Genomic DNA, 57,671 nt, shown 5'->3' with positions numbered 1-57,671 from the left:
CGGTGCGGCGCACCACGTCGTACGTCGTCTCGCGGTCCCCCGACGAGGCGGTGATGTCGAGGAAGGTCAGCTCGTCCGCGCCCTCGGCGTCGTACAGCCTGGCCATCTCGACGGGGTCACCGGCGTCGCGCAGATTCTGGAAGTTGACGCCCTTGACGACCCGGCCGTTGTCCACGTCCAGGCAGGGGATGACTCGTACGGCGAGGCTCATGCCGGGCCTCCGGAGGGCGCGCGGAAGGCTTCCAGTTCGACCTCGACCACCAGGCTCGGATCGATGAGGCCGGCGACGACGACCATCGAGGCGGCGGGCCGTACGGCGTCGAACAGCTCCTTGTGGGCACGCCCGACGTCCTCCGCGTCCCCGGCGTGTGTGAGATACATCCGGGTGCGCACCACGTGCTCCACGCCGAGACCGAGGTCGGCCAGCGCCTGGATGCCCACGCCGAAGGCGGTGACGGCCTGTTCGTACGGTCCGCCCTCGGCGATCCGTCCGTCCACCACCGAGGTGCAGCCGGAGACGAGGACCAGTCCGCCCGGGAGTTCGACGGCTCGGGAGTAGCCGAAGGCGTCCTCCCAGGGACCGCCCGAGGAGATCCGCCGTACGCCGCCGGACGTGTCCGCGCGGGCCGCGTTCGCGCTGTCGGCCGGGCGCTCGCTCATCGGGCCACCTCCTCGATCGCCTCTTCCAGGGTGAACGCCTTCGCGTACAGGGCCTTTCCGACGATCGCGCCCTCGACACCGTCCGGCACCAGCGAGGCGATCGCGCGCAGATCCGCGAGCGAGGAGACACCCCCGGAGGCGACGACCGGCCGGTCGGTGGCCGCGCACACACTCTTCAGCAGCTCCAGGTTGGGCCCCTGGAGGGTGCCGTCCTTGGCGATGTCGGTGACGACGTACCGCGCGCAGCCCTCCGCGTCGAGGCGCGCCAGCGTTTCCCAGAGGTCACCGCCGTCGCTGGTCCAGCCGCGCCCGCGCAGCGTCGTACCGCGTACGTCGAGACCGATCGCGATCCTGTCGCCGTACTCGGCGATGGCCTTGGCCGCCCACTCGGGCGTTTCCAGCGCCGCCGTACCGAGGTTGACGCGCGTACAGCCGGTGGCGAGGGCGGCGGCGAGCGAGGCGTCGTCGCGGATGCCGCCGGACAGCTCGACCTCGATGTCCATGGCCCGGGTGATCCCGGCGACCAGGTCCCGGTTGTCACCGGTGCCGAACGCCGCGTCGAGGTCCACGAGATGCAGCCACTCGGCGCCCGCGCGCTGCCAGGCGAGTGCGGCTTCCAGCGGTGAGCCGTACGAGGTCTCGGAGCCCGACTCGCCGTGGACGAGCCGTACGGCCTGGCCGTCGCGTACGTCGACGGCGGGCAGGAGTTCGAGCCTCCGTACGGAGGACGAGGTGGGTGTGCCGGACATCAGAAGGTTCCGATCCAGTTGGACAGCAGCCGGGCTCCGGCGTCGCCGGACTTCTCGGGGTGGAACTGCGTCGCCCACAGTGCACCGTTCTCCACGGCGGCCACGAACGGCTCGCCGTGCCAGGACCAGGTGACCCTGGGGGCGCGGATCTTGGGGTTGGTGACTTCGAGGGTCCAGTCGTGGACGGCGTAGGAGTGCACGAAGTAGTAGCGCTCACCGGCGTCGAGCCCGGCGAAGAGCAGACTGTCCGCGGGCGCCTCGACGGTGTTCCATCCCATGTGGGGGACGGTCGGCGCGGTGAGCGGGCCCACGGTGCCCGGCCATTCGTCGAGACCTTCGGTCTCCACGCCGTGCTCGATGCCGCGCTCGAAGAGGATCTGCATGCCGACGCAGATGCCCAGTACGGGGCGTCCGCCCGCGAGCCGGCGGCCGACGATCCAGTCGCCGCGTGCCGCGCGGAGCCCTTCCATGCAGGCGGAGAAGGCGCCGACGCCGGGCACGATCAGCCCGTCTGCGTTCATCGCCTTGTCGAAGTCACGGGTGATCTCGACCTCGGCCCCGGCACGGGCCACGGCGCGCTCGGCCGAACGCACGTTGCCGAAGCCGTAGTCGAGGACGACGACGTTCTTGGTCATTCCCACAGTCCCTGGATGCGAAGGATGCCGGCGACGAGACAGAGCGCGGAGCATATGGCGAGCAGGACGATGACGCCCGTGGGCTGCTTCTGCTTGGCGAAGGAGTAGACGCCGCCGGCCAGGAACAGGCCGAGGACGATGAGGATGGTGTTGAGACCGGTCATGGGGTTACGGCGCGCCCTTCGTAAAGAGGTTGAGGCCAGTCATGGGATTTGTCAGACACGGCCTACAGCGCGCCCTTCGTGGAGGGGAGGATGCCGGCGGCGCGCGGGTCGCGCTCACTCGCGTAACGCAGCGCGCGGGCGAGGGCCTTGAACTGGCACTCCACGATGTGGTGCGCGTTGCGCCCGTACGGGACGTGCACGTGCAGCGCGATCTGCGCCTGGGCGACGAACGACTCCAGGATGTGCCGGGTCATCGTCGTGTCGTAGCCGCCGATCATCGGCGCCATGTTCTCGGGCTCGGTGTGCACCAGATAGGGGCGGCCCGAGAGGTCCACGGTGACCTGGGCGAGCGATTCGTCCAGCGGGACCGTGCAGTTGCCGAAGCGGTAGATGCCGACCTTGTCGCCGAGCGCCTGCTTGAAGGCGGCGCCGAGCGCGAGGGCGGTGTCCTCGATGGTGTGGTGCGAGTCGATGTGCAGATCGCCCTCGGTCTTGACGGTGAGGTCGAACAGGCCGTGCCTGCCGAGCTGGTCGAGCATGTGGTCGTAGAAGCCGACGCCCGTCGACACCTCCACCTTGCCCGTGCCGTCGAGGTCGAGCTCGACAACGACCGAGGTCTCCTTGGTCGTTCGTGCCACGCGGCCGATTCGGCTCATGCGCTCTGCTCCTTCGTCAATGTGCGTACCGCGTCGAGGAACGCGTCGTTCTCGGACGGGGTGCCCGCCGTGACCCGCAGCCGGCCCGGGACGCCGTTGTCGCGTACGAGCACGCCCTGGTCGAGGATCGTGCGCCAGGCCAGGTGCGCGTCCTCGAAGCGGCCGAACTGGACGAAGTTGGCGTCCGAGTCGGTGACGTCGAAGCCCATCGCGCGCAGTTCGGTGACCAGCCGGTCCCGCTCGGCCTTGAGCTGCTCGACATACCCGAGCAGCGTATCGGTGTGCTCCAGGGCGGCGAGCGCGGTGGCCTGGGTGACGGCGGACAGGTGATACGGCAGCCGTACGAGCTGCACCGCGTCGACGACGGCGGGGTCGGCGGCGAGATAGCCGAGCCGCAGTCCGGCTGCGCCGAACGCCTTGGACATCGTGCGCGACACGACGAGGTTCGGCCGGCCGGCGAGCAGCGGCAGCAGCGAGGGGTGGTGGCTGAACTCGACGTACGCCTCGTCCACGACGACCAGCGAGGGCCGGGCGGCCTGCGCCGCGTCGTACAGCCGCAGGACGGTCGCGGCGTCGACGGCGCTGCCGGTGGGGTTGTTGGGGGTGGTGATGAAGACGACGTCGGGGCGGTGCTCCGTGATGGCCCGCTCGGCGGCGGCGACGTCGATGGTGAAGTCCTCCTTACGAGGACCGGAGATCCAGCCGGTGCTGGTGGAGCGCGCGATCAGGTGGTGCATCGAGTACGAGGGCTCGAAGCCGATCGCGCTGCGGCCGGGGCCGCCGAAGGTCTGGAGCAGTTGCTGGATGATTTCGTTGGAGCCGTTGGCCGCCCATACGTTGGCGGCGGTCAGCGGGAGGTCCCCCGCCGAGCGGCGCAGATAGGCGGCCAGTTCGGTGCGCAGCTCGACCACGTCCCGGTCGGGGTAGCGGTTGAGGCCGCGCGCGGCCTCCCGGACCCGCTCGGTGATCCGCTCGACCAGCGCTGCGGGCAGCGGATACGGGTTCTCGTTGGTGTTGAGGTGGACGGGGACGTCCAACTGGGGTGCCCCGTAGGGGGACTTGCCGCGCAGCTCGGCGCGTACGGGCAGGTCGTCGATGTTCGTCACGCGCCGGGCACCTCCTGCGAGGGCTCCCGCGCCGGGGGCACTTTCCAGCCGAAACGCGCCTTGACGGCCGCGCCGTGCGCGGGCAGGTCCTCGGCCTCGGCGAGCGTGACGACATGGTGGGCGACATCGGCGAGCGCGTCGCGCGTGTAGTCCACGATGTGGATGCCGCGCAGGAAGGACTGGACGGAGAGCCCGGAGGAGTGGCAGGCGCATCCGCCGGTCGGCAGGACGTGGTTGGAGCCGGCGCAGTAGTCGCCGAGCGAGACAGGGGCGTACGGCCCCACGAAGATCGCGCCCGCGTTACGGACCCGCGCGGCGACGGCGGCGGCGTCGGCGGTCTGGATCTCCAGGTGCTCGGCGCCGTACGCGTCGACGACCCGCAGGCCCTCCTCGATACCGTCGACCAGCACGATCGCGGACTGCTTGCCCGCCAGGGCGGGGGTGATGCGCTCCTCGACGTGCTTGGTGGCGGCGGTCTGCGGCACCAGTTCCTTCTCGACGGCGTCGGCCAGTTCGACGGAGTCGGTCACCAGGACGGCGGCGGCGAGCGGGTCGTGCTCGGCCTGGCTGATCAGGTCGGCGGCGACATGCACCGGATCGGCGGTCGCGTCGGCGAGGACGGCGATCTCGGTGGGGCCCGCCTCGGTGTCGATGCCGATACGGCCGGCGAAGTAGCGCTTGGCGGCGGTGACCCAGATGTTGCCGGGGCCGGTGACCATGTCGGCGGGCGGGCAGCCGTCGGGCCCGGTCGTGCCGTACGCGAACATCGCGACGGCCTGGGCGCCGCCGACCGCGTACACCTCGTCCACGTCGAGCAGCGCGCAGGCGGCCAGGATCGTCGGGTGCGGCAGGCCGCCGAACTCCTTCTGGGGAGGTGAGGCGAGCGCGATCGAGCCGACGCCCGCTTCCTGCGCCGGGATCACGTTCATGATCACGGACGACGGGTACACGGCGCGTCCGCCGGGCGCGTACAGCCCGACGCGACCGACCGGCACCCACTTCTCGGTCACCGTGCCGCCGGGCACGACCTGGGTGGTGTGCTCCGCGCGCCGCTGCGCGCGGTGCACGATACGCGCTCGCCGGATCGACTCCTCCAGCGCGGCCCGCACGGCGGGATCCAGGGCCGCCAGCGCCCGGCTGAGGGCTTCGGCCGGGACGCGTACCCGCTCCAGCGTCACGCCGTCGAACGTGGCGGCGTACTCGATCAGCGCCGCCGTGCCGCGATGGCGTACGTCCTCGCAGATGGGCCGCACCTTCGCGAGGGCGGCCGTCACGTCGAACTCGGCACGGGGCAGCAGGCCGCGCAGCGCGCCGTCCTCGGGGAGGGCGTCGCCGCGCAGATCGGTTCGTGAGATCACGCGGTCAATTCTCGCAGACCCCGTCGGGCCGCCGGTCGCCCGTATCACTGGCTGATATGAGCCGTGAATGTCACTCACGGCTACTAATGTTGACGATTGGCGTTCATTCGGTCACTCAGAGGGAAGAACATTCGTACGACCCCACAACAGCAGCCCCGCGGGGCGACGGCTGCCCGGGAGTCACACAGCGACAGCACGGGGAACGAACGGCGACACAGAACGCCGACCCGGAACGACAGCACGGCGACACGGCACGGCGACAGAGCACGCCGTACAGACCTATCGAGGTACGGCGCGCAGCACAGCACGGCGAACGGGGAAGCGAGGCGCGGCAGTGTCCGAGCCGCAGGACGACGAAGCTCCGGACTGGCTCTCCGCCACAGAACTCGGTATGTGGCAGGCCTTCCGGAACGGCAGCACCTACGACCTGAGCGTGCCGAGTCCACTGCTCAACGACCCGGCCACGACCGGCCCTTGGGGCGAGCACCGCAGCGTGCGCGCCCGGGTGATCGCGCTGCTGCTGCTCAGCGGCCCCGCCGCGCGACCGGGGCGGGTCGCCGCCCTCAAGCTGCGCGGGGCGTACATCAGCGGGTCGCTGGATCTCGCGGGCGGCAATGTCGATCCGTATGTGGAGCTGACGTACTGCCGCTTCGAGCGTGAGCTGGTGCTGCCGGAGTGCCACTTCACCACCCTGCGGCTGGTGGGCTGTGTGATCCCGCGCCTGGAGGCCGCCCGGCTGCGCACGGAAGGCGATCTGCATATGCCGCGCTGCCAGGTGGCCCGCGGGATCCGGCTGACCGACGCGCAGATCGGCACGGACCTGCTGATCAGCCAGATATCCGTGCGGCCGGACAGCAACTGCCGGTCGATCGCCGCCGACGGGATGTCGGTGGGACAGGATCTCCAGGCCGAACAGATCGATACGCACGGCGAGTTCAGTCTGCGCGGCTCGAAGGTCGGCGGCTCGCTGATGCTGCGCGGCAGCCGGCTGCGCGCGGCGGGCGAGCGCCGCGCGCTCAACGCGCCGCAGTTGACGGTGGAGCGCTCGCTCTACCTGACGGGCGCCGTCGTGAGCATCGCGACGGGCAACGCCAACTCCACGCCGCCGTACGGCACGGTCTACACCGGCACCACGGGCCATCCGGCGCGGCTGCCGGCCGGCACCGAGATCCGCCGCTTCGAGTGCTACGGCGGGGTCCGGCTGGACGACGGGCGGTTCGGCGACTCGATCGACCTGCACCAGGCCCGCTTCCTGATGGCGGCGGGCGAGGAGGTGTCGCTGCGCCGGATCACCGCGACGGAGCTGCGCTTCCAGTGCGAGCGGCCCCTGGAGGGCCGGATCGTGCTGAACGGCGCGAAGATCACCACGCTGATGGATCTGTCCACGAGTTGGCCGGGCCCCGGCGGACTGGCCATGGGCGGCTTCGTCTACGAGGTCGTGGTGCCGTCCGGCCATTTCCCGCTCAACCGGCGCCTGGAGTGGCTGGAGTCGGCGACGCCGGAGTATTCGCCGGAGCCGTACGAACGCCTGGCGCAGGTGATGCGCAACAGCGGCGAGGACGCCGACGCCCGTGAGGTGCTGCTGGCCAAGCAGCGCAGACGGCGCGAGACGCTGCCGCTGGCCGCGAAGACCTGGGGCTACGTCCAGGACTGGACGGTGGCGTACGGCTACCGGCCGGGCCGGGCCGCGTTGTGGATGGCGATGCTGTGGGCGGCGGGCACCTTCGCCTTCGCGCGGCACGCTCCGGAGCCGTTGAAGGGCGTGGAACACCCGGCGTGGAATCCGGCTCTGTATGTGCTGGATCTGCTGGTGCCGGTGGTCAATCTCGGCCAGGACGGGCACTGGCGCACGGAGGGCGGCTGGCAGTGGCTCTCGGCCGCGATGGTGCTGCTCGGCTGGACTCTCGCCACAACGGTCGCGGCAGGTGCCTCACGCCTCCTGCGCCGCGGCTGACACCGCGCCCGACCCGCTTTCTTTGCCGTCCCTTGACCCATCCGGAGGCAACCTTCTCCTTACCACCAAAACTTCACATATGCCCTCTGGCGCCCCTGCGACCTGCGGTTTTCAATGGTCCGCACCATGTCATTGATTCGCGCCCTGATCAGCACCGCGCGCATGCTCCGGCACACCCCGCGGCTCGCCGACGGGCTCCCGCCGGACGATGCGGTACTGCTCGACGCCCCCGACGACCGGCTCGCCCCGGCGCTCGTCTCCGCCGCCCTCGGCGATTACGAGCACGCGGCGAAGCTGCTGGCGACCACGCGCGAATCGGCCGAGTGGGAGAACCGCGACCGCTATGTGATGCGGCTCGCGGCCTTCGCCCACCACCGCGACGCATGGCTCGGCCACTGGCTCGCCGCGGCCCCGGACGACCCGGACGCGCTGGTCGTCAAGGCCGAGCTGGGGGTGTGCCGGGCCTGGGAGTCCCCGGCCCGCGTCGAGCTGCTGCGCGAGATGGGCCCGCTGATCGCCGCGACGGCCGAGTCGGACCCGCGCGACCCGGTGCCATGGCGGATAGCCCTGGACCACGCGCGCGGTACGCACGCGGGCCACGCCGTCTTCGAGACGCTGTGGGGCGAGGCCGTACGCCGCTCCTCGCACCATTACGGCTGCCATGTCGCGGCCCTCCAGTACCTCTCGGCCCACTGGCACGGCTCGCACCGCGAGTGCTTCGACTTCGCCGAACAGGCCGCCGAGGACGCGCTGCCCGGATCGCTCGTCAAAGCCCTTCCGCTACGGGCCGCCTTCAGCCGGATGCTCGGCGGCGATCTCACCTCCAGGACGGCGAACCGGATCGACGCGGCGTGCGACGAGGCGATCAGGCTCTCCTCCGTGTACGCGGAGGGCGACCCCTGGCCGGCGGAGGTACGCAATCTGCTGGCGTACGTGCTGGTCGGACGGCTGCGATGGGCCGAGGCGCTGGAACAGTTCCGGCTGATCGGCCCGTACGCGACGTCCTTCCCGTGGACGTCGCTCAGCGACGATCCGCTGGGCCAGTTCCTGGAGACACGTGACGGCGTGCGCCTTCAGGTGGCCTCCGGGATGCCCTTGTGGAACCGGACAGACGGCGGGCGCCCGCGCGGCCATTACGCTTGAGCGTTGTGACCACCGCACATCTCCCTCTCTTCCCGCTGAACGCGGTGTTGTTCCCGGGCCTCGTCATGCCCCTGAACATCTTCGAGGAGCGGTATCGCGCCATGATGCGCGAGCTGCTCAAGACCGACGAGTCCGAACCACGGCCCTTCGTCGTGGTCGCCATCCGCGACGGCCACGAGGTCGCGCCGACCGCCTCCGGCATGCCCGATCCCACGGCCGTACCGGAACGCGGGCCCGCGGCGGGCTTCGGTCCCGAGCCCATGACGGCCTTCCACCAGGTGGGCTGCGTCGCCGACGCGACCACCATCCGCGAACGCCCGGACGGCAGCTTCGAGGTGGTGGCCACCGGCACCAGCCGGGTCCGGCTGCTCTCCGTCGACACCGGCGGGCCCTATCTGACCGCCGAGGTCGAGGACGTCGCGGAGGACTCAGGTGAGGGTGCGGGAGCACTCGCCGAAGGAGTCCTGCGGGCCTTCCGCAGCTACCAGAAACGGCTGGCGGGCGCGCGTGAGCGGTCGCTGTCGACCGGCGACAACCTGCCCGGCGAACCGTCCGTGGTCTCGTATCTGGTGGCCGCCGCGGCCGTCCTCGACACCCCGGTGAAACAGCGGCTGCTCGAGGCACCGGACACCGTGACGCGGCTGCGGGAGGAGCTGAAGCTCCTGCGGGCCGAGACGGCCGTGATCCGGCATCTGCCGTCGCTTCCGGCGGTGGACCTCACCCTGAAGCCCACCAGCCCCAACTGACCCCAGCTCGGCGACCGACGCGAGGAATACGCGAGGAACACGTCCCTTGGCGAAGAAGCAGGCGAAGAAGACCGCGGGCGGCACACCGGCGACGGTCGCGCTGACGGCGGCGAAGGCCGAGTTCACCCTGCACGCGTACGAGCACGACCTGGCGGCGCCCTCGTACGGCGAGGAGGCGGCGCAGGCGCTGGGGGTGTCGGCGGACCGGGTGTTCAAGACGCTGGTCGCCGACGTCGACGGCGAACTGACCGTCGCGGTCGTCCCGGTCGCCGGGTCGCTGGATCTCAAGGCGCTGGCCGCCGCGGTGGGCGGCAAACGGGCGACGATGGCGGACCCGGCGGCGGCGGAGCGCACCACGGGTTACGTACGGGGCGGCATCTCGCCGCTGGGCCAGCGCAAGCGGCTGCGTACGGTGCTCGACTCCTCGGCACAGGCACACGCCACGGTCTGCGTCTCGGCGGGCCGCCGGGGTCTGGAGGTGGAGCTGTCCCCGGCCGATCTGGCCTCACTGACGTCGGCGACGCTGGCGCCGATCGCGCGGGCCTGAGGCTCCGGAGGGCGGGCGCCCCCGTCAGCGATCCGTGCCGCGCTCGTCCTCCGGGCCTGCGGGGATGTACGGCGCCCCGAACGGCACCCACTCCGGCTCGGGATCGCGCGGCCCGAACAGCGCCGTCAGCGCCAGGTGTACGAGCATCGCCGCCACCGGCCACGCCAGCAGCGCGCCCCGCGCGTTCAGCTCCAGCGGCGCGTCGAACGTCGCGCCCTGTCCCACCGCGCGCGCCTGCGTCACCACGTCGTCCGGGCCCAGCCCCCAGCCGACCAGCCAGGCCAGCCCGGACGCGAGCAGTCCGCCCAGCGCCAGACCGATGACGAGCGGGATGCCGCCGCGCCGGCGGAAGAAGAAGACCAAGGCGGCGCTGACCACGCCGAATCCCAGGGCCAGCAGCACGAACGTGCCGTCCGAGCCGATCGCCTCCTCGCCCTCGGTGTCTTTCAGGAAGACGGCCGAGTCACCGGCGATGAGCGGCACCCGGGGCGACAGCCAGAGCCAGAGCAGTCCGAGCAGGACACCGGAGAGGGCCACGGCGACCGTCACGACGGCGGCCTGCTTGATCTCGGTCCTGGTGTCGGTCCCGTCCACCGCCTGGGCGACATGGGCCGCGGTCGATCCCGCGCCCTGCGGTTTCTGCCAGGGGTCGTCGTTCGGAGGCTGATGCGGCGGCGTCAGAGGTGCTGTCACCCCGCCATCGTGCCAGGCATGGCCCGGCCGTGCCTCATCGGACCGCCGCCCGCCGGTACGCCCACGTCGCCACGGCCAGCGAGACGACGCCGACCGCCGCGCAGACCGCCAGATCGAAGGCCACGGTGGGCCAGTGGGGATGCCTGTCGAAGCTGCGGGCCAGGGCCTCCACACCGTAGGTGGACGGCAGCAGATCGCGGGCGTAGGTGATCGGTCCCGGCAGCCGGTCGGCGGGCAGCACACCGAGCAGCAGCGCGGCGGACATGCCGAGCTGCCCGAGCAGTGTGGCCAGCTCCTGACGGGGCGCGAGCAGCCCCAGCGCGGCCCCGAGACCGGCGAGCGCCGCCCCGGCGAGCGGGATGACGGCGACCAGCACCCACAGATGGGTCAGCGGCAGGTCGAACAGCAGGCTGCCGGTCACGGCGGTCACGGCCGTGCCGGGCACGGTGAACGAGGCGTACGCGCCGGCCGCGCCCAGCACCACGGCGGCGGGCGGCACGGGCAGTGTCGCGTAGTGGTCGAGACCGCCGGTGGCCCGGAGCTGACCGAAGTACTGCGCGAGCAGATTGAGCGCGACGAAGGCCACGACGAGCACGCTCGACCCGGCCACCACGGCGCGCGCCTCGGCGCCGCCGTCCACGACGCCGCGCATCAGGACCATGATCCCGACGGACTGGAAGGTCGCGACGAACAGCAGCGGGATCCGGGCGACACGGGCCCGCGACAACTGCGCGCGGTACACGGCGGCCATCGACGGCAGCAGCCGCGCGCGGGGGGCCAGCGGCGCCGGCGTCCCGCCGGCTCCGTCCGTCACGGCACGGATGTCCCGGGGGGCTGTCCGGCTCTCCCCGGCGACGGCCTGCGCGGGCACGATGCTCACCTGACGCTGCTCCTGTTCGGTGCGGACGGACGGGGGCGGGCGCGGCATGTCGGGTACGGCGCCGACCGGGACCAGCGTGCCATACGCCCCGAACGCCCGGTACGGGCAGGCCAGTTCGGGGCGGGCGCGACGGTGGGAGCCGGGACAGTAGCGGGCGTGCGAACGACGGCATCGGCCGGAACGACAACGCCGAGACCGTGAGACGCTACGACCGCCCGCGCGGGGACAACGGCGCGGCCCCCGGTGGCGACCCGGCCGGCCCTCGGAGCCGTAAATCCAAGGTCTCCCGCCCGCACGCCCGCGCGCACACCCGCACCGCCGTCCGTCACGCCTTCACCAGCCCGTGCGTCTGGCCGCCGAGCGCCAGATACACGTCCTCCAGGCTCGGCGTGGCCAGCGTGAAGTCGTCGAGCGCCGCGAAGGCCGCGCCGCCCGTCACCGCCGCGACGGCCGCGCGCGCCTCGTCGGGGGCGAGTCGCAGCACCCAGCGGCGGCCCGACTCCTGCGCGGATCCGCGCAGCGCGGCGACCTCGGGCACGTCGAGCGGGGCGCGCTCGCGCCAGACGAGTTCCAGCCGGACCTCGCCCGCGACCTGCTCCTTGAGACCGGACGGGGTGTCGCAGGCGATGACCTTGCCCCGGTCCAGCACGGCGACCCGGTCGAGGACCGTCTCGGCCTCGATGACGTTGTGGGTGACGAGCAGCACGGTCGCGCCGCGTTCGGCCCGGCGCCGGTCCACCGCCGCCCAGACGGCGCGTCTGGCGACCGGGTCCATGCCGGTGGTGGGTTCGTCCAGGACGAGTACGGGCCGCTCCCCCACCAGCGTGGCCGCGAAGCAGGCCATCCGCCGCTGGCCGCCGGACAGCTTCTTCAACGGGCGGCCGGCGAGTTCGGTGAGACCGAGTTCGGCGAGCACGGCGTCACGCTCGGCGCGCGCCTCGCGCAGACCGAGACCGCGCAGCCGGCCCGTGGTCTCGGCCGCGAGTCCCACGGTCAACTCGTCGAGCGCGGTGGACTCCTGGCCGAGATAGCCGATGAGGCGTGAGGCGCGTTCGGGGTGCCGGACCAGATCGTGGCCGAGGACGTCGACGCTGCCGGAGTCGGGCCGCATGAGGCCGGTGAGCTGGCGTACGAGGGTGGACTTGCCCGCACCGTTGGGCCCGAGCAGGCCGAAGATCTCACCGCGCCGCACGTCCAGGCAGATGCCGTCGGTGGCGCGCACCTCGGGTGTCGCCGGGGTCCCGCGTCTGCCGCGCGCGGCGGGGTACGTCTTGACCAGCTCCCGCACCGCGCACACCGTACTCACGAGGAACGAGCCTACGGGGTGGCCCTGGCCGGAACATTTTGGGGGCCTATGACGGCCTATGACGGCCTGAGGGCGGCCCATCGGGGCCCACCGGGGCCGGCGGAGGCCCGACCGGAGCCGGGCCGGGGCGCGACGGGGCCCGGCCGCGGCGTGACCCGGCCGCGGCGCTACTCCCCCGCCGCCGGCCGGTCCGCCGCCGCCCGCACGTCGATCTCGCGCCAGAAACCCGCCCGGATCGCGTACCGGTCGTGCTCGTCGATCTGGTCGTCCTTGTGCGCCAGCAGCCCGAAGCGGGCCGCGTACCGCAGCACCTCGCCGTCGATACGGTGCGGGATCCGCGGATACATCGTGGACAGTTTCTGCACATGACTCGCCTCCGGCAGCCGCTCCATCCAGCGCCGGGCGAACACCTGGCCGACCTCGAAGGGGTCGCCGCCGACCGTCGTGATGTCCTCCTCGCGGTCCGCCCAGCGCTGCTCCGCGCTGGTGAGCTGCGCGAGCGTGGGAAGCGACGCGGTCTCCGGCGACTCCCCGAGCTGGCCTCCGCCGCCCGCGCGCTCGACCCAGCCCCGGTCGGACGACCAGCGCAGCGTCGCGTTCGCCGGCGGGGGCGGGTGCGGCGGCGCGTGCGGTCCGGGCGCGCGCAGGGCGGCCAGGTCCTTGGGGGTGGGGACGCCCTTGCCGCCGGCGGGCACGGGATGCGCGGCCTCGGGGCCGTGCTCGTGCTCCGGGGCGCGTCCCGGCCCGTGCTCCGTGACCGGCGGCGCCGTGCCGTTGCGCGCGGACGTGGCCTGTGCCTCGGCCGCCCGCTCGGCGGACGCGGCGAGTGCCGACTCGGGCAGCGGCGCGGAGAGGATGGCCGCGATCTCGGGGCGGGGCGCCGGCGGCGGCGCGCAGACCCCGCCGAAGTCCTTGGCGCGTACGGCCTTGGTGATCCAGGCCCGGTCGAGCACCCGGCGTTCGTCGGCCTCGGCGACCAGATCCTCGGACTGGTTGTAGTCGCCGTCCGCCGCCTGCACCGCCCACAGATGCACGGCGACGCCGTGTTCCTTGGCGGACATCAGACCCGGCAGCAGATCGCCGTCACCGGTCACCAGTACCACATCCGAACAGGCGCGATTTCTGGCCAACTCCGTGAGCTCGGCGTGCATCGCCGCGTCGACGCCCTTCTGCGCCCAGCGCCCGTCGCTGCGGGTCAGCGCGCCGAGGCGGACGGTGACACGCGACATGACGCGCAACCGTCGGTGCTCGGGCTGCGGTACGCGGTCGGGCGCGCCGTCGAACCAGTAGATACGGAGCAGCGGGCGCTCCGTATCGGCCTCGGCGCGCTCGCGCAGACCCTGGATGAGGGCGGCGTGGTCGACGGTGATGCGGGAGCGGGCCGGTTCTCCGGCGAGGAGGCTCGCGGCGGCGCCCAGCAGATAACCGGCGTCCACCAGGACGACGCAGCGGTCCACGTGTTCCACCCTCTTTCGGGAACGTCGGGATCGGAAGTTACTACGGGTTTCCTTCGAGTCTGCCCGACCGTCACAGGCTTAACGGCCGGAACTGGATCATCGGCGTGGCGTATGCCTCTCGGCTACCCCCAGGAGCACCGTAACTATGGTCCGTTACGCTCTGCAATGATCCAAAATGCGGTGAGTCACGGCATATGTGAATCTGATCGCGGCCCTGGCCCCAACATCCTTCAGGAGGCAGCACCATGGCCAAGAACAAGAACCGTGACCGCGGCAAGCATCAGGACCGTTCGCCCGCCGAGCGTGGCGGCGAGCAGTCCTCGTCCTCCTCGACGTCTTCCTCGGAGGCCAAGGCCGAGCAGATACGGGACCAGGTCACACCGTCCGACGTCGCCCACAAGGGCCGCCAGAAGCGTTTCGGCCACAACTGACGCGGCCGGTCGCGGATGACGAGAGGGGCACGCCCGGAAATCCGGGCGTGCCCCTCTGCTGTGACGTGCTACGCGAACGGTCCTATCCCGCCAGACAGGACGGGCCGAGCAGCACCTTCAAGTCACCGAACAGCGCCGGGTCGGGCTGGACCCGGTGCCGGTCGAGCCGCAGGACCGTGGTCTTGCGCGCGCCCTGGAGTTTGATCCGTACCTCGGAGTTGCCCCGGTGGTGGCTGAGGATCTCGCCGAGCCTGCTGACCATGGGCGGGGTCAGCTTCACGGTGGGGATGGTGATGGTGACCGGGGCGTTGGTCCCGGCGGACGACAGGTCGGGGACCTGGAGTTCCATCGCGACGAGGCGCGGAATGTCCTCGCGCTTGTCGAGCCGGCCCTTGACGAACACGACGGTGTCCTCGACCAGTTGGGTGGAGACCAGTTGATACGTCGCCGGGAAGAACATGCACTCGATCGAGCCCGCCAGGTCCTCCACGGTGGCGATCGCCCACGCGTTGCCCTGCTTCGTCATCTTGCGCTGGAGCCCGGAGATGATGCCGCCGATCGTCACCACGGCGCCGTCCGCATGCTCACCCCCGGTGAGCTGGGAGATGGCCGCGTCGGACTTGTCGGACAGCACGTGCTCGATACCGAAAAGCGGGTGGTCGGAGACGTACAGACCGAGCATTTCGCGTTCCTGCGCGAGCAGATACGACTTGTCCCACTCGATGTCGGAGAATTCCACGTCCAGCCCGAAGCCCGGCTCGGAGGAGGCGTCGTCGTCACCGTCGCCCATGCCGCCGAAGAGGTCGAACTGCCCCTCCGCCTCCTTGCGCTTGACCTGCACGACGTTGTCGATCATCGGCTCGTGGTGGGCGACCAGCCCCTTACGGGTGTGGCCCATCTCGTCGAAGGCGCCCGCCTTGATGAGTGATTCGACGGTGCGCTTGTTGCAGACGACCGCCTCGACCTTGTCGAGGAAGTCGGGGAACGTGGCGTACTTCCCCTTCGCCTTGCGCGAGCGGATGATCGAATCCACCACGTTCGTACCGACGTTGCGGACCGCCGTCAGTCCGAACAGGATCACGTCGTCGCCCTGCGCGGCGAAATTCGCCACCGACTCGTTCACGTTCGGCGGCAGCACCTTGATGCCCATCCGACGGCACTCGTTGAGATAGACCGCCGACTTGTCCTTGTCGTCCTTCACCGAGGTCAGCAGCGCCGCCATGTACTCGGCGGGGTAATTCGCCTTGAGATAGGCGGTCCAGTAGGTGACAAGGCCGTACGCGGAGGAGTGCGCCTTGTTGAACGCGTATCCCGCGAACGGGACCAGCACGTCCCACAGCGCCTTGATGGCCTCGTCCGAGAAGTTGTTCTTCTTGGCACCGGCCTGGAACAGGACGAAATTCTTGGCCAGTTCGTCGGCCTTCTTCTTGCCCATCACGCGGCGGAGGATGTCCGCCTCGCCGAGTGAGTAACCGGCGATGATCTGCGCGGCCTTCTGCACCTGCTCCTGATACACGATCAGGCCGTGGGTGAGACCGAGGACCTCCTTGAGAGGCTCCTCCAACTCCGGGTGGATCGGGGTGATCTCCTGCTGCCCGTTCTTGCGCAGCGCGTAGTTCGTATGCGAGTTCATACCCATCGGGCCCGGCCGGTACAGGGCCGACACGGCGGAAATGTCCTCGAAGTTGTCGGGCTTCATCAGCCGCAGCAGCGAACGCATCGGGCCGCCGTCGAACTGGAAGACGCCGAGCGTGTCGCCCCGGCACAGCAGTTCGTACGTCGTGGGGTCGTCCAACGGCAGGGACAGCAGGTCGAGGTCGACGCCCTTGTTGGCCTTCACCATCTTGACGGCGTCATCCATGATGGTCAGATTTCGCAGACCCAGGAAGTCCATCTTCAGCAGGCCGAGGGATTCGCACTGCGGATAGTCCCACTGCGTGATCGTGACGCCGTCGGTGTGCCTGACCCATACCGGCACATGGTCGGTGATCGTCTCGCTGGACATGATCACGCCGGCCGCGTGCACACCCATCTGCCGCACCAGGCCCTCGACACCCTTCGCGGTGTCGATGACCTTCTTCACGTCCGCCTCGTTCTCGTACATCCCCCGGATCTCGCCCGCCTCGCTGTAGCGCGGGTGCTTGGGGTCGGTGATGCCGTTGAGGTCGATGCCCTTGCCGAGGACGTCCGCGGGCATGGCCTTCGTGAGCCGGTCACCCATCGCGTACGGGTAACCGAGCACGCGCGCCGAGTCCTTGATGGCGTTCTTCGCCTTGATCTTTCCGTAGGTGCCGATCATGGCGACCTTGTCGGCGCCGTACTTCTCGGTCACATACCGGATGACCTCACCGCGCCGACGCTCGTCGAAGTCGATGTCGACATCCGGCATGGAGATGCGCTCGGGGTTGAGGAACCGCTCGAAGATCAGGCCGTGTTCGATCGGGTCGAGGTCGGTGATGCCCATCGCGTACGAGACGATCGAGCCGGCCGCGGAGCCTCGGCCGGGGCCGACGGCGATGCCGTTGTTCTTGGCCCACATGATGAAGTCCGCGACGACCAGGAAGTACCCCGGGAACCCCATGTCGATGATGATGCCCATCTCGTACTCGACCTGCTTCTGCCGGTCTTCCGGGATGCCGTTCGGGAATCGCCTGGCCATGCCCCGCATGGTCTCCTCGCGGAACCAGGTGACTTCGGTGAAGCCCTCGGGGATGTCGAACTTCGGCATCAGGTTCCGCTCCTGGAACCAGCCCTCCGTATCGATCTGCTGCGCCACCAGGAGCGTGTTCGCACACCCCTCCTGCCACGCGTCCGACGAATCGACCGCATACATCTCGTCCGTCGACTTCAGGTAATAACCCGTCCCGTCGAACCGGAACCGGTCCGGATCCGACAGATTCTTACCCGTCTGAATACACAACAGCGCATCATGCGCCGTCGCCTCATTCGCATACGTGTAATGCGAGTCGTTCGTCACCAGCGGCGGGATCCCCAGCTTCTTCCCCACCTCCAGCAACCCGTCCCGCACCCGCCGCTCGATCTCGATCCCGTGATCCATCAACTCCAGGAAATACCGGTCCTTACCGAAAATGTCCTGATAGTCCGAGGCCGCCTGCACCGCCTCGTCGAACTGCCCCAGCCGCAGCCGCGTCTGCAACTCACCCGACGGACACCCCGTCGACGCGATCAGACCCTCCGACCACTTCGCGATCGTCTCCCGGTCCATCCGCGGCCACTTCGTCAGCCACCCCTCCGCATACGCGTCCGACGACAACCGGAACAAATTGTGCAGCCCCGTCTTGTTCGCCGCCCAGATCGTCTTATGCGTATACCCACCCGAACCGGAAACGTCGTCACGCTTCTGATGCGGCTGCCCCCACTGCACCTTCCGCTTGTTACGCCGCGACTCCGGCGCCACATACGCCTCGATACCGATGATCGGCGTCACATCCGCCTTCTTCGCCTGATGGAAGAAGTCGTACGCCCCATGGAGATTCCCATGGTCCGTCATCGCGATATGAGACATCCCCATCTCGTTGCACGCCTTGAACATGTCTCCCAACCGCGCCGCGCCGTCCAACAGCGAGTACTGCGTGTGGACATGCAGGTGTGTGAACGGCGGCTTGGTCACGGTTGAGCCTCCAGCGAAACGAGCGGACGAGCGGACGGGCTGCCCTGGGGGGACAGCGTCGAAGTCTACGACCGCCCACTGACAATCCGAGGCCCGTCCGGTCAGCGCCGGACGGGCACGCACCGGTACCTTCGTGCGTTGCCAGTACTGACGGCGCCGTCATCCCGTGGTGGGTGACGTGTCGGTCCGTCCGCCCTTTTCGTCATGCCCCAGGAGGCACCACCGATGTCGGTCCCGCGCCCGGTCGAAGCCGCTGACCAGCAGCGAGGGGAGGAGATCCTCGCCGTGTTCGGCACCGCCTTCGGTGCGCTGCTCGCCGCCGACCCGGCGGCGTTCCAGGTCAAATTCCGCAAGATGGCCGCCTCCGCCTTCGCCTTCTACCGAGGCACCGCCTGCCTGTTCTACAACGACCTGGAGCGGGAGCAGCACGGCGGACCGTATCTGGACGAGCGCACCGGCCGGGTCTGGATCCACGGCGATCTGCATGCCGAGAACTTCGGCACGTACATGGACGCGAACGGCCGGCTGATCTTCAACGTCAACGACTTCGACGAGGCTTATGTAGGACCGTTCACCTGGGACCTCAAGCGTCTCGCCGCCTCCCTGGCGCTGATCGGCTACACGAAGGCCCTCAGCGACGAGCAGATCAGCGAGCTGGTGCGGATCTACGCCGCCGCCTACCGCGAGCGGATCCACGCGCTCGCCACGGGCGCGAAGAACGACGAGGTGCCGCCGTTCACGCTGGACACGGCGAACGGCCCGCTTCTGGACGCGCTGCGCGACGCCCGCTCGCTGACCCGTTTCGCGCTGCTCGACTCGATGACCGAGATCCGTGACTTCGAGCGCCGTTTCTCGCCGGGCGGCGGCTCCATCGAGCTGGACGCGGCCACCCGCTACAAGGTCCTGGCGGCCTTCGACGGCTATCTGGAGACCCTGCCGGAGTCCAGCCTGACCCGCCCCGACTCCTACCGGGTGAAGGACGTGGTGGGGCGGCGCGGCATCGGCATCGGTTCGGCGGGCCTGCCCTCGTACAACATCCTTCTGGAGGGCAACAGCGACGCCCTGGAGAACGACGTCGTGATCTATCTCAAGCAGGCGCAGACCCCCGCGGTCTCCCGGCACATCACCGACGAACGGGTGCGCGGCTACTTCCAGCACGAGGGCCATCGCACGGTCATCTCGCAGCGCGCGCTCCAGGCGCACGCCGACCCGTGGCTCGGCTGGACCGAGCTGGACGGCGCGGGCCAGTTGGTCGCCGAGGTCTCCCCGTACGCGGTCGATCTCGACTGGTCGGACCTCGACGACCCGGCCGAGATCGCCGCCGTCGTCGCCGACCTCGGCCGCGCGACGGCCACGATGCACGGCGCGGCGGACGACGAGAGCGGCCACTCGCTGGTGCCCTTCTCCACGGAGAGGGCCATCGACGCGGCGATCGCGGCCGATGAGGAGGGCTTCTCCGAGGTGCTGGTGGAGTTCGCCCACAGCTACGGGGCGCGGGCCCGCGCGGACCACCAGATCTTCGTGGACCTCTTCCGCAACGGCCGGCTCGCCGGCAACTGACCCGACAGCCCCGGCCCGCCCCGCCCCCGGCCCGATCCGACCGGAGCGGCCTGATCCGACCGGGGCCGCAGGGACCTTAAGGACCCCTTACAGGCACCCATGGCACACTCGGCGGCAATGGACATATCAGCGGCACGGCTCAGGGCGCTGCGGGCGGCATTGTTCACGGCACTGGCCGTGACGCTGTCCGCCGGCTCCCATGTGCTGCTGTCGCAGGCGCCACTGCCGCTGTCCGTCGTCGCCGTCCTGTGCGCCGTGGTGTTCCCGGTCTCGTACGCCCTCGCGGGCCGCGAGCGGGGCTTCTGGCGCATCGCGGCCCTGCTCGTCCCGCTGGAACTGGCAGCGGACACGATCTTCACCACCGGCCAGAACGTGTGTTACGGCCCCGCCGGCGGTCCCGTCGCGGGATCGCTGCGTTCGGTCGGCTTCGACGTCCTGTGCGGCGGCAGCTTCGGCTCCCCGCTGCCCGGCGTCTCGTCGGTCGCCTCGCCCGACAGCGCGGCGGCCACCCTGCTCGGCTCCCCCGATCCCGCGCTCCCGTGGCTGCTTCTCGCCGCGCATGTCGCGATCGGTCTGCTCGCCGCGCTCTGGCTGCGCCGGGGCGAGGCCGCGCTGGCGGGCGTCGTGCGGGCGATCGCCGGATTCGCCTTCCGGCCGCTGCTGGTCGCGGTCGCCGTGGCCGGTACGGTCCGCCGTACCGTACGGCGCGTCCCGCGCCCCACCGGCCTCCCGCGCGCCTCCCGTACGCGCCTGTTCGCCCACTCCGTCGGACGACGGGGACCACCGCGCTCGGCCCTTCTCCCGGCCTAGAGCCCCATCGGCAGCCGCTTCCGGCCGCCGTACGTCCCCGCGTAGCAGCGCACCCGTAACCCCCCGCGCCTGCGCGTCTCGTTCGACCCCACACGGAGTGACCCACCATGAGCGCACGCAACAGCAACGCCAACAAGGCCGCCGCCCGCGAGCGGCTGCGCGAGGAGCGCCAGCGGCAGGCGAGGAAGGACCGGGCCCGCCGCCAGGTCGTCGTCGCCGGATCCACCGTCGCCATCCTGGCGATCGCCGGAGGTGTCGGCTTCGCCGTCGTCCAGGCGAACAAGCCCTCGCACTGGGAGGCGGCCAAGGACACGAAGTCCGTCACCGCCCCGAAGAACACCTCCGGCCCGAACGGCACGACCGTCGTCATCGGCAAGCCCGAGGCGAAGAAGACCCTGGAGCTGTACGAGGACTCCCGCTGCCCGATCTGCGCGACCTTCGAGCAGAAGGTCGGCGCCACCATCCAGAAGGACGTCGACGCGGGCAAGTACAAGATCAAGTACATCGGCGCCACGTTCATCGACAACTCGGACAACGGCGAGGGCTCGAAGAACGCGCTGTCCGCCCTGGGCGCCGCGCTCGACGTCAGCCCCGAGGCGTTCACGGCGTACAAGACCGCGCTCTACTCGGCGCAGAACCACCCCTCCGAGAGCGACGACAAGTTCGCCGACGACAGCGCGTTGCTCAAAATCGCCGATCAGGTCGACGCGTTGAAGGGGAACGCGGCGTTCAAGAAGAACGTCGAGAACGGGACGTTCGACGCCTGGGCGATGAAGATGTCGGCCACGTTCGACAGCAGCAGCGTGCAGGGCACCCCGACGCTCCGGATGGACGGAAAGACCATCACGGCGGAGGGCAGCGACAACGCCCCGCAGACGGTCCCGGAGTACACCGCGGCGATCACGAAGGCGCTCGCGGCGTAACGGCACGGGCCGGTCCGGGTGACCCCGGACCGGCCCGCCTCGTCCCGTACGCCTATGCCTACGCCCGGTCGTCCAGCGACTCGATGAAGGCCAGCCCGGTGCGCCAGGTCAGCTCGGCGGCCCGCTCGTCGTAGTCGGGGAGGTCCGGGTCGGTGTAGAGATGCCCGGGGCCCTGGTAGCGGTAGATCTCCACGTCCGCCCCGATCTCCCGCATCCGCAGATACCAGGCGGTCAGCCAGTCGTGCGGCTCGGACACGTCCGGGTCGGCGACATGCAGTTGTACGGGCAGGTCGTCCACCGACGCGTTCGCCGCGATGTCCGACGTGCCGTGCATCAGCAGCAGCCCGCGGGCCTTCGAGTCCCCCAGCGCCAGCGTCTGCGCGACGGATCCTCCAAAGGAGAATCCCGCGTACACCAGACCGCGCTCCGAGTACGGCGCCACGGCGAGGACGGCGCGCCTGAGCAGTTCGTCGGCGCCGATCTTGTCCTTGAGCGCCCTGCCCTCCTCGGCGGTCTCGGCGGTTTGGCCCTCGAAAAGGTCGGGCACGTGCACGTGGTGTCCGGCAGCGCGCAGCCGTTCGGCCCCCGCGTGCACCGCCGGGCGCAGCCCGTAGACCGAATGAAAGAGAACGACGTCCATCCGGCCATCCTGCCAGGTGGGCCCCCTCGTCCGAATCCGGAGCCATGGAGAACGTACTGCGACCGCTGACCGTGCTGGGTGGCGCGGTCGTCCTGACACTGTTGCTCGGCTGGGTCGTCGACCTAGCGCTGCGCCGCGCGGACGCCCGGCACCCGGAAACCCCGCTGTGGGGCCTGCTGCGCCCCTGCCGGCTGCCGCTCCAGGTCGTCCTTCTGACCGCCCTGCTGCGCGCCACCTACCACGAGACCGGGTGGTGGGCCGTGGACGACCACCAGGCCGGCATCGGTCAACTGCTGACGCTGGTGCTGATCGCCACCGGTGCCTGGCTGATCGTGCGCATCGTGTCGGCCGCCGTGGAGTCGACGTACGCCCGCTACGCGACAGCGGCCCGCGACCGCGCGAAGCTGCGCCGGGTCCGTACGCAGGTGACGCTGATCATGCGCATCGTGACCGCCGTGGTCGTGGTGGTGGCGGTCGCGTCGATCCTGCTCACGTTCCCCGGGATGCGGACGATCGGCACGTCCATGCTGGCCTCCGCGGGCATCATCGGCATCGTCGCCGGCGTCGCGGCGCAGTCCACGCTCGGCAATCTCTTCGCCGGCTTCCAGATCGCCTTCGGCGACATGGTGCGGATCGGCGACACGGTCGTGGTCGACGGCGAGTGGGGTGTGGTCGAGGAGGTGACGCTCACCTTCCTGGCGGTACGGACGTGGGACGAGCGCCGGATCACAATGCCGGTGTCGTACTTCACGAGCAAGCCGTTCGAGAACTGGTCGCGCGGCGGTGTCCAGATGACCGGCACGGTCTTCCTCCAGCTCGACCACACGGCACCGGTGCGGCTGATGCGCGAGAAGCTGCACGAGATCCTTCAGGACTGTGCGGCCTGGGACGGCCGGGACTGGTCTCTGGCCGTCACCGACACCACCCCGAGCACGATCGAGGTGCGGGCCGTCGTCACGGCGAAGGACGCGGACGACATCTGGACGGCGCGCTGTGCCGTGCGCGAGCAGTTGATCGCGTGGCTGACCGACGAGCATCCGTACGCGCTGCCGCGAATAGCGACCGCGCAGGCGGCGGAGCTCCCGGCCCAGGGGAGGAACGGCGCCGTGGGTCGCTCCGAGGCGCACCACGAGCCGGACCCGGCGGTGACCGAGAACGCCGACGGCGACCCGCGCACCGGCCGCGGCTGACGAACCGCCGGACGGCCGGCTCGCAGCGGCGGTCGAGAAGGCCCGTCGAGCGGGCGAGCGGGAGACCCGGCCGCGCTTGGTGATCAAGCCCGGCGGGGACGCGGATCTGCATCCTGGCCGCCTGCTCCCACCGGCCCGACGCCCGCCAGGTGGACATCGTGTTCGGCGGGTCCACCGACCACGCCGATCACGCACTCGACGGCCGGGCGGACGTGGCGCTGTCGTATGTGCCGTTCGACGACCTGACCGGGCTGGGTCACGAGACGCCGCCACGCCGGAAAGGCGTCCGTGGCAACGGGGTTCCCGGCCACGCGGGGCTGAGCCCGTACCGCCAACTACCTCAGGTGGGAAACGGCTCAGTGCATGCTGCGTACGTCCAGATATCTCAGCACCCGGTCCACGACCTCCGGGTTCGCGTTCGGTTCGCTGCGCGCCGCCAGCACCTCGTGCCGGGCAGCCGACATCATCTCGCGCTGGATCCGCTGGAGGGTCTTGACCCGTTGGCTGCGCTTGGCGAACCAGTCGCGCCGCTCGTCGTCCACGACGTCCGGGCTGATCCTCGCGCCGATGTCGAACGCCCCGCGCGCCAGACGCTCACTCAACTCCTCGGGCAGGTCCTCGACTTCCTGGATCTCCTTGAGGCGGCGCTTGGCCGCCTTGGCGGCGCGCACGGCCAGTTCGTGTTCGAATCCGCGCTCGGCGTCGGTATCGGCGCTCACGCCGAGACGTTTCACCAGCCACGGCAGGGTGAGCCCCTGGAAGACGAGCGTCGTCATGATGACGGCGAAGGCGATGAAGATGATCTCCTCACGGCCGGGGAAGGGTGCCCCGTCGTCGGTCTTGAGGGGGATGGCCAGCGCCAGCGCGACCGAGGCGACCCCGCGCATCCCGGCCCACCACATGATGACGGTCTCGCGCCAGCTCATCGGGATCTCCTCGTCGTAGTCCCGGAGTTTGTGCAGCCGCTTGGTGACCCACACCGCGGGCAGCAGCCACAGCAGCCGTACGCCGACGACCACCCCGATGATCGCCGCCGACCAGCCGAGCGTCTGCCCGAGATGGTCGCCCGCGGTGCCGAACGCGTTGTGCAGTTCGAGCCCGACGAGGCCGAAGGCGATGCCCGTGACGAGGATGTCGACGACCTCCCAGAAGGTGTTCCCGGCGAGCCGTCCCATCACGTCGTCGGCGTCGGCCGTGTGCTCGGCGAGGAACAGCGCGGTGGTCAGGACGGCGAGGACACCGGAGCCGTACAGCTCCTCGGCGATGACGTAACTGACGAACGGCACCAGCAGACTCAGGCCCACCTGGAGGGGCGCGTCGCCGAGCAGCGCCATGAGCTTGTTGGAGAGCCAGCCGAGTGCGACGCCCACGACGAGCGCGACCACGGCGGAGAGCACCAGCGCCCCGGCCGCGTCCGGCCACGAGAAGCTGCCGCTGACCACCGCGGCGATGGCCACGTGGTAGAGCACGATCGCCGTGACGTCGTTGAACAGCCCTTCGCCCTCCAGGATGGAGATGAGCCGCCGCGGCAGCCCCAGGGATCCCGCGACGGCTGTCGCGGCGACCGGGTCGGGCGGTGCGACGAGCGCGCCGAGGACGAACGCGGCGGCGAGCGGCAGTCCGGGGACGACGGCGTTGGCCACGGTCGCCACCGCCGCCATCGTGACGAAGACCAGTGCCACGGCGAGCAGGAGGATCGGCCGCAGATTGGCGGTGAACTGCCGCCAGGAGGTGCGCTGTACGGCCGCGTACAGCAGGGGCGGCAGCAGCAGCGGAAGGATGAAGTCCGGCGGCACGTCGATGTTCGGTACGAAGGGCAGCAGCGCCATGACGACCCCGAGGATGGTCATCAGCACGGGCGACGGCAGATTGAGCCGTTCCCCGAGCGGCACCGTCACCACGGCGCCCAGCAACAGCACGAGCAGCAGCGCCAACTGGGCCACGGTGCGCCCTCCGAGAGTCGTGAGCCCTGACGATCAAGGCTTCTCAACCCTGCCACGGGCACCCCCGAATCCCACCGAGGCGCTGCACCTCGCGGCCCGCTTCCGGACCGCGAGGAGACGTTTCGCCGGCTACCGGCGGTCCGCTAGCGGACCCGGTCCCGGATCCAGACTCCGGCCTCCTTGAGTACGCCGGTGCCCGAGAACTTGCCCGCGTTGCAGGAGCCTTCCTTGAAGACGGCTCCGGAGCGGTGGTCGTCGGAGTAGTTCCAGTTGGTCCAGGAGATGTTCTTGCGCTTCATCAGGTCGAGGAAGCGCTGCGACTGGGCGAAGTCGTTGGCGCCCTCGCCCGCGTAGTTCTGGGTGCCGAACTCGGTGACGAAGACGGGCAGTCGGTCCGAGGCCCGGTCGAGCGCCGCCAGATACTCCTCACGGTGCGAGGCCGCGTAGAAGTGGAAGGTGTACATGATGTTGGAGGCGTTGACGGGGTTGTTCACGACCTCCTTCTCGTCGGCGCCGTCGGAGACACCGAACGAGGACCAGGCGCGGGTGCCGACGAGGACGACGGCGTCGGGGTCCTGGGCCCGGATGACGGGGATGATCTTCTCCGCGTACGACTTGACGGTCGACCAGCTCACGTCGGACGGCTCGTTGGCGATCTCGTAGAGGACACCGGGGCTGTCCTTGTACTTCTTCGCCATGGCGGTGAAGAAGGTCTTCGCCCGTTCGAGGTTGTAGTTGGGGTCACCGGGGCTGAGCATGTGCCAGTCGATCACCGCGTACATCCCGCGCTTGTTCGCGCCGTCCACGAACTTCTGGGCGAGCGAGGTGAAGCGTGCCGGGTCGGTCTCGTAACCGCCCTCCTGTACGTATGTGGAAACACGTAGCACGTCGGCCTGCCACTCGTTCGCGAGGACGTCGAGCGAGCCGTCGGTGACGCACTGGGAGTACCACTGGGTGCCGTGCGTGCTCATGCCGCGCAACTGCACGGCCTGGCCCTGGCTGTTACACAGGCGGGTGCCGCAGACCTTGAGCTGGCCGTTGTCGCTGATGGGGGACGCGGCGCCGGCGGGTGCCGCGGTGCCGGTGGTGGCGGTGGTGGCGCCCGCCCTCATCGGGGACAGCATGGCGGTGACGATGCCGAGCGCGGAGAGCGCGAGGAGGGTCCGACGACCGCGGCGTCCTCGGTCGGGGGAGGCGGGGTGCTTGGGCATGGGGGTGGTGCTCCCTTCGGGTGGGGTCCGGTACGGGAGTTCAACTGTCGGAGACATGACAGCGAGTGAGTGAAAGTTAAGGTTGTTTCCAATCACCGTCAAGAGTGTTGGGAAAGTTTCCTAACGATTCACTCGCGGACGCCGCCCAAGACCACCTCAAGCACCCTGATCACCCCGATCACGCCACATCCCGCCGCGCCCCGCTACAGCACGCGCCGCATCCCCCGGTGCCCGATCCCCACGGACTCGTACTCCGCGCCGTACGCCTCGTACCCCAGCCGCTCGTAGAACCCCAGCGCCCGCGTCTGCGCGTGCAGCTCCACCACCAGCAGCCCGCGCTCGCGCGCCACGTCCTCGACCGCCCTCACCAGCGCCACACCGATCCCGAGGCCGCGCGCCTGCTTGACCACCGCGAGCCGGCCGAGCGAGCCCACCGTCGGATCACCGCCGGTCCGGTCCGCCGCCTGGGGCCCGTACAGCAGCCTCGACGTACCGAGCGGCACCCCGTCCTCGCGCACCGCCAGCACATGCGCGGCGGCGTCCAGGGCGTCGTGCGAGTCGAACTCCAGGTCACGGGGCACCTGTTGCTCCGCGACGAAGACCTGCCCGTGCACCTCGAAACACGCCTCACGGTCGGCCGCGCCGACGGCGGGCCGGATCTCGTACACGGTCATACGTTGCTCTCGGCGCGCACCTTGTCCAGCGCCTGCTGCAAATCGTCCGGATACGTGCTCTCGAACTCCACCCACCGGCCGTCCGACGGATGCTCGAAGCCCAGCTTCATCGCGTGCAGCCACTGCCTGGTCAGCCCCAGCCGCTTCGCCAGTGTCGGGTCGGCGCCGTACGTCAGATCGCCCACGCACGGGTGGCGGTGGGCCGCCATGTGCACCCGGATCTGGTGCGTACGGCCCGTCTCCAGCTTGATGTCCAGCAGCGAGGCGGAGCGGAACGCCTCGATCAGGTCGTAGTGCGTGATCGACGGCTTGCCCTCGGCGGTCACGGCGAACTTGTAGTCGTGGTTCGGGTGCCGCCCGATGGGCGCGTCGATGGTGCCGCTCATCGGGTCCGGGTGGCCCTGCACCAGCGCGTGGTAGCGCTTGTCGACGATCCGCTCCTTGAACTGCGCCTTGAGCGAGGTGTACGCGCGCTCCGACTTGGCCACGGCCATCAGCCCGGAGGTGCCGACGTCCAGCCGGTGCACGACGCCCTGCCGCTCGGCCGCGCCGGAGGTGGAGACGCGGTAGCCGGCGGCGGCCAGACCGCCGATGACGGTCGTGCCCGTCCAGCCGGGGCTCGGGTGCGCGGCCACGCCGACCGGCTTGACGACCACGACGATGTCGTCGTCGTCGTACACGATCTCCATGCCCTCGACGGGCTCGGCCACGACCCGCACCGGGGCGGCGGGCTCGGGCATCTCCACTTCCAGCCAGGCGCCGCCGCGCACCCGTTCGGACTTGGCGACGACAGCCCCGTCGACCTGCACCTTCCCGGCGGCGGCCAGCTCGGCCGCCTTCGTACGGGAAAACCCGAACATGCGGGCGATGGCGGCGTCGACGCGCTCGCCCTCGAGGCCATCGGGAACGGGCAGGGTGCGGATATCGGGAACAGTACTCACCCGTCGAGTATGCCTTGCCCACACCGCCTGACCGCCCACGGACAGCGTGCGCAGCCCCGCGAGAGGGGCGTCAGTCGCGGTGGACGGTGCCGTCGGGGTCGAGACCGCGGAAGGACAGGATCACGATCAGGAAGCCACCGCAGACGATCGCGGTGTCGGCGAGATTGAACACCGCGAAGTTCGCCGGCGCGATGAAGTCCACGACGGCGCCCTTGAACACACCCGGCTCACGGAAGATCCGGTCGGTGAGATTGCCCAGCGCCCCACCGAGCAGCAGACCGAGCGCGACGGCCCACGGCCCGCTGTAGAGCTTGCGGGCCAGCCGCGCGATCACCACGATCACGGTCGCCGCGACGAACGTGAAGAAGACGGTGTACGCCTCGCCGATACCGAAGGCCGCGCCCGCGTTGCGCACCGCCTCGAACTTCAGCAGATCACCGATGACGTGGATGGCATCGTGGTGCTCCAGCTTCGCCACCACGAGCATCTTGCTGCCGAGGTCGAGCAGGTAGGCCACCAGGGCCACGGAGAACAGCGCGACGATCTTGCGCTTTCCCCGGACCGGCCCGGCGGGAGCCGCGCCCTCGTCGTCAACATCCGGCGTACCGATGACGCGCTCCGCCTCTGCCACGTGAGTCCCTCAAGTTAGATCCCGATTAGCGTCGAGGGTACGGCACACACGTACGGTCTCAGCCGCGCCTTTCCTGCTTCTGCTTGTCCTCGACGCACAGCGTGGCCCGCGGAAACGCCTGCATCCTGGCCTTGCCGATGGGCTTGCCGCAGACCTCGCAGAGGCCGTACGTACCGGCGTCGAGGCGCTGCAGCGCACGCTCCGTCTGCTCCACCATCTCGCGCGCGTTCGCGGCGAGGGACATCTCGTGCTCGCGGGTGATGTTCTTGGTGCCGGTGTCGGCGTCGTCGTCGCCCGCGCCGTCGCCGGAGTCGCGCATCAGCCCGACGAGGGCCTGCTCCGACGAGGCGATCTCGGCGTTCAGCCGGGCCGCCTCGCTCTCCAGTCCGGCCCGCGCCTCGGCGACCTCCTCCTCGGTCCACGGATCCTCGCCGGGTCGTACGGCGAGCTCCGCGGCGGAGGTGGCGCCACGCGCCGGGGGCACCGCGGTCGCCGTACCACCCGTGGCCGCCGCCGGCCCCTTACCCGCTGTCTTCTTCGCTGCCACCGTCTTGGCTCCCGTCTGTTCCGCGGCCTCGGCCGCCCCCTCGGCCGCGGACGCGGCCCTTTTCGCGGCCTTCTTGGCGGCAACCTTCTTAGGAGGCGCCGTCTTCCTGGCCGCGGTCTTCTTCGCAGGTGCCTGGTGCTCCGGCTCGGCCGCGGTGGTCTCCTGCGCGGCCGGTGCGTGCGTCGCCGGTGTCTGTCGCTCCGGTGCCTTCGTCGCCGACGTCTTCTCGGCAGTCGCCTTCTTGGCGGCTGTCTTCTTGGCCGTTGCCTTCTTCACAGCCGTTTTCTTGGCCGCTGTCTTCTTCGCGGCGGTCTTCTTCGCCACCATGCCGCGGCCCCTTCACATTTTGTGATCTTGCACGCGAGTCGTGCTGGGACGATAAATCGACACCAGCCACGCGGCAACGGGGCACGCCGCCGGTGGGACCCGCCTCCGCCGGTGACAAGGCGAGCCTCCATCGGTTGTGCCCAGCTCCCCGCCGGGTAATCCGCCTCACGGGCCGCTCGGGGAAGTCCGCGGGCCGCTGCGGACCATTCGGGTAAGCGCCGGCGCCACACGCCGCACAGCCCCGCACAGGCCCCGCTCCCGCCCCGTGACGCGCCCGGGTCCCCCGCGCGGGACCCGGAAAAGCGGTCGGCCGCGCCTGTCACAGCCCCGTACACTGGGCCCAGCGAGAGGCGTGGATGGGGACGAGTAGCTTCGAGAGCGGCCATGAGCGACCCGGGGACGGTGCGAGCCCGGGGGCACGGCGCGAAGTGAAGCATCACCCCGGAGCCGCCGGAAGAAAGCCCCGGCAGTACTACGCGGGGTGAGTAGACCCGGCAGCGCGACCCCAATGAGGGGGCCGAGGGCGGCGACGCCCGGGGCCAAGGAGGGTGGTACCGCGGGAGCCGGTGGCTCTCGTCCCTCCGACGGAGATGCCGCAGTTCCGTTGGAGGAGTTTCAGCCCATGACGCCACCGCAGTACAGCCAGGTGCCGGCCCAGGTCGACCTGCCCGCTCTTGAGCACGCCGTGCTCGACTTCTGGCGTGAGAACAAGATCTTCGACAAGACCCTGGCACAGTCCGAGGGCCGCCCCGAGTGGGTCTTCTACGAAGGCCCGCCGACCGCCAACGGCATGCCCGGCGCCCATCACATCGAGGCCCGCGTCTTCAAGGACGTCTTCCCGCGTTTCCGTACGATGCGCGGCTACCACGTCGCCCGTAAGGCCGGCTGGGACTGCCACGGTCTGCCCGTGGAGATCGCCGTCGAGAAGGAGCTGGGCTTCGCCGGCAAGCAGGACATCGAGAAGTACGGCATCGCGGAGTTCAACGAGAAGTGCCGCGAGTCGGTGACCCGGCACACGGACGCCTTCGCCGAGCTGACGACCCGCATGGGCTACTGGGTCGATCTGGACGACGCGTACCGGACGATGGACCCGGAGTACATCGAATCCGTCTGGTGGTCGTTGAAGGAGATCTTCAACAAGGGCCTGCTCGTCCAGGACCACCGCGTCGCCCCCTGGTGCCCGCGTGACCAGACGAGCCTGTCCGACCACGAGCTGGCACAGGGCTACGAGACGATCGTCGACCCGTCCGTCTTCGTCCGCTTCCCGCTGACCTCCGGCCCCCTGGCGGGCGACGCGGCCCTCCTGGTCTGGACGACCACGCCCTGGACCCTGGTGTCCAACACGGCGGTCGCCGCCCATCCCGACGTCACCTATGTGGTCGCGACGAACGGCACCGAGAAACTTGTCGTCGCGGAACCTCTGTTGGAGAAGGCGCTCGGCGAGGACGGCTGGGAGCTGACCGGCGAGCGGTTCACAGGTCGCGAGATGGAGCGCTGGACGTACGAGCGCCCGTTCTCGCTCATCGAGTTCCCCGAGGGCTCGCAGGCGCACTACGTCGTCAACGCGGAGTACGTGACGACGGAGGACGGTACGGGTCTGGTCCACCAGTCCCCCGCGTTCGGCGCGGACGACCTGGTGGTCTGCAAGGCGTACGGCCTCCCGGTGGTCAACCCGGTCCGCCCCGACGGCACGTTCGAGGCGGACGTACCGCTGGTCGGCGGCGTCTTCTTCAAGAAGGCGGACGAAGCGCTCACCGCGGACCTGGCCGAACGCGGGCTGCTGTTCCGTCATGTGCCGTACGAGCACAGCTATCCGCACTGCTGGCGCTGCCACACGGCACTGCTCTACTACGCGCAGCCGTCCTGGTACATCCGTACAACCGCCGTCAAGGACCGCCTTCTTGAGGAGAACGAGAAGACCAACTGGTTCCCGGACTCGGTCAAGCACGGCCGGTACGGCGACTGGCTGAACAACAACGTCGACTGGTCGCTGTCCCGTAACCGCTACTGGGGCACCCCGCTGCCCATCTGGCACTGCGAGGACGGGCACCTCACCTGCGTGGGCTCGCGCGCCGAACTGACCGAGCTGAGCGGCCAGGACCAGTCGTCGCTCGACCCGCACCGCCCGTTCATCGACGCGGTGACCTTCCCCTGCCCGACCTGCGGACAGACCGCGACGCGCGTCCCCGAGGTCATCGACGCCTGGTACGACTCCGGTTCGATGCCGTTCGCGCAGTGGGGGTATCCGTACAAGAACAAGGACCTCTTCGAAAAGCGCTACCCCGCGCAGTTCATCTCGGAGGCCATCGACCAGACACGCGGCTGGTTCTACACGCTGATGGCCGTGGGCACCCTCGTCTTCGACAAGTCGAGCTACGAGAACGTGGTCTGCCTCGGGCACATCCTCGCCGAGGACGGCCGCAAGATGTCCAAGCACCTGGGCAACATCCTCCAGCCGATCCCGCTGATGGACCAGCACGGCGCGGACGCGGTGCGGTGGTTCATGGCGGCGGGCGGCTCGCCCTGGGCGGCACGGCGGGTCGGTGACACGACGATCCAGGAGGTCGTCCGCAAGACACTGCTGACGTACTGGAACACGGTCGCCTTCCAGGCGCTGTACGCGCGCACGTCCGGCTGGGCGCCGTCGGCCGCCGACCCGGCGCCGGCCGAGCGGCCCGTGCTGGACCGCTGGTTGCTGAGCGAGCTGCACGCGCTGGTCGACCAGAGCACGAAGGCGATGGACGCGTACGACACCCAGCGGATCGGCAAGCTGCTGTCGGCGTTCGTGGACGACCTGTCCAACTGGTACGTACGCCGCTCCCGCCGCCGCTTCTGGCAGGGCGACAAGGCGGCCCTGCGCACGCTGCACGAGGTCGTCGAGACGGTCACCCGCCTGATGGCGCCCCTCACCCCGTTCATCACCGAGCGGGTCTGGCAGGACGTGGTCGTCACGGTCACGCCCGACGCGCCCGGGTCGGTGCACCTGTCGTCCTGGCCCGAGGCTGATCTGTCGGCGATCGACCCGGCGCTGTCCCGCCAAATGGCGCTGGTACGGCGGCTGGTGGAGCTGGGCCGCGCGACACGGGCCGAGTCGGGCGTCAAGACGCGCCAGCCGCTGTCCCGCGCGCTGGTGGCGGCGGCGGGCTTCGAGACGCTGTCGCCGGAACTGCGCGCGCAGATCACCGAGGAACTGAACGTCTCGTCGCTGGCGGCGTTGTCGGAGGTCGGCGGCTCACTCGTCGACACGACGGCGAAGGCGAACTTCCGGGCGCTGGGCAAGCGGTTCGGCAAGGGAGTCCAGGCGGTGGCGAAGGCGGTCGCCGACACGGACGCGGCGGCGCTGTCCGCGGCACTGCGTGATGGCACGGCGTCGGTCACGGTCGACGGCGAGCCGGTCTCGCTCGCGCCGGACGAGGTGATCATCACGGAGACACCCCGCGAGGGCTGGTCGGTCGCGTCCGACTCGGGCGCGACGGTGGCGCTGGACCTGGAGATCACCCCGGAACTGCGCCTGGCGGGCCTGGCCCGCGACGCGATCCGCCTGATCCAGGAGGCCCGCAAGAACAGCGGCCTGGACGTCGCGGACCGTATCGCCGTCCGCTGGTCTTCCACAACGCCCGAGACCCACTCGGCCCTGTCGACCCACGCGTCGCTGATCTCGGACGAGGTCCTGGCGGTGGACTTCACCCCGGCGGCCCCGGACGCGACGTTCGGCCCACCGTTCACGGACGAGGGCCTGTCGCTGACGTTCCACCTGCGCAAGGTCTGACGGCGGGGGGCGGGAGCCTGGGGGCCGCTGCGCGGAGCGGTCCCCCTCCCCGCCCCTTCCCGAAACCGGGGGCAGGCCCCCGGACCCCAACTGCCGTGCGACGACAGGCAGCCCGGTCCCGTACCTGACCGCGAACCGCCGCAGGGCGGCGCGCAGTCGCCCCGCCCGGCAGGGGCTCGGGCCGCCCCCGCACCAACCCAACGGCCCCAGCCCGCCAGGGCCAAGACCGGTCACTGCGCAACGGCATCGTGCTCGAGCCAGCCCGGCACCAACCCAACGGCCGCAGCCCGCCGGCGCCGAGGCCGGTCGCCACGCAACGGCAACAGCCACACCCCGGCCACCAAAGCCAAGGGCACCGCAGTCCCGGCCGACCCCAACCCGCCAAAGCCAAGACCGGCCACCGCCAACGGCATCCGGCTCGAACCAGCCCCAGCCCCGCACCAACCCAACGGCCCTGGCCCGCCGGCGCCAAGACCAGCCGCCGCCCAACGGCGCGAAGCAGTGGCCCGGCCCGCCAGGCCCGCAACGGCAACAACCACACAGAGGCCGCCGCCCAACGGCATCCGACTCAAGCCGCCCCCGCACCAACCCAACGGCCCCAGCCCCCCAGGGCCGAGGCCGACCAGCCGCGTAGCGGCGTGTACCCGCCGCGCGGGCAGGGGGTCCGGGGGCCCGCCCCCGGTTTCGGGAAGGGGCGGGGAGGGGCAACGGCCCGCGCAAGCGGAAAAGGGCCGGGCCCGGGGGAAAACCCCGGGCCCGGCCCTTCAGCCTGCCGACGGCTGTGCGCGACGACCGCGCCCAGCGCCCGTCAGTTGTCGTCCTCGTCGATCAGGAACCCACGCATCGGCGACGGAGCCTGCTGCATCGGCTGCATGGGCTGCGGCGCCTGCGGCCGGACCGGTGCCATCGGCTGGGTCATCGCCGGGGACATCTGCTGCTGGTTCCCGTACGACGGTCCGCCCGACGACGGTCCGTGCCCGCCGCCCATGGACGGGTTGCCGCCCATGGTGTGCCCCATCGCGCCCGCACCGGCCGGTGCCATGGACGGCGACGGCGGCAGTGAGGCCGCGGCCGGCGTACGCGGCGGGGCCAGCGAGTCGTCGGCCTGGGTCTCCAACTGACGGAGCTGGCTCTCCAGGTAGGACTTCAGCCGCGTCCGGTACTCGCGCTCGAAGCCGCGCAGGTCTTCGACCTTGCGCTCCAGCGTCGCGCGCGCGGACTCCAGGGAGCCCATCGCCACACGGTGCTTCTCCTGCGCGTCCCGCTCAAGGGCGTCCGCCTTCGCACGGGCGTCCCGCTCCAGACCCTCGGCACGCGAACGCGCCTCGCCGACAATCTTGTTGGCCTCGGAACGGGCCTCCGCGATCGCCTGGTCGGCGGTCTGCTGCGCGAGCGAGAGCACACGCGCGGCGCTGTCGCCGCCGGGTCCGCCCTGGCCGGGCTGCGGGCCGTGCCCCATGGGGCCGCCCATCGGACCACCCATGGGTCCGCCCTGCATCTGGCCGCCCTGCATCTGACCCTGCATCGGTCCACCCTGCATCTGGCCCTGCATGGGGCCGCCCTGCATGGGACCGGGACCGTGCTGACCCTGCGGGCCGGGACCGTGGCCGGGGTGTCCACCCGGGCCGGGTCCGTGTCCGCCGGGGCCGGCCGGAAGCTGCGGGGGCCCACCGGGCAGTTGGGGCTGGCCCATCTGCGGGGGCTGCTGCTGGACGGGGGGTCCGGATATGGCGGCGGGGACAGGGGCACCCGGCCGCTCCTGCTGCTCGGGCGGCTTACGCATCCCTTGCTGCTGCTGTTGCTGCTGCTGGTTCTGCGCGGCGGCACGCGTCGCGGCGGCCAGCTTGGCGCGCAGGTCCTCGTTCTCGCGAAGCAGGCGCGTCAGTTCGGCCTCGACCTCGTCTAGAAAGGCATCGACCTCGTCCTCGTCGTAGCCTTCTCGGAGGCGGACGGTCGTGAACTGCTTGTTCCGCACGTCCTCGGGGGTCAACGGCATCTCTTCTTCACCTCTACGTAGTCGTCGGCAGTCGGCAAGACCGTATCGTTCACATTCCCCTCGCAAGGCCGCTGACGACCGAGATGAGGATGTACACGATGATCATCAGAACGAAGAAGGACAGGTCGAGTGCCACGCCCCCGAGACGCAGCGGCGGAATGAACCGCCGCAGAAGCTTGAGCGGTGGATCGGTGACAGTGTAGGTGGCCTCCAGAACGACCACCATCGCCTTGCCGGGCTGCCATGAGCGGGCGAATTGGAAGACGTAATCCATGACCAGCCGGAAGATCAGCACGATGAGGAAGCACACCAGCGCGATGTAGACCACCTGTAGCGCAACGCTCATCCCGCGCTTCCCTCTCCCCTGGCTTCTCTGGTCCGGCCTCGCGGCCGGGTCGTTCCCGGTGTCGAATCTCAGCTCTGGTTGAAGAACCCGCCCTCTGCGATTCGGGCCTTGTCCTCCGCCGTGACGTCGACGTTAGCAGGCGACAACAGGAACACCTTCTGCGTCACGCGCTCAATGCTGCCATGGAGACCGAAGACAAGTCCCGCGGCAAAGTCGACAAGTCGCTTCGCATCGGTGTCGTCCATCTCGGTCAGATTCATGATCACCGGGGTGCCCTCACGGAAGTGTTCCCCGATGGTACGGGCCTCGTTGTAGGTCCGCGGGTGCAGCGTGGTGATGCGGTACGGCTCTCGCTCGGACACGACCTTGGGCATGATCACTGGCGCGTTCTTCTCCAGGCTGGGGCGTTCAGGTGTGATAGATGCCACGGGGGCGATTCGGGCCGGACGTCCGCTTTCTGCCGCTACCGGCACCGGCTGACGCTCCCGTTCACGCTGCGGGGGCGGCTGCACCACTCGTACTGGTTCGTCCCGTTCGACCTGGTGCACCGGCTGGTGGCGCCGGTGTTCACGCTCGGGTTCGGGCTCGGGTTCGAAGTCGTCATCGGGGTCGAACCCCCGGCCGTCGTACCCATCGTCCTCCACGAGGCCGAGGTAGACCGCCATCTTGCGCATCGCGCCGGCCATTCTCTGAGTCCTCCGCTCTGTGGTGGATCGGCCTCGTCACCAAGTGCCCTCGATCCACGCGGCCTTTCCGCCTTTCGGCGGAAATGACCATATTTTGTGCTGTGGTCCGACTTGCTTTGCGACGTTACCCGAGCCGGGGGCGGACTCCGAGTACCGCCGTACCGACGCGCACATGTGTCGCTCCGGCCGTCACGGCGGCTTCGAGGTCCGCACTCATCCCTGCTGACACCATGTTCGCAGCAGGATGCGCCGCGCGCAGCAGGGATGACAATTCCAGCAGCCGCTCGAACGCGGCCCGTTCGCGATTCGCGTACGGCCCGGCGAGGGGCGCGACGGTCATGAGACCGTCCAGCCGCAGCCCCGGGGCCTCGGCCACCGCCGCCGCCAACTCCTCGATCCCGTCCGGGGCCACACCCCCGCGCTCGCCCCGCGCACCGGAGTCCGCGTCGAGCGCGACCTGGATCAGGGCGCCGAGTTCACGCTCCGCGCGCACCGCCGCGGCGGACAGCGCCGAGACGAGTTTCAGCCGGTCGACAGACTGCACGACATCGGCGTAACCGACCACGGAACGGACTTTGTTGGTCTGCAACTGACCCACGAAGTGCCATGTCAGTGACAGATCCGCGCACGCGGCGGCTTTGGGCGCCGCGTCCTGGTCCCGGTTCTCGGCGACATGCCGCACACCGAGTTCATGCAGCAGCCGCACATCGCTCGCCGGATAGGTCTTGGTGACCACGATCAGGGTCACTTCGTCCCGGTTCCGCCCGGCCGCCGCGCAGGCGGACGCGATACGTGTCTCCACGTTGTGAAGATTCTCGGCGAGTTCGCTCGCACGGTCCGTCATGACGCTCCCAGCCAGACATATCCGGCGAGCCGGCCGGTGGTGCGGTCGCGGCGGTACGAGAAATGGTCGGCGGATTCGACGGTGCAGATCCGCGAGCGGTGCCGGTCCTCGACCCCGAGCGCGGCGAGCTGCGCGTGCACCCCGGCGGCGACGTCGACGGAGGGGGTGCCCCAACTCGTCTCGGACCACGACTGCGGTACGGCGGCGGCGACTTCGGCCCGCATGGCGTCGGGGACCTCGTAACAGCGTCCGCAGACGGCGGGCCCGGTGCGGGCGGTGATCCGGGCGGGCTCGGCGCCCCGTGCGACCATCGCCTCGACGGCGGCCGGGACGACTCCCGCGAGAAGTCCGGGGCGTCCGGCGTGCGCGGCGGCGGCGACTCCCGCCACCGGGTCGGCCAGCAGGACCGGGACGCAGTCGGCGGTGAGTACGGCGAGTGCGAGCCCCCGGCGGGCGGTGACCACCGCGTCGACAGCGGGGATCCCGTCCGAGTTCCAGGGCTTTTCGACAACGGCGACGTCCCGGCCGTGCACCTGGTTCATCCAGACGACCCGCGCCGCGTCGAGTCCGAGGGATTCGGCGGCGGCGGTCCTGTTCGCGCGTACGGCGGCGGGGTCGTCGCCGACCGCGCCGCCGAGGTTGAGCTGCTCGTACGGAGCGGCGCTCACCCCGCCCCACCTGTCGGTGAAGGCGAAATGGGCGCCGCTCGTAGAGGTCAACGCGTCGTGCTGTCCTATCACTTCAAGAAGTCCGGAACGTCCAGCTCTTCGGCCTGGGTGTCCTGGTACGGACGGGCCGGCGGGACGTGCGGCGGCGAAACCGGCGGCAGCGACTTCTCGTTGACCGCCGGGGCCGGCTCGGGGGCGGGCGCCTCGTCGCGCGAGGGGACCGTGCCGAGTCCGCCGGAGGGGCGGCCCGAGTCGGACTCGGGGGCGGAGGGACGGTACGACGGCTGGTCGTCCCGCTTGGCCGAGGTCAGTCCGGTCTCGCGGCGGGTCGGCGGCTGTCCGCCGTCGAACCCGGCCGCGATCACGGTGACCCGTACCTCGTCACCGAGGGCGTCGTCGATGACGGCGCCGAAGATGATGTTGGCCTCGGGGTGCGCGGCCTCGCTCACCAGTTGCGCGGCCTCGTTGATCTCGAAGAGACCGAGGTCGGAACCGCCGGAGATGGAGAGCAGCACGCCACGCGCGCCGTCGATGGACGCTTCGAGGAGCGGCGAGGAGATCGCCATCTCCGCGGCGGCCACCGCGCGGTCGTCGCCACGCGCCGAACCGATGCCCATGAGGGCCGATCCGGCCTCGGACATCACGGACTTGACGTCGGCGAAGTCGAGGTTGATCAGGCCCGGCGTGGTGATGAGGTCGGTGATGCCCTGGACACCCGAGAGCAGTACCTGGTCCGCGGACTTGAACGCGTCCAGGACGCTGACCTGACGGTCCGAGATGGACAGCAGGCGGTCGTTGGGGATGACGATGAGGGTGTCGACCTCTTCGCGGAGTTCGGCGATGCCGTCCTCCGCCTGGTTCGCGCGCCGGCGGCCCTCGAAGGTGAAGGGCCGGGTGACGACGCCGATGGTGAGGGCGCCGAGCGAGCGGGCGATGTTGGCGACGACGGGAGCGCCGCCGGTGCCGGTTCCACCGCCTTCGCCGGCGGTGACGAAGACCATGTCGGCCCCCTTGAGGACCTCCTCGATCTCCTCGCGGTGGTCCTCTGCCGCCTTGCGGCCGACTGCCGGGTTCGCTCCGGCGCCGAGGCCACGGGTGAGTTCGCGGCCGACGTCGAGTTTGACGTCGGCGTCGCTCATCAACAGGGCTTGTGCGTCGGTGTTGATCGCGATGAACTCGACGCCCTTGAGGCCGACCTCGATCATTCGGTTGATGGCATTGACACCACCGCCGCCGACACCGATGACCTTGATGACTGCGAGGTAGTTCTGCGGTGCTGCCACGTCGAAGGCCTCTCGCCTCGAGTTACGTGTCGCCGCCTTGCTGATGTCGCGAGGCGGTGACTGATGCCGATGGGACGGTCCGGACGCCGACCCGAACCCTAACCTTGAAGTTTAGGGTTACCAGAGTGTCTGCTTCTTGGACTCTTCCGAACAGGACACTAAGTCGACACGTGGCGCACGTTCAACGAACACGCCGAACCTCCCGTTTTTCTTTTCACCCTATGTGATCACGCACCGGGCTGCCCAACCAGGGTGCTGGTCAGCACATATACGCGTCAACTCCCTGATACGGAAGGGGCGGTGGGCGCACTCACATCGAAGTGCGCCGCCTTCGGAACTGCTTTCATGAGAGCGGTGAGAGCCCGCGCCTTCGCGGCGCCGTCCTCGCCGCTCCCCCACATCACCGTGCGCCCGCCGCTCAACTCCAGTGAGATGGAGTCGTACGAACGGACCTTCACGACCTCGGTGTCCTCGGCGACTTCGGCCGGGAGTTCATCGCGGACGCGTACCGCTTCGGACATCAGACGCGTGGTGCTGAAGCGTCGCACACTCGGGGACTGATCCACCGTCAATTCCAGCAGCGGTACGCCCTTCGGGGCCTTCTCGACGGTGGCGAAACGCACACCCTTCGCGTCCACTTCGATGAACTTTGCGCCCTTTTCGATAAGCAGCGCGGGCTTTCGCTCCGTCACTTTCAGACCGATGCCGTTCGGCCATGACCGTTCGACATCCACCGAGTCGATACGCGGCAGCTTCTGACGAAGTCGGCGCTCAATCGCTTCCGTGTCGACGGAAATCAGTGGGCCGGAGATCGGAACTTCCGCTACGGCTTCCACCTCGGCGCGCTTGAGCACCACGAGTCCCGAAGTCCGGACCTGCTCGACCCGTAGCCACGGAGAGCCGTAAAGCAGCCAGATTACCCCCGCGCAGAGCGCGATCAACGAAGTGAGAAGAAGCAGAAAACGGCGTCCGGGAAGCCGGAACCGGCGCCCCGCCGGGCGGCCCGAACGGGCGCGGCCGGATTCCGACTCGGTGCTTACCGCGCCTCGCTCGGCGGTCGTCGGTCCGGCCACTGACCCCTGCCTCTCTATGCCTGACGGCGCGCTGCGACCGCCTCGTACACCATGCCGACAAGCAGTTCGTCCGCGTCCCTGCGGCCGAACTCGGCTGCCGCGCGGGACATCTCGTACAGCCGGTGCGGGTCGGACAGCACCGGCAGCACATGGCCCTGGACCCATTCGGGCGTCAGTTCGGCGTCGTCGACCAGCAGTCCGCCGCCCGCCTTCACCACCGGCTGGGCGTTGAGCCGCTGTTCACCGTTGCCGACCGGCAGCGGTACATAGGCGGCCGGGAGCCCGACGGCGGAGAGTTCGGCGACGGTCATCGCGCCCGCGCGGCAGAGCATCATGTCGGCCGCGGCGTAGGCGAGATCCATCCGGTCCACATACGGTACCGGGATGTACGGCGGCATTCCCGGCATGTTGTCCACACGCGGCATTTCGTTCTTCGGTCCGACCGCGTGCAGGATCTGGATCCCGGAGCGCTGGAGCAGCGGCGCGGCCCGCTGGACCACCTCGTTGAGCCTGCGGGCGCCCTGTGAGCCGCCGGAGACCAGCAGCGTCGGCAGGTTGGGGTCGAGCCCGAAGGCGGCGCGCGCCTCGGGGCGCACCCGGGCCCGGTCGAGGGTGGCGATGGTGCGGCGCAGCGGGATGCCGATGTAGCGGGCGCCGCGCAGCTTACTGTCCGGGGTGGAGACGGCGACGGCCGCGGCGTACCGCGAACCGATCTTGTTGGCGAGGCCGGGGCGGGCGTTGGCCTCGTGGACGACGATCGGCACCCCGCGCCGCTTGGCGGCGAGATAGCCGGGCAGCGCGACGTAGCCGCCGAAGCCGACGACGCAGTCCGCCTTCGTACGCTCCAGGATCTGCTCGGCGGCCTTGATGGTGCCGCGCAGCCGGCCGGGGACGGTGATCAGTTCAGGGGTGGGTTTGCGCGGCAGCGGGACGGCGGGGATGAGCGCCAGCTCGTACCCCCGCTCGGGTACCAGCCTGGTCTCGAGTCCGCGCTCCGTGCCGAGGGCCGTGATCCCCACGGTGGGGTCCTGCCTCCGCAGGGCGTCCGCGAGGGCGAGCGCGGGCTCGATGTGGCCGGCGGTCCCCCCACCGGCGAGTACGACATGCACCGAAATTCACCGCTCTCCGGACGGACGCTTCTTGACGCGCCGTCTCATCGTCTTCCATCTCACGCCGGGCCTTCGCATGGCCAGGGCCGCTTTCGCGGCGGGATCCTCTCGCGCGAACGCGATCAGCAGCCCGACAGCGAACATGGTCGGCAGCAGGGCTGAACCTCCGTAGGAGAACAGCGGGAGCGGGACTCCGGCGATCGGCAGCAGACCGAGCACCGCGCCGACGTTGACCACGGCCTGTGCCGTGATCCACGTGGTCACGCCTCCCGCCGCGTACCTCACGAAGGGGTCCTCCGTGCGTCCGGCCACGCGGATACCCGCATAGCCTAGAGCCGCGAAGAGGGCGAGCACCGACAGCGTCCCCGCCAGTCCCAGTTCCTCCCCGGTGATGGCGAAAATGAAGTCCGTGTGAGGTTCGGGGAGTTGACCCCACTTTTCCACACTCGCGCCCAGTCCGGAACCGAACCATCCGCCCGAGGCCAGCGCGTAGATGCCGTGCACGGCCTGCCAGCACTGGTCGTTCGGACCGGGGTCCGTGGCGCCGATGCAGGCGAGCCGGGACATGCGGTTGGGGCTGGTTTTGATCAGGACGAAGCCGAGGGTGACGGCGACGGCGAGCACACCGCCGAACAGCCGGGTGGGCGCCCCCGCCAGCCACAGCAGTCCGAAGAGGATCGCGGTGAGGATGATGGCGGTGCCCATGTCGCCGCCGAGCATGATCAGACCGAGCAGCATGAAGGCGACCGGGACGAGCGGCACCAGCAGATGTTTCCACTGGGTCAGCAGCCGCTTGTCCTGTTTGCGGGCGAGCAGATCGGCGCCCCACAGAATCAGCGCCAGCTTGCCGAACTCGCTGGGCTGGAGCTGGAAGGGACCGCCGAGATAGATCCAGTTCTGGTTGCCGTTGACCGCGTGCCCTATCCCCGGGACCTGCACGAGGACCATCAGGAAGACGGCGCCGACGAGCAGCGGGTACGACAGCGCGCGGTGCAGCTTGCCGGGCATCCGGGAGGCGAGCAGCATCAGCCCGGCGCCGATGACGGCGGCCAGGAACTGTTTGCGGAAGAAATACGAGCCCGGCAGCGACAGCTCGAGCGCCTTGATCATCGAGGCGCTGTAGACCATCACCAGACCGAGCACGGTCAGCAGCAGGCCGGCGCCGAAGATCAGGTAGTACGCGGTGAGCGGCCGGTCCCAGGCGCGGCGGGCCCGCTCGTACATCCGCCGTACCCGGTTGCCGCGCGGCGGACGGGGCTGCCGGGCGCCGAGGCCGCCACGGGCGGCGGGAGCGCGTCGTACGGCCGCTCCGGGAGCCCGGCCACGCAGGGCGAGGCCGGGCAGCCGCGGCGACCGCGCGGGCCCCGTGGCGGCGCCGGTGGCCACTCCTGCCGGCAGGGCGAGGGGTGGCGGGGAGAACGGTACGGCGGCGAGGAATCGCCCTCGTACCGAAGGACGCGCGGGCCGCCGGCCCGTGCCCGCGGTGTTGTCGGCCGGCATCTTCGCTGTCCCCTCCAGTCGTGCGCGCGCGACCGGCCGGTGGGGCTGTCGCGGCCCGCGCTCGCGGGGCTGTCGGCCGATCGGTCAGGCGTGCTCGGCGGCGAGTGCGCGGACCGCGTCCGCGAACGCCTCGCCCCGCTTGTTGTAGTTGACGAACATGTCCATCGAGGCACAGGCCGGGGCCATCAGGACGGTGTCCCCGGTCTTCGCGAGGCGCGCCGCCGCACGGACAGCGGCCGACATCGCCCCAGTGTCCGTCTGTTCGAGGTCCACGACCGGGACTTCGGGCGCGTGTCGCGCGAGGGCTTCGGCGATCAGCGCCCGGTCGCGGCCGATGAGGACCACGCCGCGCAGCCGCTTCGCGGACCTCTCGACCAGCTCGTCGAAGGACGCGCCCTTGGCGAGGCCGCCGGCGATCCAGACGATCGGGTCGTAGGCCGCCAGGGAGGCTTCGGCGGCATGGGTGTTGGTGGCCTTGGAGTCGTCGATGTAGCTGACGTCCGCGATGTCCGCGACGTGCTCGATCCGGTGCGGGTCGGGGCGGAAGGCGCGCAGTCCGTCGCGTACGGCGGCGGGTGAGACGCCGTAGGCGCGGGCGAGGGCCGCCGCCGCGAGGGCGTTGGCGATGTTGTGCGGGGCCGGCGGGTCGATGTCCTTGACCTCGGCCAGCTCCTGGGCCTGCTCGCCGCGGTTCTCGACGAAGGCCCGGTCGACCAGGAGGCCGTCCACGACGCCGAGTTGGGAGGGCCCGGGGGTGCCGAGGGTGAAGCCGATCGCGCGGCAGCCCTCCTCGACGTCGGCCTGGCGCACCAGGTCCTCGGTCACCTTGTCGGCGACGTTGTAGACGCAGGCGACGGTGTTGCCCTCGTAGATCCGGCCCTTGTCGGCGATGTACGCCTCCATGGAGCCGTGCCAGTCGAGGTGGTCGGGCGCGATGTTGAGGACGGCGGCGGAGTGGGCGCGCGGGCTCGGTGCCCAGTGCAGTTGGTAGCTGGAGAGTTCGACGGCCAGGACGTCGTACTTCTGCCGGCCGTTGTCGTCGGGCAGGACGGCGTCGAGCAGCGAGACGCCGATGTTGCCGACGGCCTCGGTGCGCAGGCCCGCCGCGCGCAGGATCGCGGCGAGCATCCGCACGGTCGTGGTCTTGCCGTTGGTGCCGGTGACGGCCAGCCAGGGCGCGGCGTCGGGTCCCCTGAGCTGCCAGGCGAGTTCGACGTCTCCCCAGATCGGTACGCCGGCTTCGGCGGCGGCCAGGAAGAGGGGCTTGTCGGGCTGCCAGCCGGGCGTGGTGACGACGAGTTCGGTTCCCTCGGGGAGAGTCGCGCCGTCGCCGAGCCGTACCGTGACGCCGATCCGGGCCAGTTCGGCGGCCTGCGTACGGGCGCGCTCGTCGTCGCCGTCGTTGACGACCGTGACGACGGCGCCCAGGTCCCGCAGCGCGCGCGCCGCGGGGATCCCGGAGACGCCGAGACCGGCGACGGTGACCCGCTTGCCCTGCCACGCGGCCCGGCGGTCGGCCGGCTGACGGTCGCTCACTTGTCGGCCGCCCAGCCCGCGTAGAAGAGTCCGAGTCCGACGATCACGCACATGCCCTGGATGATCCAGAAGCGGACCACGACAAGGACTTCGGACCACCCCTTCAGTTCGAAGTGGTGCTGGAGCGGGGCCATCCTGAAGACGCGCTTGCCGGTCAGCCGGAACGAACCGACCTGGATCACCACGGACATGGTGATGAGGGCGAAGAGGCCGCCGAGCAGGGCGATCAGGAGTTCGGTACGGGAGCAGATGGCGAGGCCCGCGAGGGCGCCGCCGAGCGCCAGCGAGCCGGTGTCGCCCATGAAGATCTTGGCGGGTGAGGTGTTCCACCACAGGAAGCCGAAGCAGGAGCCCATGAGGGCGGAGGCGACGACGGCGAGGTCGAGCGGATCTCGTACCTCGAAGCAGGCGTCGGGGTTGGTGAGGGTGATCGCGTTGGCGCAGGACTCCTGGAACTGCCAGAGGCCGATGAACGTGTACGCGCCGAAGACCATCACCGAAGCGCCGGTGGCCAGGCCGTCCAGACCGTCCGTCAGATTCACGCCGTTGGACATCGCGAGAATCATGAACAGCGCCCAGACCACGAACAGCACCGGTCCGATGGACCAGCCGAAGTCCGTCACGAAGGACAGCTTGGTGGAGGCGGGGGTGTTGCCGCGGATGTCGGCGAACTGGAGCGAGAGCACCGCGAAGGTGATGCCGACGATGAGCTGTCCGGCCATCTTCGCCTTGGCCCGCAGACCCAGCGAACGCTGCTTGACGATCTTGATGTAGTCGTCCAGGAAGCCGACCAGGCCCATCCCCGCCATCAGGAACAGCACCAGCACACCGGAGAACGTCGGGTCCTCGCCGGTGATCACCTTCGCCAGTGCGTAGGCGATCAGGGTGGCGAGGATGAAGGCGATACCACCCATCGTGGGCGTGCCCTGCTTGCTGCCGTGGCTGCGCGGGCCGTCGTCCCGGATGAACTGGCCGTAACCCTTGCGGGCCAGCAGCTTGATCAGCAGCGGCGTACCGATCAGGGTCAGAAAGAGCCCGATGGCTCCCGCGAAGAGGATCTGCCTCATCGGCCGGAGACCTCACCCTCGACTGCGTTCTCGAGCAGTGCCTGGGCGACCCGCTCCAGTCCGGCCGACCTGGAAGCCTTCACCAGCACGACGTCTCCCGAACGCAGTTCACTGCGCAACAGATCGACCGCCGCCTGCGCGTCGGACACGTGCACCGACTCCTCACCCCACGAACCCTCGTTGTAGGCGCCCAGTCGCAGCCAGGACGCTTCCCTGCCCCCGACTGCGACGAGCTTGCTGACGTTGAGCCGGACGGCGAGCCGTCCGACCGCGTCGTGCTCGGCGAGCGCCTCGTCACCGAGTTCGGCCATCGGGCCGAGCACCGCCCACGTGCGTCCGCCGGTTTCCCTGGCGGCACCGCCCATGGCGACCAGCGCGCGTAGCGCTGCTCTCATGGAGTCGGGGTTCGCGTTGTAGGCGTCGTTGACGATCGTCACGCCGTCCGCGCGCTCGGTGACCTCCATACGCCAGCGGGAGAGGGTTTCCGCCTCGGAGAGCGCCAGGGCGATCTCGTCGACGGACATGCCCAACTCATGGGCGACGGCGGTCGCGGCGAGCGCGTTCGACACGTGGTGCTCACCGTACAGCCGCAGCGTCAGCTCGCTGCACCCGGTGGGTGTCCGAAGGCGGAAGGAGGGTCTGCCGAGGCCGTCGACGTGGACGTTCTCTGCCCGTACGTCTGCTTCGTCGGACTCTCCGAACAGCACCACCCGCGCTTTGGTGCGGGTGGCCATGGCGCGTACGAGGGGGTCGTCGGCGTTCAGGACGGCGATGCCGCCCTCCTCGGCGGGCGGCAGGGACTCGACCATCTCGCCCTTGGCCTCGGCGATCTGCTCGCGTCCGCCGAACTCGCCGATGTGGGCGGTGCCGACGTTCAGTACGAGGCCGATCCTCGGTGGGACGAGGCCGGTGAGATAGCGGATGTCACCGATGTAGCGCGCCCCCATCTCCAGGACGAGGAATCGGGTGTCCTCGGCGACGCGCAGGGCGGTGAGCGGGAGTCCGATCTCGTTGTTGAGATTGCCGTCGGGCCAGACGGTGGGGGCCGCGCGCCGCAGGAGCTGGGCGATGAGGTCCTTGGTGCTGGTCTTGCCCGACGATCCGGTGAGCGCGACGGTCGTGGCGCCGGTGCGCTCCACGACGGCGCGCGCGAGGGCGCCGAGGGCCTGGACGACGTCCTCGACGACGATGGCGGGGACGCCGACCCGCCGGACGGCCAGCACGGCGGCGGCGCCCGCCTCGACAGCCTGGCGGGCGTAGTCGTGGCCGTCGACGTTCTCGCCGGCGAAGGCGACGAAGAGGCTGCCGTCCGCCACCTTGCGGGAGTCGATGACGACGGGGCCGGTGACACGGGCGGCCGGATCCGGTATGTCGTACGACTGCCCGCCGACGATGGTGGCGATCTCGGCGAGGGAGAGGGTGATCACGTGGACCGTCCGGCGGATGGAGGGCGGGTGATGGATGGGGACGCGGGCCGGGTGGGGGTCCGCGAGAGCGACGGCGGGGGCGGCGCGGGGAGGGGGTGCCGCGGGCAGGCCGGCGGTGGGGTGACGGGGTGTGAGGTGACGGCCCGTGGGAAGGCCGGCCGTGGAGTGACCGGGTGACGGCCGCCGGCACCCGGCGCCGTCCTCCGGTTGCCGGACGGTCCCCTCATCCCCGACCGGTGCTCTCGGTCTCGTGGCGCAGGGAGCGCTCGATGGCCTCGCGCAGGACCTGGCGGTCGTCGAAGGCGCGTACCACCCCGGCGATGTCCTGGCCCTGTTCATGGCCCTTGCCGGCGATCAGGACGGTGTCGCCCTCGGCCGCCCTGGACACCACGGAGGCGATGGCCGCCGCGCGGTCGGCGTCGACCAGGACGTCGCCACGCTCGTGGATCGGCACCTCGGCGGCGCCCGAGAGCATCGCGGCGAGGATCGCGAGCGGGTCCTCGGAGCGCGGGTTGTCCGAGGTCAGTACGGCGGTGTCGGCGAGCCGGGCCGCCGCCGCGCCCATCGAGGGGCGCTTGGACTTGTCACGGTCGCCGCCGCAGCCCAGGACGATGTGCACCTTGCCCTCGGTGACCTTGCGCAGCGAGCGCAGGACCGATTCGACGGCGTCCGTCTTGTGGGCGTAGTCGACGACGGCGAGGTACGGCTGGCCCGCGTCGACGCGCTCCAGCCGGCCGGGGACGCCGGGCACGTCCGCGATGCCGTCGGCGGCGACCTGGGGGTCGATTCCGGCCACGGCGAGGGTGACGACGGCGGCCAGGGTGTTGGCGACGTTGAACGGGCCGGGCAGCGGGGCCTCGGCGCGGATCCGCTCGCCCTTGGGGCTGACGACGGTGAAGGCGCTGCCGCGCGCGCCGACCTCGACGTCCTCGGCGCGCCAGTCGGCGTCGGGGTGGCCCTCGGCGGAGAAGGTCGTGATGGGCACGCCCGCCTCGGCGACGAGCCGGCGGCCGTACTCGTCGTCGAAGTTCACGACGCCGACGCGGCTGCGCTCGGGGGTGAACAGCCGCGCCTTGGCCTGGAAGTAGTCCTCCATGCCGGAGTGGAACTCCATGTGTTCCGGGCTGAGGTTGTTGAAGACGGCGATGTCGAAGACACAGCCGTCGACCCGGCCGAGCACCAGGGCGTGGCTGGAGACCTCCATCGCGACGGAGTCCACGCCGCGTTCGCGCATGACGGCGAGGAGCGCCTGGAGGTCGGTGGCCTCGGGGGTGGTCCGCTCGGATTTGATGCGCTCGTCGCCGATACGCATCTCCACGGTGCCGATGAGGCCGGTGTGGTGACCGGCGCCGCGCAGTCCGCCCTCGACGAGATACGCCGTGGTGGTCTTGCCGGAGGTGCCGGTGATGCCGATCTGGAGGAGGTCGGCGCCGGGACGGCCGTAGATCTGCGCGGCCAGTTCACCCATGCTGCCCCGTGGATCGGGCGTCACCAGCACCGGCAGACCGGTCGCGGCGGCGCGCTCGGCGCCCGCCGGGTCGGTCAGGATCGCCGCCGCGCCGAGGTCGGCCGCCTGGGCGGCGAAGTCGGCGCCGTGGAAGCGGGCGCCGGGCAGCGCGGCGTACACGTCGCCGATACGTACCGCTCGCGAATCGTGGGTGATGCCGGTCGCCGCCCCGTCGGCCGGGTGCTCGGTGCCGAGGTCCTGTCCGGGTGGTCTTGTCGGATCAGCCCGGGGCGGCTGGTGCGGTGCATCGCAAGGCGCCGAAGTGCCCTCAGGGTGGTTTCCTGTGGGCATTTCGGCAACGCCGCGAGGTGCCGTGCCAGGCGTTCCGGGCCCGGCAAAGACCGCCCGGACGGGGCCTAGCCTGGCGGCCAGGTCCACGAGCGAGGTCGGCCGGACCTGATTGGGGCGGGGCGCTCCGGGGTGGTTCACGGGCGCGTCCTTTGTGGTGGTTCGGTAGTGATCTGCGTGGGGCACGGCGGTGAGCGTACCGGGCTCACCGGGCCGTGGGCCACGTGAGGGGCGCCCGCCGCCGGGGCCGTCTGGTGGGGTGACGGACGGGTCGTCGTGGTTCCCCGAGTCGGGGGTGATCGTTGTCACTGGGTGGTTCCCTGGGTCACTCGCCGGGTTTGAACTCGACCGGCAGCGGCGCTGCCTTCTCGCCGGTCGGTGGGACCTGGAGGCTCTTGAGAGCGAACTCCATGACCTCCTTGTAGATGGGGCCGCAGATCTGGCCGCCGAAGTAGCTGCCCTTGGTCGGATTCTGGATGGCGCAGTAGACGGTGATCTGCGGGTCGTCGGCGGGCGCGAAGCCCGCGAAGGACGCGGTGTAGCCCCGGTAGCGGCCGGTCTCGGGATCGACACGGTTGGCCGTGCCGGTCTTTCCGGCGACGCGGTAGCCGGGGATGCGGGCCTTGGTGCCGGTGCCCGCCTCGTCGCCGACGACGGATTCGAGCATGGTGGCCAGCGTCTTGGCGGTCTTCTCACTGACGACGCGGGTCTTCTCGGGGGCGGTCGCGGGGGTGAAGCGGCCGTCCGGGCCCTGGGTGCCGCGGACCAGGGTGGGCTCGATCCGTACGCCTCCGTTGGCGATGGTCGAGTAGACCGAGGCCGCCTGCATGGCGTTGACCGACAGTCCCTGGCCGAAGGGGATCGTGTACTGCTGCGAGGTCGACCAGTCCTGGGGGGCGGCGAGGATGCCCTGGGTCTCGCCGGGGTAGCCGAGGCCGGTGGGGCTGCCGATGCCGAATTTACGCAGGTAGGAGTGGAGGACCTGGTTGGCCTCGGGCTGTGTCTTGCCGAGCTGGCCGGTCGCCAGGATGGTGCCGATGTTGCTGGACTTGGCGAGGACGCCGTTGAGTGTGAGGTACCAGGTGGGGTGGTCGATGTCGTCCTTGAAGCTGCGGTCGCCCCGGTGCAGCCGGTTGGGCACGGTGACATGGGTACCGGGGGCGGCGGCCTGCTCCTCCAGGACTGCGGCCATGGACATGACCTTGCTGGTGGAGCCCGGTTCGAAGGCGTCCTGGAGCGCGGCGTTGCCCATGGCGGTGCTGTCGGCCTGCGACAGGTCGTTGGGGTCGAAACCCGGGGCGTTGGCCATGGCGAGCACTTCGCCGGTGCGGGTGTTCTGCACTATCACGTAGCCGCGGTCGGCCTTGGACTCCGTGACCTGTTCGGAGATGGCCCGCTGGGCGGCCCACTGGATGTCCCGGTCGATGGTCAGCTCGATGTCCGTACCGGGGACGGCGGGGGTCTCCTTCGAGCCCGCCGTGGGGACGCGCCGGCCGCCGGAGTGGGCGTAGGTGATCTCGCCGTCCTGGCCGGAGAGTTCCTTGTCGAGCATGGACTCCACGCCGCCGCCTCCGTGGCCGGCGGCGTTGACGTATCCCAGTATCCCGGCGGCGAGGTCCCCGTTGGGGTACACGCGCTTGCTGCTGGGCTCCTGGAAGACTCCGGCGAGGACGCTGGCCGGCGCGTCGTCGCCCTTGCCGCCTTTGGCGGTACGCGCCTTCTCGGCCTTCTCGGCGAGGACGGACTTGAGGTCGCTGATCTGGTTCCAGACCTGGGGGGTCTGGCGGTGCGCGAGCACGGTGAAGCGGGACTTGGGGGCCGAGAGCTGCTTCACCAGCGTCTCGGGCTCCTTGTCGAGGATCGGGGCCAGGAGCGCGGCGGCCTGCTCGGGGGCGTTGTCGACCTTGCTGTCCTCGGGGGTGAACATCTTGGGGTCGGCGGTGATGTCGTGCGCGTCGACGCTGGTGGCGAGGGCGACACCGGCGCGGTCGGTGATCTCGCCGCGCTCGGCGGCCAGCGTGACGCTGGTGTAGCGGTTCTTCTCCGCCTTCGCGGTGTACGCGCCGGCGTCGACGGCCTGGACCTGGAGCAGCCGGACGACGAAGACCAGCATGACCATGGTCAGTCCGAGGCTGACCAGTCGCAGCCGGGGGCGGTGGTTGCCGAGGCGGATACGGCGCGGGCCGCGAGGGGGCCGCCCACGGCCCTGTACGGGGCGCCTCGGGCGCCCGGACGGGCGCGGCGCCGGGCGCTGCGGGACACGCAGCGGGGCGCGTGACTCGGGCCGGGGGCGCCTGCCGCTCCCGGAGCGCGCGGGGCCGGGGACCCGGCGGCGCGGTGGTTGCTCGGGGGGCACTGCGTCACCTGCCGGAGGTCGTCTGGGTGGGTGCGGCGTACGTCGGTCCGGGCTGGGGCGCGGTGGGGGGCGCGCCGCGGGAGCCCGCCGGGGCGGCCGGGGTGGACGAAGGAGTGGCGGCCGGGGTGGACGAAGGAGTGGTGGCCGGGGCCGTGGACTCTCCTGAGGAGGGCGACGCCGGTCCGCCCGGGGCCGACGCCGACGGGGTCACGGACGGCGCGAGCGAGGCGGGCAGGCTGGGCGCGGCGGGTGGGGCGGCGTCCATGGCGGACGGTGCGGTGTACGGGAGCGCGCCGGCCTCGGAGGGGACGCCGCTGATCCTGCCGTCCGGGTTGAGGAAGGCGGGGCTGCCGCCGGGCACCATGCCGAGCTGCCGCGCACGGCGCTCCAGCGCGTCGGGCGCCGAGAGGTTGTCCACGTCGCGCTGGAGCGCCTGCTGTTCGTCGGTCAGGTCGGTGGTCTGCTTCTTCAGCTCGCTCAGCCTGAACGACCCGGTGTTGAGCGAGGAGTTCAGCAGGAGCAGGGTGATCAGCCCGCCGCCGAGGAGGAGTACGACCAGCAGGACGAAGGGGGTGCGCGCCGCGGTGCTCGGCCCGGTCGACGGCATCAGCCGGGCGAGCCGCGCGGCGCGCCCCCGAAGCTGCCTGGCCGGTCCGCTCACCGCACGTCCTCCCGGATCCGCTCGGCGCCGCGCAGCCGGGCGGGGGCCGCCCGGCGGTTCTCGGCGACCTCTTCCTCGGTGGGCAGTTCGGCTCCGCGCGTCAGGAGTTTGAGCCTCGGCTGGTAGCGCTCGGGCACGACGGGCAGGCCGGGGGGCGCCGTGTTGGCGGCGCCGGCCGCGAAGACCTGCTTGACCAGGCGGTCTTCGAGGGAGTGGTAGGCCAGTACGGCGATACGGCCGCCGACGGCGAGGGAGGCGACGGCGGCCGGGACGGCCTCTTCCACGGAGGACAGTTCGCCGTTGACCTCGATACGCAGGGCCTGGAACGTGCGCTTGGCTGGGTTGCCTCCGGTGCGCTTGGCGGCCTGCGGCAGGGCGTCGCGGATGAGTTCGACCAGCCGGGCGCTGTTGGTGAAGGGCTCCACGGCGCGTTCCCTGACGATCGCGGAGACGATGCGCTTGGCCTGCTTCTCCTCGCCGTACGCCCGCAGGATCCGCACCAGTTCGCCCGGCGGGTAGGTGTTCAGGACCTCGGCCGCGCTCATTCCGGCCGACTGGTCCATGCGCATGTCGAGCGGGGCGTCCTGGGCGTACGCGAACCCCCGCTCCGCCTCGTCGAGTTGCATGGACGAGACGCCGAGGTCGAAGAGCACGCCCTGGACGCGCCCGATGCCCAACCGGTCGAGTACGTCGGGCAGTTCGTCGTAGACGGCGTGCACGAGGGTGGCGCGGTCGCCGAACGGGGCGAGGCGCTCGCCGGAGAGCCGCAGCGCCTCCTTGTCCCGGTCGAGCGCGACCAGCCGCGCGGCGGGGAAGGTGGTGAGCAGCGCCTCGCTGTGGCCGCCGAGACCGAGGGTGCAGTCGACGACGACGGCGCCGGGTGCGGCGAGGGCGGGGGCGAGCAGATGGAGGCACCGGTCGAGCATCACCGGAACGTGCCGGGTGCCGGTCATTCGCGGGCCTCGCGGCCCTCGCGGGCCCCAGGCCGTGTCTGGCAAATCCCGCCTGGCGCGCACCGTCCGGCACGCACGCTCGCCGCGTTGTCGGAGTCGGCCGAGTACGCCCAGTACAAGGCCGATCCTCCGCCTTGCGACCGCACGCACCGAACGGCGCGCGCCCCGCCCTGCGGGCGGACGGCGCTATTGGTCAGACACGGCCTGGCTCGCTGGCTGCGCTCGCTCATGCGCCCTCTCAGGTCCGGCGTGGATGTGCGTACCGCCGAGCGTGGGGAAGCCGAGCCGCACGTACGCCGCACACGCGGGGGAATTTCGGGGAGTGTTCCGGTAAGTGTTCGGGATGTCCGTGAACTTCGCGTCACTTTAGTCCACAGGTCCCCCCGGTCAATCAACCGGCCAGCGCGTCGCCCGGCCCGCTGTGGCGGGACCGGTGGCGCGGATCGCGGTGCGGATCGCGGTGCGGATCGTGGCCAAGATCATGTGGGTCCGGACACGGTGGCGACGCGACGGCACACAATCGAAAACGGCGTACATCACCCGTTCGCCCTGTCGGGCTTGACCCGTGTGGCATACCTCACACCGGGCCTCGTTGACGATGTTTGTCCGGTCGTACGGCGGGCTTCCGGCACGGCTGAGCATTACCGTCTATAGGTATGTCGACATCCGCGAACCTCCCCGCCGAGTCCGCCCAGGCGTCCGCCGGTGCGGCCCGCACCGACGGTACGGTCACCGATCGACTCGTGGACGCCAACCGGCGTTACGCCAACGGCTTCGACGACCCCGGGATGGACGCCCGCCCCGTGCTGCGCGTCGCCGTGGTCGCCTGCATGGACGCCCGCCTCGACCTGCACGACGCGCTGGGCCTGGAGCTCGGCGACTGTCATACGATCCGCAACGCGGGCGGCGTCGTCACCGAGGACGTCATACGCTCACTCACCATCAGCCAGCGGGCGCTCCAGACCCGCAGCGTCGTACTGATCCATCACACCGGCTGCGGCCTGGAGGCCATCACCGAGGACTTCAGGCACGAACTGGAAATGGAGGTCGGACAGCGTCCGCCCTGGGCGGTGGAGTCGTTCAGGGACGTGGACCAGGACGTACGGCAGTCGATGCAGCGGGTACGGACCTCACCGTTCCTCCTGCACACCGACGACGTACGCGGTTTCGTCTTCGACGTGTCGACGGGCCTCCTGCGAGAAATCGATCCGTCGAACTGACCGCGCCCACCCTGTCCCGCGCACCAGAAGCACGGCAACTCCGGCAATTCACACCCACTTATCCACAGGCGAGTGACACGAAGCGGTAACGGCTACAAGAATGCGTGAGTGACAGCGGCGTTGCGGAACCTTCCGGACGCGGCGTCCGTATTTCGGGGTGGGCCGGGCCGTGAGAAAAGCCTCGGCCCGTATGAACGGGCCGAGGAGGGCCGGGTGACGACCTATGACGATCGAGCGAGCCTCACAGATCTGACCACCACAGCGGAGCGTGTCCGCGCATCGGTGGAGGGTGTGATCGAGGGCAAGCCTGAGGTCGTACGGCTTTCGCTGACAGTGCTGCTCGCCGAAGGACATCTGCTCATCGAGGATGTCCCCGGCGTCGGCAAGACCATGCTGGCCAAGACGCTGGCGCGCTCCATCGACTGCTCGGTGCGGCGTATCCAGTTCACGCCTGACCTGTTGCCCTCGGACATCACCGGGGTGTCCATCTACGACCAGCAGCGGCGCGACTTCGAGTTCAAGCCCGGGGCGATCTTCGCGCAGATCGTGATCGGCGACGAGATCAACCGCGCTTCGCCCAAGACGCAGTCGGCGCTGCTGGAGTCCATGGAGGAGCGCCAGGTCACCATCGACGGGCAGACGTACGAACTGCCCAGCCCGTTCATGGTGGTGGCGACGCAGAACCCGGTCGAGATGGAGGGCACCTACCCGCTGCCCGAGGCGCAGCGGGACCGTTTCATGGCCAGGGTCTCCATCGGATATCCCAGCGCGGAGGCCGAGTTGGAGATGCTGGACGTGCACGGCGGGGTCTCGCCGCTGGACGACCTCCAGCCGGTGGCCCACGCGCACGACATCGTGAAGCTGATCGACGCCGTGCGGAAGGTCCATGTGGCCGACTCCGTACGGCGGTACGCGGTGGAGCTGGTCGGTGCGACCCGTAACCACCCGGATCTCAGACTGGGCGCGTCACCGCGCGCGACGCTGCATCTGCTGCGCGCGGCGAAGGCGTCCGCCGCCCTGAGCGGCCGGGAGTACGCCCTGCCGGACGATGTGCAGACGCTGGCGGTCTCGGTGCTGGCGCACCGGCTGCTGCCGACCGCGCAGGCACAGCTCAACCGCCGGACCGCCGAGCAGGTGGTGCGGGAGATCCTTCAGCGCGTCCCGGTGCCGACGGCCGACGGCGGCCGGCAGACCCCCGTGGTCGCCGCGCCGCTCTACGACCGGCAGCAGCCGGGCGTCCGGCGGCTGTGATGGAGCCCGGCGCCCCCGCCTCGGACGGCGAGGACAAGGGCGGGCTGCGGGCGGCGCTGGGCGGTCTCACCACCCGCGGCCGGTCCTTCTTCGCCGCGGGCATCGCGGCGGCGGTCTGCGCCTATGTCCTCGGCCAGGCGGATCTGCTCCGGGTGGGCATGCTCCTGGCCGTCCTGCCGCTGGTCTGTGTCGGCGTGCTGTACCGCACGCGCTACCGGGTCGCGGGCAGCAGACGGCTCTCGCCGTCGCGTGTGCCCGCGGGTTCCGAGGCCCGCGTCCATCTGCGGATGGACAACGTGTCGCGGCTGCCCACCGGTCTGCTGATGCTCCAGGACCATGTGCCGTACGTGCTGGGCCCGCGCCCCCGGTTCGTCCTGGACCGGGTGGAGGCCGGCGGGCGCCGTGAGGTCTCCTACCGGGTGCGCTCCGACCTGCGCGGGCGCTATCCGCTGGGGCCGCTCCAACTGCGCCTGAGCGACCCGTTCGGGATGTGCGAGCTGACTCGGTCCTTCAGCGCCCACGACACCCTGACCGTCATCCCGCGCACCGAGCCGCTGCCACCGGTCCGGCTGGCGGGGGCGACTGCGGGGTACGGCGACGGGCGGCAGCGCTCGCTGTCGCTGGCCGGCGAGGACGACGTCATCCCGCGCGGCTACCGCCACGGTGACGATCTGCGCCGGGTGCACTGGCGCTCCACTGCGCGCTACGGCGAGTTGATGGTGCGCCGCGAGGAGCAGCCGCAGCGGGCCAGATGCACGGTGCTGCTCGACACCCGGCGGCTCGCCTACCAGGGTGCCGGTCCGGACTCGGCCTTCGAGTGGGCGGTGTCGGGCGCGGCGTCCGCGCTGGTGCACATGCTGGAACGGGGCTTCGCCGTAAGGCTGTTGACGGACACGGGCAGTTCGGTGCCGGGCGAGGGCGCCGACGGATTCGCCGGTTCGACACAGGAGTCGGCCGACGCGGCCGGGCTGATGATGGACACGCTCGCCGTCCTCGACCACTCCGAGGGGGCGGGGCTCTCCCGCGCGTACGACGTGCTGCGCGGCGGGACCGAGGGACTGCTGATCGCCTTCCTCGGTGATCTCGACGAGGAGCAGACCGCCGTGGCCTGTCGTATGCGGCACCGCAGCGGCGCCGCGGTGGCCTTCGTCCTGGACAGCTCCGGCTGGCTCCAGAGCGAGGGCGAACCTCCCGCGCGGGTCCAGGACCAACTGCGGCAACTGCGCGAGTCCGGCTGGAACACCCTGGCGGTGCCGGCCGGGGCCGCGCTCCCCGACCTGTGGCAGCAGGCGGCACGGCAGCGCACCGAGTCGGGTGTGACGCAAGGCTCGGCAGGCTTCTCCGGAGGATGGTCATGAGCGGTCGCGCGAGGCTGGCGCTGTGCGCGTTCGCCGCCACGATGATGGCGGCGGGGGCGCTGCTGCCGCTGGTCGATCCCGCCACCTGGATTCTCCAGGCGGCCTTCATGGTGGCGGTCCTGGGTGGGGTGGGCGCGCTCGGCCGGCGGGTGCCGCTGGCCAGAACGCTGACCGTGGCACTCCAGGCGGTCGCCGGGCTGCTGATGCTGACGGTGGTCTTCGCCTCGGAGCAGGCCCTGTTCGGTCTGCTGCCCGGACCGGAGGTCTTCCAGCGCTTCGGTGAGCTGCTGAGCCAGGGCGGCGAGGAGGTCGCGCGGTACTCGGTCCCGGCGCCGTCGACCAACGGCATCAGACTGATGCTGGTCGGCGGTGTGCTGGTCATCGGGCTCGCCGTGGACGCGCTCGCCGTGACGTTCCGCAGCGCGGCACCGGCCGGACTGCCGCTGCTCGCGCTGTACTCGGTCGCCGCCGGTCTCTCCGGCGGCGACGCCTCCTGGCTGTGGTTCCTGCTCGCCGCCGGCGGCTATCTGCTGTTGCTGCTGGCCGAGGGCCGGGACCGGCTCTCCCAGTGGGGCCGGGTCTTCGGCGGTGCTCCGCGGGTGCCGGGCCGTACGGCCGCCGGGATGGACACCGGGGGTGGGGCCACGGCCCCGGTCCGTACGGGCCGCCGGATCGGTGTGATGGCGCTGGGAATCGCGCTCGTCGTGCCCGCCGCGCTGCCGTCGCTGAACGGCGGACTGCTCAACGGCACGGGGGCCGGGTCGGGTTCGGGCCTGGGCGGTGGGACGATCTCCGCCGTCAACCCGCTGGTGTCGCTCCAGGACAACCTCAACCAGCCCGAGGACCGGGAGGCGTTGCGGTATCAGACCAACGCGGAGAGCACCCAGGACATGTATCTGCGGATCATGGCGCTGGACGACTTCGACGGCACGTCCTGGCGGTTCTCGCAGCGCGGTGTCGAGGACGTGCCGGACACGCTCCCCGGTCCGCCCGGTCTGAGCGGCGGCGTGAGCACCACCGAGATCAAGACGAGCATTTCCGCCGCCAGTTGGTATCGGCAGAACTACCTCCCGATGCCCTATCCGGCGTCGGAGGTGGACATCAAGGGGCGCTGGCGCTTCGAACCGACCGGCCGGACCCTGGTCGGCGACCGCGGTGAGACGACGCAGAACGCGCAGTACCAGGTCACCAGCCTGCTGGTGGAGCCGACCCGCGAACAGCTCGCGGCGGCGCCGGAGCCGCCGGACTCCCTGGTACGGG

Annotated in this window: 50 protein-coding genes (2 of these 50 only partly in view); 14 read left to right on the top strand and 36 right to left on the bottom strand. The window is 70.4% G+C overall.

The window, feature by feature from the left end; translation table 11 throughout:
- The 8 genes from hisF to hisD all read right to left on the bottom strand — a co-directional run.
- A protein-coding gene (hisF, locus tag OG329_RS32650; RefSeq protein WP_405799994.1) for an imidazole glycerol phosphate synthase subunit HisF crosses the window boundary here: on the bottom strand, positions 1-211 show its beginning. It extends 545 nt beyond the left edge of the window; only the first 211 of its 756 coding nucleotides appear in the window; its start codon is at positions 209-211; its stop codon lies off the left edge, out of view.
- Positions 208-660, bottom strand: coding sequence for a RidA family protein (locus OG329_RS32645; RefSeq protein ID WP_405799992.1), 453 nt, complete (start codon positions 658-660; stop codon positions 208-210). Before OG329_RS32645 ends, hisF begins: the two co-directional genes overlap by 4 nt.
- A complete protein-coding gene (priA, locus tag OG329_RS32640) occupies positions 657-1,409 on the bottom strand; it encodes a bifunctional 1-(5-phosphoribosyl)-5-((5-phosphoribosylamino)methylideneamino)imidazole-4-carboxamide isomerase/phosphoribosylanthranilate isomerase PriA (RefSeq protein ID WP_405799990.1) in 753 nt (250 codons plus the stop codon). Before priA ends, OG329_RS32645 begins: the two co-directional genes overlap by 4 nt.
- Entirely contained in the window at positions 1,409-2,044 is a 636-nt protein-coding gene (hisH, locus tag OG329_RS32635; protein ID WP_405799988.1) for an imidazole glycerol phosphate synthase subunit HisH, read from the bottom strand. The genes priA and hisH overlap by 1 nt, the downstream gene beginning before the upstream one ends.
- Positions 2,041-2,208 carry a hypothetical protein gene (locus tag OG329_RS32630; protein WP_356585776.1) on the bottom strand — a complete coding sequence of 56 codons (168 nt, stop codon included), beginning with the start codon at positions 2,206-2,208 and terminating at the stop codon, positions 2,041-2,043. The genes hisH and OG329_RS32630 overlap by 4 nt, the downstream gene beginning before the upstream one ends.
- A gap of 62 nt (positions 2,209-2,270) precedes the next feature.
- Positions 2,271-2,864 carry an imidazoleglycerol-phosphate dehydratase HisB gene (gene hisB, locus OG329_RS32625; protein WP_405799986.1) on the bottom strand — a complete coding sequence of 198 codons (594 nt, stop codon included), beginning with the start codon at positions 2,862-2,864 and terminating at the stop codon, positions 2,271-2,273.
- Positions 2,861-3,970 (bottom strand): histidinol-phosphate transaminase, encoded by a 1,110-nt coding sequence (locus OG329_RS32620; protein ID WP_405799985.1) that lies wholly within the window; start codon positions 3,968-3,970, stop codon positions 2,861-2,863. Before OG329_RS32620 ends, hisB begins: the two co-directional genes overlap by 4 nt.
- Positions 3,967-5,328, bottom strand: coding sequence for a histidinol dehydrogenase (gene hisD / locus OG329_RS32615; RefSeq protein ID WP_405799983.1), 1,362 nt, complete (start codon positions 5,326-5,328; stop codon positions 3,967-3,969). Before hisD ends, OG329_RS32620 begins: the two co-directional genes overlap by 4 nt.
- A gap of 334 nt (positions 5,329-5,662) precedes the next feature.
- On the opposite strand from hisD, the gene OG329_RS32610 reads away from it, so the two are divergent.
- The 4 genes from OG329_RS32610 (at position 5,663) to ybaK (ending at position 9,718) form a co-directional block, all read left to right on the top strand.
- Entirely contained in the window at positions 5,663-7,282 is a 1,620-nt protein-coding gene (locus OG329_RS32610) for an oxidoreductase (RefSeq protein WP_405799982.1), read from the top strand.
- Positions 7,283-7,396: 114 nt separating this feature from the next.
- A complete protein-coding gene (locus OG329_RS32605) occupies positions 7,397-8,425 on the top strand; it encodes a hypothetical protein (protein ID WP_405799981.1) in 1,029 nt (342 codons plus the stop codon).
- Between the two features lie 5 nt (positions 8,426-8,430).
- Positions 8,431-9,171, top strand: a complete 741-nt coding sequence (locus OG329_RS32600) for an LON peptidase substrate-binding domain-containing protein (RefSeq protein ID WP_405799980.1) — start codon at positions 8,431-8,433, stop codon at positions 9,169-9,171.
- Between the two features lie 46 nt (positions 9,172-9,217).
- The gene (ybaK, locus tag OG329_RS32595) at positions 9,218-9,718 is read left to right on the top strand and encodes a Cys-tRNA(Pro) deacylase (RefSeq protein WP_405799979.1); all 501 of its coding nucleotides are present in this window, start codon (positions 9,218-9,220) and stop codon (positions 9,716-9,718) included.
- Positions 9,719-9,742: 24 nt separating this feature from the next.
- Here ybaK and OG329_RS32590 read toward each other — a convergent pair whose 3' ends face one another.
- The 4 genes from OG329_RS32590 to OG329_RS32575 all read right to left on the bottom strand — a co-directional run bounded on the left by OG329_RS32590 (position 9,743) and on the right by OG329_RS32575 (position 14,063).
- Positions 9,743-10,411 carry a DUF2567 domain-containing protein gene (locus tag OG329_RS32590; RefSeq protein ID WP_405799977.1) on the bottom strand — a complete coding sequence of 223 codons (669 nt, stop codon included), beginning with the start codon at positions 10,409-10,411 and terminating at the stop codon, positions 9,743-9,745.
- Between the two features lie 34 nt (positions 10,412-10,445).
- Positions 10,446-11,339, bottom strand: a complete 894-nt coding sequence (locus OG329_RS32585) for an ABC transporter permease (RefSeq protein WP_405799976.1) — start codon at positions 11,337-11,339, stop codon at positions 10,446-10,448.
- 277 nt (positions 11,340-11,616) lie between these two features.
- On the bottom strand, positions 11,617-12,588 hold the full coding sequence (locus OG329_RS32580) for an ABC transporter ATP-binding protein (protein ID WP_405802145.1): 972 nt from the start codon (positions 12,586-12,588) through the stop codon (positions 11,617-11,619).
- A 176-nt stretch (positions 12,589-12,764) separates the two neighbouring features.
- Positions 12,765-14,063: an NYN domain-containing protein gene (locus OG329_RS32575; RefSeq protein ID WP_405799975.1), complete on the bottom strand. Its 1,299-nt coding sequence runs from the start codon at positions 14,061-14,063 to the stop codon at positions 12,765-12,767.
- Between the two features lie 236 nt (positions 14,064-14,299).
- On the opposite strand from OG329_RS32575, the gene OG329_RS32570 reads away from it, so the two are divergent.
- The gene (locus OG329_RS32570) at positions 14,300-14,485 is read left to right on the top strand and encodes a hypothetical protein (RefSeq protein WP_405799973.1); all 186 of its coding nucleotides are present in this window, start codon (positions 14,300-14,302) and stop codon (positions 14,483-14,485) included.
- A gap of 82 nt (positions 14,486-14,567) precedes the next feature.
- Here the strand turns inward: OG329_RS32570 and dnaE are convergent, their stop codons facing one another.
- Positions 14,568-18,116, bottom strand: coding sequence for a DNA polymerase III subunit alpha (gene dnaE, locus OG329_RS32565; protein ID WP_405799972.1), 3,549 nt, complete (start codon positions 18,114-18,116; stop codon positions 14,568-14,570).
- Positions 18,117-18,341: 225 nt separating this feature from the next.
- Here dnaE and OG329_RS32560 point away from each other — a divergent pair, with 225 nt between their 5' ends.
- The 3 genes from OG329_RS32560 (at position 18,342) to OG329_RS32550 (ending at position 21,409) form a co-directional block, all read left to right on the top strand.
- The gene (locus OG329_RS32560) at positions 18,342-19,676 is read left to right on the top strand and encodes a DUF2252 domain-containing protein (protein WP_405799970.1); all 1,335 of its coding nucleotides are present in this window, start codon (positions 18,342-18,344) and stop codon (positions 19,674-19,676) included.
- 117 nt (positions 19,677-19,793) lie between these two features.
- Entirely contained in the window at positions 19,794-20,486 is a 693-nt protein-coding gene (locus tag OG329_RS32555; protein ID WP_405799968.1) for a hypothetical protein, read from the top strand.
- 107 nt (positions 20,487-20,593) lie between these two features.
- Complete coding sequence (locus OG329_RS32550) at positions 20,594-21,409, top strand: DsbA family protein (RefSeq protein ID WP_405799966.1); 816 nt, start codon at positions 20,594-20,596, stop codon at positions 21,407-21,409.
- A 58-nt stretch (positions 21,410-21,467) separates the two neighbouring features.
- Here the strand turns inward: OG329_RS32550 and OG329_RS32545 are convergent, their stop codons facing one another.
- On the bottom strand, positions 21,468-22,049 hold the full coding sequence (locus tag OG329_RS32545; RefSeq protein WP_405799964.1) for a dienelactone hydrolase family protein: 582 nt from the start codon (positions 22,047-22,049) through the stop codon (positions 21,468-21,470).
- A 44-nt stretch (positions 22,050-22,093) separates the two neighbouring features.
- On the opposite strand from OG329_RS32545, the gene OG329_RS32540 reads away from it, so the two are divergent.
- On the top strand, positions 22,094-23,239 hold the full coding sequence (locus tag OG329_RS32540; protein ID WP_405799963.1) for a mechanosensitive ion channel family protein: 1,146 nt from the start codon (positions 22,094-22,096) through the stop codon (positions 23,237-23,239).
- 356 nt (positions 23,240-23,595) lie between these two features.
- Here OG329_RS32540 and OG329_RS32535 read toward each other — a convergent pair whose 3' ends face one another.
- The 6 genes from OG329_RS32535 to OG329_RS32510 all read right to left on the bottom strand — a co-directional run bounded on the left by OG329_RS32535 (position 23,596) and on the right by OG329_RS32510 (position 29,513).
- Positions 23,596-25,182, bottom strand: coding sequence for a Na+/H+ antiporter (locus OG329_RS32535; RefSeq protein WP_405799961.1), 1,587 nt, complete (start codon positions 25,180-25,182; stop codon positions 23,596-23,598).
- A 143-nt stretch (positions 25,183-25,325) separates the two neighbouring features.
- Entirely contained in the window at positions 25,326-26,393 is a 1,068-nt protein-coding gene (locus OG329_RS32530) for a glycoside hydrolase family 5 protein (protein WP_405799960.1), read from the bottom strand.
- Between the two features lie 203 nt (positions 26,394-26,596).
- Positions 26,597-27,067, bottom strand: a complete 471-nt coding sequence (locus tag OG329_RS32525) for a GNAT family N-acetyltransferase (RefSeq protein WP_405799958.1) — start codon at positions 27,065-27,067, stop codon at positions 26,597-26,599.
- The gene (locus tag OG329_RS32520) at positions 27,064-28,008 is read right to left on the bottom strand and encodes an RluA family pseudouridine synthase (RefSeq protein WP_405799956.1); all 945 of its coding nucleotides are present in this window, start codon (positions 28,006-28,008) and stop codon (positions 27,064-27,066) included. The genes OG329_RS32525 and OG329_RS32520 overlap by 4 nt, the downstream gene beginning before the upstream one ends.
- Before the next feature lie 70 nt (positions 28,009-28,078).
- Positions 28,079-28,639, bottom strand: coding sequence for a signal peptidase II (gene lspA, locus OG329_RS32515; protein WP_405799954.1), 561 nt, complete (start codon positions 28,637-28,639; stop codon positions 28,079-28,081).
- 58 nt (positions 28,640-28,697) lie between these two features.
- Positions 28,698-29,513, bottom strand: coding sequence for a TraR/DksA family transcriptional regulator (locus OG329_RS32510; RefSeq protein ID WP_405799952.1), 816 nt, complete (start codon positions 29,511-29,513; stop codon positions 28,698-28,700).
- A 622-nt stretch (positions 29,514-30,135) separates the two neighbouring features.
- Here OG329_RS32510 and ileS point away from each other — a divergent pair.
- Positions 30,136-33,282, top strand: a complete 3,147-nt coding sequence (ileS, locus tag OG329_RS32505) for an isoleucine--tRNA ligase (RefSeq protein WP_405799950.1) — start codon at positions 30,136-30,138, stop codon at positions 33,280-33,282.
- Positions 33,283-34,090: 808 nt separating this feature from the next.
- Here the strand turns inward: ileS and OG329_RS32500 are convergent.
- The 16 genes from OG329_RS32500 to rsmH all read right to left on the bottom strand — a co-directional run bounded on the left by OG329_RS32500 (position 34,091) and on the right by rsmH (position 52,582).
- A complete protein-coding gene (locus OG329_RS32500) occupies positions 34,091-35,278 on the bottom strand; it encodes a DivIVA domain-containing protein (protein WP_405799949.1) in 1,188 nt (395 codons plus the stop codon).
- A 49-nt stretch (positions 35,279-35,327) separates the two neighbouring features.
- The gene (locus OG329_RS32495) at positions 35,328-35,624 is read right to left on the bottom strand and encodes a YggT family protein (RefSeq protein ID WP_189107884.1); all 297 of its coding nucleotides are present in this window, start codon (positions 35,622-35,624) and stop codon (positions 35,328-35,330) included.
- A gap of 68 nt (positions 35,625-35,692) precedes the next feature.
- Entirely contained in the window at positions 35,693-36,310 is a 618-nt protein-coding gene (locus tag OG329_RS32490; RefSeq protein WP_031231917.1) for a cell division protein SepF, read from the bottom strand.
- Positions 36,311-36,434: 124 nt separating this feature from the next.
- A complete protein-coding gene (locus OG329_RS32485) occupies positions 36,435-37,154 on the bottom strand; it encodes a YggS family pyridoxal phosphate-dependent enzyme (RefSeq protein WP_405799948.1) in 720 nt (239 codons plus the stop codon).
- Positions 37,151-37,894: a peptidoglycan editing factor PgeF gene (gene pgeF / locus OG329_RS32480; protein ID WP_405799946.1), complete on the bottom strand. Its 744-nt coding sequence runs from the start codon at positions 37,892-37,894 to the stop codon at positions 37,151-37,153. The genes OG329_RS32485 and pgeF overlap by 4 nt, the downstream gene beginning before the upstream one ends.
- Positions 37,891-39,105: a cell division protein FtsZ gene (gene ftsZ, locus OG329_RS32475; protein WP_405619045.1), complete on the bottom strand. Its 1,215-nt coding sequence runs from the start codon at positions 39,103-39,105 to the stop codon at positions 37,891-37,893. Before ftsZ ends, pgeF begins: the two co-directional genes overlap by 4 nt.
- 275 nt (positions 39,106-39,380) lie before the next feature.
- Positions 39,381-40,178, bottom strand: coding sequence for a cell division protein FtsQ/DivIB (locus OG329_RS32470; RefSeq protein ID WP_405799945.1), 798 nt, complete (start codon positions 40,176-40,178; stop codon positions 39,381-39,383).
- Positions 40,179-40,192: 14 nt separating this feature from the next.
- Positions 40,193-41,287 (bottom strand): undecaprenyldiphospho-muramoylpentapeptide beta-N-acetylglucosaminyltransferase, encoded by a 1,095-nt coding sequence (gene murG, locus OG329_RS32465; RefSeq protein WP_405799944.1) that lies wholly within the window; start codon positions 41,285-41,287, stop codon positions 40,193-40,195.
- 6 nt (positions 41,288-41,293) lie between these two features.
- Positions 41,294-42,787 carry a putative lipid II flippase FtsW gene (gene ftsW, locus OG329_RS32460; RefSeq protein ID WP_405799943.1) on the bottom strand — a complete coding sequence of 498 codons (1,494 nt, stop codon included), beginning with the start codon at positions 42,785-42,787 and terminating at the stop codon, positions 41,294-41,296.
- 84 nt (positions 42,788-42,871) lie between these two features.
- Positions 42,872-44,323: a UDP-N-acetylmuramoyl-L-alanine--D-glutamate ligase gene (murD, locus tag OG329_RS32455; RefSeq protein ID WP_405799942.1), complete on the bottom strand. Its 1,452-nt coding sequence runs from the start codon at positions 44,321-44,323 to the stop codon at positions 42,872-42,874.
- Positions 44,320-45,390, bottom strand: a complete 1,071-nt coding sequence (gene mraY, locus OG329_RS32450; protein WP_405799941.1) for a phospho-N-acetylmuramoyl-pentapeptide-transferase — start codon at positions 45,388-45,390, stop codon at positions 44,320-44,322. The genes murD and mraY overlap by 4 nt, the downstream gene beginning before the upstream one ends.
- The gene (murF, locus tag OG329_RS32445) at positions 45,387-46,817 is read right to left on the bottom strand and encodes a UDP-N-acetylmuramoyl-tripeptide--D-alanyl-D-alanine ligase (RefSeq protein WP_405799940.1); all 1,431 of its coding nucleotides are present in this window, start codon (positions 46,815-46,817) and stop codon (positions 45,387-45,389) included. Before murF ends, mraY begins: the two co-directional genes overlap by 4 nt.
- Positions 46,818-47,040: 223 nt before the next feature.
- On the bottom strand, positions 47,041-48,921 hold the full coding sequence (locus OG329_RS32440) for a UDP-N-acetylmuramoyl-L-alanyl-D-glutamate--2,6-diaminopimelate ligase (protein WP_405799939.1): 1,881 nt from the start codon (positions 48,919-48,921) through the stop codon (positions 47,041-47,043).
- Between the two features lie 16 nt (positions 48,922-48,937).
- A complete protein-coding gene (locus OG329_RS32435; RefSeq protein ID WP_405799938.1) occupies positions 48,938-50,968 on the bottom strand; it encodes a peptidoglycan D,D-transpeptidase FtsI family protein in 2,031 nt (676 codons plus the stop codon).
- 4 nt (positions 50,969-50,972) lie between these two features.
- Positions 50,973-51,629, bottom strand: a complete 657-nt coding sequence (locus tag OG329_RS32430; protein WP_405799937.1) for a septum formation initiator family protein — start codon at positions 51,627-51,629, stop codon at positions 50,973-50,975.
- The gene (rsmH, locus tag OG329_RS32425) at positions 51,626-52,582 is read right to left on the bottom strand and encodes a 16S rRNA (cytosine(1402)-N(4))-methyltransferase RsmH (protein ID WP_405799936.1); all 957 of its coding nucleotides are present in this window, start codon (positions 52,580-52,582) and stop codon (positions 51,626-51,628) included. The genes OG329_RS32430 and rsmH overlap by 4 nt, the downstream gene beginning before the upstream one ends.
- Positions 52,583-53,238: 656 nt before the next feature.
- On the opposite strand from rsmH, the gene OG329_RS32420 reads away from it, so the two are divergent.
- The 4 genes from OG329_RS32420 to OG329_RS32405 form a co-directional block, all read left to right on the top strand.
- Positions 53,239-53,802 (top strand): beta-class carbonic anhydrase, encoded by a 564-nt coding sequence (locus tag OG329_RS32420; RefSeq protein ID WP_405799935.1) that lies wholly within the window; start codon positions 53,239-53,241, stop codon positions 53,800-53,802.
- A gap of 213 nt (positions 53,803-54,015) precedes the next feature.
- Complete coding sequence (locus OG329_RS32415; protein ID WP_405799934.1) at positions 54,016-55,053, top strand: AAA family ATPase; 1,038 nt, start codon at positions 54,016-54,018, stop codon at positions 55,051-55,053.
- Complete coding sequence (locus OG329_RS32410) at positions 55,053-56,411, top strand: DUF58 domain-containing protein (RefSeq protein WP_405799933.1); 1,359 nt, start codon at positions 55,053-55,055, stop codon at positions 56,409-56,411. Before OG329_RS32415 ends, OG329_RS32410 begins: the two co-directional genes overlap by 1 nt.
- A protein-coding gene (locus tag OG329_RS32405; RefSeq protein ID WP_405799932.1) for a DUF3488 and DUF4129 domain-containing transglutaminase family protein crosses the window boundary here: on the top strand, positions 56,408-57,671 show its 5' portion. 1,166 nt of this gene lie beyond the right edge of the window; only the first 1,264 of its 2,430 coding nucleotides appear in the window; it begins with the start codon at positions 56,408-56,410; the stop codon falls past the right edge of the window. The genes OG329_RS32410 and OG329_RS32405 overlap by 4 nt, the downstream gene beginning before the upstream one ends.

Source organism: Streptomyces sp. NBC_01506, assembly GCF_045040295.1.
In the GTDB taxonomy this organism is placed as follows: Bacteria; Actinomycetota; Actinomycetes; order Streptomycetales; family Streptomycetaceae; genus Streptomyces.
Note: the sequence above shows the minus strand (reverse complement) of the source record. Positions and strands in the feature narration are given on the sequence as shown.

Coding starts and splice junctions, on each gene's coding strand:
- OG329_RS32645 (WP_405799992.1), bottom strand. CDS start 660: ATGAGCGAGCGCCCGGCCGACAGCGCGAACGCGGCCCGCGCGGACACG.
- priA (WP_405799990.1), bottom strand. CDS start 1,409: ATGTCCGGCACACCCACCTCGTCCTCCGTACGGAGGCTCGAACTCCTG.
- hisH (WP_405799988.1), bottom strand. CDS start 2,044: ATGACCAAGAACGTCGTCGTCCTCGACTACGGCTTCGGCAACGTGCGT.
- OG329_RS32630 (WP_356585776.1), bottom strand. CDS start 2,208: ATGACCGGTCTCAACACCATCCTCATCGTCCTCGGCCTGTTCCTGGCC.
- hisB (WP_405799986.1), bottom strand. CDS start 2,864: ATGAGCCGAATCGGCCGCGTGGCACGAACGACCAAGGAGACCTCGGTC.
- OG329_RS32605 (WP_405799981.1), top strand. CDS start 7,397: ATGGTCCGCACCATGTCATTGATTCGCGCCCTGATCAGCACCGCGCGC.
- OG329_RS32585 (WP_405799976.1), bottom strand. CDS start 11,339: ATGCCGCGCCCGCCCCCGTCCGTCCGCACCGAACAGGAGCAGCGTCAG.
- OG329_RS32570 (WP_405799973.1), top strand. CDS start 14,300: ATGGCCAAGAACAAGAACCGTGACCGCGGCAAGCATCAGGACCGTTCG.
- OG329_RS32560 (WP_405799970.1), top strand. CDS start 18,342: ATGTCGGTCCCGCGCCCGGTCGAAGCCGCTGACCAGCAGCGAGGGGAG.
- OG329_RS32555 (WP_405799968.1), top strand. CDS start 19,794: ATGGACATATCAGCGGCACGGCTCAGGGCGCTGCGGGCGGCATTGTTC.
- OG329_RS32550 (WP_405799966.1), top strand. CDS start 20,594: ATGAGCGCACGCAACAGCAACGCCAACAAGGCCGCCGCCCGCGAGCGG.
- OG329_RS32545 (WP_405799964.1), bottom strand. CDS start 22,049: ATGGACGTCGTTCTCTTTCATTCGGTCTACGGGCTGCGCCCGGCGGTG.
- OG329_RS32540 (WP_405799963.1), top strand. CDS start 22,094: ATGGAGAACGTACTGCGACCGCTGACCGTGCTGGGTGGCGCGGTCGTC.
- OG329_RS32530 (WP_405799960.1), bottom strand. CDS start 26,393: ATGCCCAAGCACCCCGCCTCCCCCGACCGAGGACGCCGCGGTCGTCGG.
- OG329_RS32525 (WP_405799958.1), bottom strand. CDS start 27,067: ATGACCGTGTACGAGATCCGGCCCGCCGTCGGCGCGGCCGACCGTGAG.
- OG329_RS32510 (WP_405799952.1), bottom strand. CDS start 29,513: ATGGTGGCGAAGAAGACCGCCGCGAAGAAGACAGCGGCCAAGAAAACG.
- ileS (WP_405799950.1), top strand. CDS start 30,136: ATGACGCCACCGCAGTACAGCCAGGTGCCGGCCCAGGTCGACCTGCCC.
- OG329_RS32500 (WP_405799949.1), bottom strand. CDS start 35,278: ATGCCGTTGACCCCCGAGGACGTGCGGAACAAGCAGTTCACGACCGTC.
- OG329_RS32495 (WP_189107884.1), bottom strand. CDS start 35,624: ATGAGCGTTGCGCTACAGGTGGTCTACATCGCGCTGGTGTGCTTCCTC.
- OG329_RS32490 (WP_031231917.1), bottom strand. CDS start 36,310: ATGGCCGGCGCGATGCGCAAGATGGCGGTCTACCTCGGCCTCGTGGAG.
- OG329_RS32485 (WP_405799948.1), bottom strand. CDS start 37,154: ATGACGGACCGTGCGAGCGAACTCGCCGAGAATCTTCACAACGTGGAG.
- ftsW (WP_405799943.1), bottom strand. CDS start 42,787: ATGCCGGCCGACAACACCGCGGGCACGGGCCGGCGGCCCGCGCGTCCT.
- mraY (WP_405799941.1), bottom strand. CDS start 45,390: ATGAGGCAGATCCTCTTCGCGGGAGCCATCGGGCTCTTTCTGACCCTG.
- rsmH (WP_405799936.1), bottom strand. CDS start 52,582: ATGACCGGCACCCGGCACGTTCCGGTGATGCTCGACCGGTGCCTCCAT.
- OG329_RS32420 (WP_405799935.1), top strand. CDS start 53,239: ATGTCGACATCCGCGAACCTCCCCGCCGAGTCCGCCCAGGCGTCCGCC.
- OG329_RS32410 (WP_405799933.1), top strand. CDS start 55,053: ATGGAGCCCGGCGCCCCCGCCTCGGACGGCGAGGACAAGGGCGGGCTG.